Annotated in this window: 52 protein-coding genes, 1 tRNA gene and 1 pseudogene (1 of these 54 running past the window's edge); 17 read left to right on the top strand and 37 right to left on the bottom strand. The window is 71.1% G+C overall.

The annotated features are described in order from the left end of the window. Positions 1-189 precede the first annotated feature (189 nt). Positions 190-843 (bottom strand): hypothetical protein, encoded by a 654-nt coding sequence (locus tag AB0K07_RS06115; RefSeq protein ID WP_363751312.1) that lies wholly within the window; start codon positions 841-843, stop codon positions 190-192. A gap of 279 nt (positions 844-1,122) precedes the next feature. Next, positions 1,123-1,524 carry a winged helix-turn-helix domain-containing protein gene (locus AB0K07_RS06110; protein WP_363751311.1) on the bottom strand — a complete coding sequence of 134 codons (402 nt, stop codon included), beginning with the start codon at positions 1,522-1,524 and terminating at the stop codon, positions 1,123-1,125. 128 nt (positions 1,525-1,652) lie between these two features. On the opposite strand from AB0K07_RS06110, the gene AB0K07_RS06105 reads away from it, so the two are divergent. The 4 genes from AB0K07_RS06105 (at position 1,653) to AB0K07_RS06090 (ending at position 8,252) form a co-directional block, all read left to right on the top strand. Further along, on the top strand, positions 1,653-2,150 hold the full coding sequence (locus tag AB0K07_RS06105; protein WP_363751440.1) for an N-6 DNA methylase: 498 nt from the start codon (positions 1,653-1,655) through the stop codon (positions 2,148-2,150). 299 nt (positions 2,151-2,449) lie between these two features. Next, on the top strand, positions 2,450-3,376 hold the full coding sequence (locus AB0K07_RS06100; protein WP_363751310.1) for a hypothetical protein: 927 nt from the start codon (positions 2,450-2,452) through the stop codon (positions 3,374-3,376). A gap of 366 nt (positions 3,377-3,742) precedes the next feature. After that, complete coding sequence (locus AB0K07_RS06095; RefSeq protein WP_363751309.1) at positions 3,743-6,817, top strand: DUF3427 domain-containing protein; 3,075 nt, start codon at positions 3,743-3,745, stop codon at positions 6,815-6,817. Positions 6,818-7,166: 349 nt separating this feature from the next. Beyond that, on the top strand, positions 7,167-8,252 hold the full coding sequence (locus tag AB0K07_RS06090; RefSeq protein WP_363751308.1) for an endonuclease/exonuclease/phosphatase family protein: 1,086 nt from the start codon (positions 7,167-7,169) through the stop codon (positions 8,250-8,252). A gap of 97 nt (positions 8,253-8,349) precedes the next feature. On the opposite strand, the pseudogene AB0K07_RS06085 reads toward AB0K07_RS06090, so the two are convergent. Together AB0K07_RS06085 and AB0K07_RS06080 are read right to left on the bottom strand one after the other, a co-directional pair. Continuing rightward, positions 8,350-8,579 (bottom strand): annotated as a pseudogene (locus tag AB0K07_RS06085) (nicotinate phosphoribosyltransferase); the annotation flags it as partial. 124 nt (positions 8,580-8,703) lie between these two features. Continuing rightward, on the bottom strand, positions 8,704-10,812 hold the full coding sequence (locus tag AB0K07_RS06080) for an MMPL family transporter (RefSeq protein ID WP_363751307.1): 2,109 nt from the start codon (positions 10,810-10,812) through the stop codon (positions 8,704-8,706). 261 nt (positions 10,813-11,073) lie between these two features. On the opposite strand from AB0K07_RS06080, the gene AB0K07_RS06075 reads away from it, so the two are divergent. Beyond that, positions 11,074-11,511 (top strand): VOC family protein, encoded by a 438-nt coding sequence (locus tag AB0K07_RS06075; RefSeq protein ID WP_363751306.1) that lies wholly within the window; start codon positions 11,074-11,076, stop codon positions 11,509-11,511. Between the two features lie 55 nt (positions 11,512-11,566). On the opposite strand, the gene AB0K07_RS06070 is transcribed toward AB0K07_RS06075, so the two are convergent. The 4 genes from AB0K07_RS06070 to AB0K07_RS06055 all read right to left on the bottom strand — a co-directional run bounded on the left by AB0K07_RS06070 (position 11,567) and on the right by AB0K07_RS06055 (position 15,406). Continuing rightward, positions 11,567-12,829: a hypothetical protein gene (locus tag AB0K07_RS06070; RefSeq protein WP_363751305.1), complete on the bottom strand. Its 1,263-nt coding sequence runs from the start codon at positions 12,827-12,829 to the stop codon at positions 11,567-11,569. 92 nt (positions 12,830-12,921) lie between these two features. Further along, positions 12,922-13,722, bottom strand: coding sequence for a PPOX class F420-dependent oxidoreductase (locus tag AB0K07_RS06065; protein ID WP_363751304.1), 801 nt, complete (start codon positions 13,720-13,722; stop codon positions 12,922-12,924). Positions 13,723-13,807: 85 nt separating this feature from the next. Next, positions 13,808-14,956 (bottom strand): epoxide hydrolase family protein, encoded by a 1,149-nt coding sequence (locus AB0K07_RS06060; protein WP_363751303.1) that lies wholly within the window; start codon positions 14,954-14,956, stop codon positions 13,808-13,810. Between the two features lie 129 nt (positions 14,957-15,085). Next, positions 15,086-15,406 (bottom strand): alpha/beta hydrolase, encoded by a 321-nt coding sequence (locus AB0K07_RS06055; RefSeq protein WP_363751302.1) that lies wholly within the window; start codon positions 15,404-15,406, stop codon positions 15,086-15,088. A 299-nt stretch (positions 15,407-15,705) separates the two neighbouring features. Between AB0K07_RS06055 and AB0K07_RS06050 the strand changes: the two genes are divergently transcribed. Then, on the top strand, positions 15,706-16,071 hold the full coding sequence (locus tag AB0K07_RS06050; protein WP_363751301.1) for a hypothetical protein: 366 nt from the start codon (positions 15,706-15,708) through the stop codon (positions 16,069-16,071). Positions 16,072-17,822: 1,751 nt separating this feature from the next. Here the strand turns inward: AB0K07_RS06050 and AB0K07_RS06045 are convergent. Then, the gene (locus AB0K07_RS06045; protein ID WP_363751300.1) at positions 17,823-18,620 is read right to left on the bottom strand and encodes a hypothetical protein; all 798 of its coding nucleotides are present in this window, start codon (positions 18,618-18,620) and stop codon (positions 17,823-17,825) included. Positions 18,621-19,801: 1,181 nt separating this feature from the next. Here AB0K07_RS06045 and AB0K07_RS06040 point away from each other — a divergent pair. Beyond that, a complete protein-coding gene (locus AB0K07_RS06040; protein WP_363751299.1) occupies positions 19,802-20,314 on the top strand; it encodes a hypothetical protein in 513 nt (170 codons plus the stop codon). A gap of 494 nt (positions 20,315-20,808) precedes the next feature. Here the strand turns inward: AB0K07_RS06040 and AB0K07_RS06035 are convergent, their stop codons facing one another. The 4 genes from AB0K07_RS06035 to AB0K07_RS06020 all read right to left on the bottom strand — a co-directional run bounded on the left by AB0K07_RS06035 (position 20,809) and on the right by AB0K07_RS06020 (position 24,344). Beyond that, on the bottom strand, positions 20,809-21,456 hold the full coding sequence (locus AB0K07_RS06035; protein ID WP_363751298.1) for a response regulator: 648 nt from the start codon (positions 21,454-21,456) through the stop codon (positions 20,809-20,811). 314 nt (positions 21,457-21,770) lie between these two features. Continuing rightward, positions 21,771-22,160 (bottom strand): hypothetical protein, encoded by a 390-nt coding sequence (locus tag AB0K07_RS06030; protein WP_363751296.1) that lies wholly within the window; start codon positions 22,158-22,160, stop codon positions 21,771-21,773. Between the two features lie 440 nt (positions 22,161-22,600). Further along, positions 22,601-23,146, bottom strand: a complete 546-nt coding sequence (locus AB0K07_RS06025) for a hypothetical protein (RefSeq protein WP_363751295.1) — start codon at positions 23,144-23,146, stop codon at positions 22,601-22,603. Between the two features lie 55 nt (positions 23,147-23,201). Further along, complete coding sequence (locus AB0K07_RS06020) at positions 23,202-24,344, bottom strand: hypothetical protein (RefSeq protein WP_363751294.1); 1,143 nt, start codon at positions 24,342-24,344, stop codon at positions 23,202-23,204. Positions 24,345-24,589: 245 nt separating this feature from the next. On the opposite strand from AB0K07_RS06020, the gene AB0K07_RS06015 reads away from it, so the two are divergent. After that, a complete protein-coding gene (locus AB0K07_RS06015; protein ID WP_363751292.1) occupies positions 24,590-26,140 on the top strand; it encodes a gluconokinase in 1,551 nt (516 codons plus the stop codon). 161 nt (positions 26,141-26,301) lie between these two features. Continuing rightward, positions 26,302-27,699, top strand: a complete 1,398-nt coding sequence (locus tag AB0K07_RS06010; RefSeq protein ID WP_363751290.1) for a serine hydrolase — start codon at positions 26,302-26,304, stop codon at positions 27,697-27,699. A 7-nt stretch (positions 27,700-27,706) separates the two neighbouring features. Here the strand turns inward: AB0K07_RS06010 and AB0K07_RS06005 are convergent, their stop codons facing one another. The 4 genes from AB0K07_RS06005 to AB0K07_RS05990 form a co-directional block, all read right to left on the bottom strand. Further along, positions 27,707-28,489 (bottom strand): hypothetical protein, encoded by a 783-nt coding sequence (locus AB0K07_RS06005; protein ID WP_363751288.1) that lies wholly within the window; start codon positions 28,487-28,489, stop codon positions 27,707-27,709. Between the two features lie 120 nt (positions 28,490-28,609). Next, positions 28,610-29,368 (bottom strand): MerR family transcriptional regulator, encoded by a 759-nt coding sequence (locus tag AB0K07_RS06000; protein WP_363751287.1) that lies wholly within the window; start codon positions 29,366-29,368, stop codon positions 28,610-28,612. Between the two features lie 50 nt (positions 29,369-29,418). Beyond that, on the bottom strand, positions 29,419-31,614 hold the full coding sequence (locus AB0K07_RS05995) for an EAL domain-containing protein (RefSeq protein WP_363751286.1): 2,196 nt from the start codon (positions 31,612-31,614) through the stop codon (positions 29,419-29,421). A gap of 791 nt (positions 31,615-32,405) precedes the next feature. Then, entirely contained in the window at positions 32,406-32,639 is a 234-nt protein-coding gene (locus AB0K07_RS05990) for a zinc-ribbon domain-containing protein (protein WP_363751284.1), read from the bottom strand. 113 nt (positions 32,640-32,752) lie between these two features. Here AB0K07_RS05990 and AB0K07_RS05985 point away from each other — a divergent pair, with 113 nt between their 5' ends. Both AB0K07_RS05985 and AB0K07_RS05980 read left to right on the top strand, forming a co-directional pair. Further along, positions 32,753-33,118 carry a type II toxin-antitoxin system RelE/ParE family toxin gene (locus AB0K07_RS05985; protein WP_363751283.1) on the top strand — a complete coding sequence of 122 codons (366 nt, stop codon included), beginning with the start codon at positions 32,753-32,755 and terminating at the stop codon, positions 33,116-33,118. After that, entirely contained in the window at positions 33,115-33,432 is a 318-nt protein-coding gene (locus tag AB0K07_RS05980; RefSeq protein ID WP_363751282.1) for a helix-turn-helix transcriptional regulator, read from the top strand. Before AB0K07_RS05985 ends, AB0K07_RS05980 begins: the two co-directional genes overlap by 4 nt. A gap of 94 nt (positions 33,433-33,526) precedes the next feature. On the opposite strand, the gene AB0K07_RS05975 is transcribed toward AB0K07_RS05980, so the two are convergent. From AB0K07_RS05975 to AB0K07_RS05960, 4 genes are all read right to left on the bottom strand, one after another. Beyond that, on the bottom strand, positions 33,527-34,405 hold the full coding sequence (locus AB0K07_RS05975; RefSeq protein WP_363751281.1) for an SRPBCC family protein: 879 nt from the start codon (positions 34,403-34,405) through the stop codon (positions 33,527-33,529). Continuing rightward, positions 34,398-34,955: a helix-turn-helix domain-containing protein gene (locus AB0K07_RS05970; RefSeq protein WP_363751280.1), complete on the bottom strand. Its 558-nt coding sequence runs from the start codon at positions 34,953-34,955 to the stop codon at positions 34,398-34,400. Before AB0K07_RS05970 ends, AB0K07_RS05975 begins: the two co-directional genes overlap by 8 nt. 100 nt (positions 34,956-35,055) lie before the next feature. After that, positions 35,056-36,399 carry a class I SAM-dependent methyltransferase gene (locus AB0K07_RS05965; RefSeq protein WP_363751279.1) on the bottom strand — a complete coding sequence of 448 codons (1,344 nt, stop codon included), beginning with the start codon at positions 36,397-36,399 and terminating at the stop codon, positions 35,056-35,058. Continuing rightward, positions 36,396-37,793 carry an FAD-binding oxidoreductase gene (locus tag AB0K07_RS05960; RefSeq protein ID WP_363751277.1) on the bottom strand — a complete coding sequence of 466 codons (1,398 nt, stop codon included), beginning with the start codon at positions 37,791-37,793 and terminating at the stop codon, positions 36,396-36,398. Before AB0K07_RS05960 ends, AB0K07_RS05965 begins: the two co-directional genes overlap by 4 nt. 93 nt (positions 37,794-37,886) lie before the next feature. Here AB0K07_RS05960 and AB0K07_RS05955 point away from each other — a divergent pair, with 93 nt between their 5' ends. Both AB0K07_RS05955 and AB0K07_RS05950 read left to right on the top strand, forming a co-directional pair. Further along, on the top strand, positions 37,887-38,357 hold the full coding sequence (locus tag AB0K07_RS05955; protein ID WP_363751276.1) for a YbaK/EbsC family protein: 471 nt from the start codon (positions 37,887-37,889) through the stop codon (positions 38,355-38,357). A 92-nt stretch (positions 38,358-38,449) separates the two neighbouring features. Next, entirely contained in the window at positions 38,450-39,169 is a 720-nt protein-coding gene (locus AB0K07_RS05950) for an RICIN domain-containing protein (protein WP_363751439.1), read from the top strand. A gap of 34 nt (positions 39,170-39,203) precedes the next feature. Here the strand turns inward: AB0K07_RS05950 and AB0K07_RS05945 are convergent, their stop codons facing one another. Next, complete coding sequence (locus AB0K07_RS05945) at positions 39,204-40,508, bottom strand: MFS transporter (protein WP_363751275.1); 1,305 nt, start codon at positions 40,506-40,508, stop codon at positions 39,204-39,206. A 53-nt stretch (positions 40,509-40,561) separates the two neighbouring features. On the opposite strand from AB0K07_RS05945, the gene AB0K07_RS05940 reads away from it, so the two are divergent. Further along, a complete protein-coding gene (locus AB0K07_RS05940) occupies positions 40,562-41,569 on the top strand; it encodes a helix-turn-helix domain-containing protein (protein WP_363751274.1) in 1,008 nt (335 codons plus the stop codon). A gap of 94 nt (positions 41,570-41,663) precedes the next feature. On the opposite strand, the gene AB0K07_RS05935 is transcribed toward AB0K07_RS05940, so the two are convergent. The 9 genes from AB0K07_RS05935 to AB0K07_RS05895 all read right to left on the bottom strand — a co-directional run bounded on the left by AB0K07_RS05935 (position 41,664) and on the right by AB0K07_RS05895 (position 50,210). Beyond that, positions 41,664-42,125 (bottom strand): hypothetical protein, encoded by a 462-nt coding sequence (locus AB0K07_RS05935; protein ID WP_363751273.1) that lies wholly within the window; start codon positions 42,123-42,125, stop codon positions 41,664-41,666. 28 nt (positions 42,126-42,153) lie between these two features. Continuing rightward, positions 42,154-44,106: a VWA domain-containing protein gene (locus tag AB0K07_RS05930; protein ID WP_363751272.1), complete on the bottom strand. Its 1,953-nt coding sequence runs from the start codon at positions 44,104-44,106 to the stop codon at positions 42,154-42,156. A gap of 2 nt (positions 44,107-44,108) precedes the next feature. Beyond that, positions 44,109-45,569, bottom strand: coding sequence for a sigma 54-interacting transcriptional regulator (locus tag AB0K07_RS05925; protein ID WP_363751271.1), 1,461 nt, complete (start codon positions 45,567-45,569; stop codon positions 44,109-44,111). A 57-nt stretch (positions 45,570-45,626) separates the two neighbouring features. Continuing rightward, positions 45,627-46,376, bottom strand: a complete 750-nt coding sequence (locus AB0K07_RS05920; RefSeq protein WP_363751270.1) for a hypothetical protein — start codon at positions 46,374-46,376, stop codon at positions 45,627-45,629. Beyond that, positions 46,313-46,702 carry a hypothetical protein gene (locus AB0K07_RS05915; protein WP_363751269.1) on the bottom strand — a complete coding sequence of 130 codons (390 nt, stop codon included), beginning with the start codon at positions 46,700-46,702 and terminating at the stop codon, positions 46,313-46,315. Before AB0K07_RS05915 ends, AB0K07_RS05920 begins: the two co-directional genes overlap by 64 nt. 77 nt (positions 46,703-46,779) lie before the next feature. Continuing rightward, the gene (locus AB0K07_RS05910; RefSeq protein ID WP_363751268.1) at positions 46,780-47,430 is read right to left on the bottom strand and encodes a response regulator transcription factor; all 651 of its coding nucleotides are present in this window, start codon (positions 47,428-47,430) and stop codon (positions 46,780-46,782) included. Next, positions 47,427-48,671 (bottom strand): histidine kinase, encoded by a 1,245-nt coding sequence (locus AB0K07_RS05905; protein WP_363751267.1) that lies wholly within the window; start codon positions 48,669-48,671, stop codon positions 47,427-47,429. The genes AB0K07_RS05910 and AB0K07_RS05905 overlap by 4 nt, the downstream gene beginning before the upstream one ends. 55 nt (positions 48,672-48,726) lie before the next feature. Continuing rightward, complete coding sequence (locus tag AB0K07_RS05900; RefSeq protein ID WP_363751265.1) at positions 48,727-49,224, bottom strand: hemerythrin domain-containing protein; 498 nt, start codon at positions 49,222-49,224, stop codon at positions 48,727-48,729. A 5-nt stretch (positions 49,225-49,229) separates the two neighbouring features. Further along, complete coding sequence (locus AB0K07_RS05895; protein ID WP_363751264.1) at positions 49,230-50,210, bottom strand: aldo/keto reductase; 981 nt, start codon at positions 50,208-50,210, stop codon at positions 49,230-49,232. Between the two features lie 70 nt (positions 50,211-50,280). On the opposite strand from AB0K07_RS05895, the gene mgrA reads away from it, so the two are divergent. Then, positions 50,281-51,276 carry an L-glyceraldehyde 3-phosphate reductase gene (mgrA, locus tag AB0K07_RS05890; RefSeq protein WP_363751263.1) on the top strand — a complete coding sequence of 332 codons (996 nt, stop codon included), beginning with the start codon at positions 50,281-50,283 and terminating at the stop codon, positions 51,274-51,276. 28 nt (positions 51,277-51,304) lie between these two features. On the opposite strand, the gene AB0K07_RS05885 is transcribed toward mgrA, so the two are convergent. After that, on the bottom strand, positions 51,305-52,234 hold the full coding sequence (locus AB0K07_RS05885) for a lytic polysaccharide monooxygenase (protein ID WP_363751262.1): 930 nt from the start codon (positions 52,232-52,234) through the stop codon (positions 51,305-51,307). A 139-nt stretch (positions 52,235-52,373) separates the two neighbouring features. Between AB0K07_RS05885 and AB0K07_RS05880 the strand changes: the two genes are divergently transcribed. Continuing rightward, a complete protein-coding gene (locus AB0K07_RS05880) occupies positions 52,374-52,496 on the top strand; it encodes a ribosomal protein bL36 (protein ID WP_089017583.1) in 123 nt (40 codons plus the stop codon). A gap of 75 nt (positions 52,497-52,571) precedes the next feature. Here AB0K07_RS05880 and AB0K07_RS05875 read toward each other — a convergent pair whose 3' ends face one another. The 3 genes from AB0K07_RS05875 to AB0K07_RS05865 all read right to left on the bottom strand — a co-directional run bounded on the left by AB0K07_RS05875 (position 52,572) and on the right by AB0K07_RS05865 (position 53,857). Then, positions 52,572-52,913: a VOC family protein gene (locus AB0K07_RS05875; protein ID WP_363751261.1), complete on the bottom strand. Its 342-nt coding sequence runs from the start codon at positions 52,911-52,913 to the stop codon at positions 52,572-52,574. Positions 52,914-53,106: 193 nt separating this feature from the next. After that, a tRNA-Ala gene (locus tag AB0K07_RS05870) sits at positions 53,107-53,179 on the bottom strand. 87 nt (positions 53,180-53,266) lie between these two features. Further along, on the bottom strand, positions 53,267-53,857 hold the full coding sequence (locus tag AB0K07_RS05865) for a YqgE/AlgH family protein (RefSeq protein WP_363751260.1): 591 nt from the start codon (positions 53,855-53,857) through the stop codon (positions 53,267-53,269). 372 nt (positions 53,858-54,229) lie between these two features. Between AB0K07_RS05865 and mdlC the strand changes: the two genes are divergently transcribed. Next, positions 54,230-55,825 (top strand): benzoylformate decarboxylase, encoded by a 1,596-nt coding sequence (gene mdlC / locus AB0K07_RS05860; RefSeq protein WP_363751259.1) that lies wholly within the window; start codon positions 54,230-54,232, stop codon positions 55,823-55,825. A gap of 27 nt (positions 55,826-55,852) precedes the next feature. On the opposite strand, the gene AB0K07_RS05855 is transcribed toward mdlC, so the two are convergent. Further along, positions 55,853-56,806, bottom strand: a complete 954-nt coding sequence (locus tag AB0K07_RS05855; protein WP_363751258.1) for a hypothetical protein — start codon at positions 56,804-56,806, stop codon at positions 55,853-55,855. Between the two features lie 57 nt (positions 56,807-56,863). Further along, positions 56,864-56,869: the end of a hypothetical protein gene (locus AB0K07_RS05850; protein ID WP_363751257.1), read on the bottom strand. It continues 504 nt past the right edge of the window; the window shows 6 of its 510 coding nt (coding positions 505-510); its start codon lies off the right edge, out of view; the stop codon is at positions 56,864-56,866.

Raw genomic sequence — 56,869 nt, 5'->3', positions numbered from 1 at the left:
TCTAGGGCGTCAGATGCCGACCGTCGATGACCAACAACGCCGATAGGTGGCTGGCAATACGAGCTAGCAGCCTTGATCGAGGCTGCGACCTGGTGGGCGACGGACGAGTCGACCTGTACGCCGGATACTGATGCACAGGCGGCAGGAAACTTAGCCGCGACGACCTGCTCGGCTCTAGCATGTCACCGCCTACGTGTCACACCTTACTCGGCGAACTTCCAGCAGCCGACCCTTCGCGGACCGCCACCACCGGCCAGCGTTATCCCGAAACTCCAACTGCACAAGCGGACTGACTTCCGTACTAGCTCCCGTGACTTGCAACTCGACCGTCTTCCCTGGGGGCAGCACCGGCACTGTTAGCGGAGGGCCGATATGATCTTCCTTCAGCGTCTCATGAGTGCGAAAGACTCGGCCCCGATGGGGTGTTGTCCATTCTGAGTCGCGTCTGTACAGAGTGGGAAGCACGTCGAAGGCCGGCAGTTCGGAGGCGTTGCGAATCCATACTCGCCACACCACCGCCGTCTCGCGGCTAGGCCCGGCGCTGAAGACTTCCTCTCGGCGCTCGACCGGTCGCTCCTCCGATCCGTACCAGGCCGCAATCTTCTCCGCCTGCTGTCGACGCCGGTCCTGATTACGCTCACCGTCGCGGTCCGCCTCTCTGCCATAGAGCAGCAGCGCCGCCACGAAGGCGCCAGTCGTGCCCAGGCCACCGACCCACGTGCCGGCGGTGTTGCCGCCATCCCAGCCACCCGAAATTGCAGCAACGGTGACGAAGGCGCCCACGGAGAGCAACGCGGCTACGAAGGACGCGATGGCAAGCACCCGGGTCTTGGGCCGGCTCACCGCGCGCTCCCCTCGATACGAAGCACCCAGAGGTGAACGGCATTTCGACCGGACGCGTGCGACTGCCACATCACCGCGGCCTCGGGCCGGGGGTCGCTGCGGCACAGGTCCCGAACCTGGCTGATCAGTAAATGCTGTGGGAGCACGGCATGAACCTAATACACCAACGCCATCGACTACCTTTCTCCGCTGGTCGAGCAACGAGGCCCCGCCCGGCCTCAGTCGAGCACCGGCGACACCACCTGCGAGACGCGTCCTACATCCGAGGCCGGTCGGTGGCTATCGCCCGACGCGGATGCGGTCGGCGGCGTAGAGCTCCCGGGAGCCGTCGGCGCGGAAGATTACGATTACCGGGATGCCCTCGCCCATCTCCAACTCGCGTCGCTCGACGGGTGTAGGCATCCGAGCGGTGGCGGTGTCGCCCTTCAGGAGGGTCACCGTTTCGGTCGGCTCGACGGCGCGGACGAACGTGCCGCGCGGCGGTTCCACGATCACGAGCCCTTCCGACCGGAGTAGTGCTACCGCTTGTCGGACGCTTGTGCGACTCAGCCCGTACTCCTGAGCCAACCGCAGCTCGCTGGGCGGTGAAGCCCCGGGCGCGAGATCGCCGGACGTGATCCGGTCTCGCAGGAGGTCTGCGAGCTGCCGGAACACGGCACGATCCGCACGGGGGTCGATCACGAACGTGACGCTACGTGCCCAACAGTTCTACATCTGAGTGTATATACAGTCCTACATAATTGCGGGGGCCTTAGCTTCGGCCTCACGCCGAGCGCCGGTCCGGAGCAAGTGCCCGCGACCATGGCACTCTGATCAAGAAGTTCGCCGACGACTCCGGGCACACGGCCCAGGAGTTCTACACCAACCGCACCCTCGTCCACATCATGACGATGATGCTCAAGCCTGAGCCGGGTGAGTCGGTGTACGACCCCACCTGCGGCACCGGCGGCATGCTGATCTCCACCGCCGCTGAACTCCGGCGCCAGGGCAAGGAATGGCGCAACCTGCGGCTGTACGGACAGGAACTCAACTACGGCAGTTCCGCGATCGCCCGCATGAACCTGTTCCTGCATGGCATCGCCGACGGCCACATCGCCCACGGCGACGTGCTTAACAACCCCAAGTTCCACGACGACCACGGACGACTCCGCATCTTCGACGCAGTCCTCGCCAATCCGCCCTACTCCATCAAGGCATGGAACCGCGACGCGTTCCGCAACGACGCTTACGGGCGCAACATGTGGGATGTCCCGCCACAGGGTCGCGCCGACTACGCCTTCTTCCCCTCGTCGCGTGGGGCGGACTGACGAACCCAGCCCGAGACGGTCCGAAGAACCAGCACCTGCGGGTGCGGGTGTGGGAGGCGGCCGACGTTGTCGACGCCGTGCTGCGCACCTACGACCGGCTTCCTGAGGAGCTCCGAGCCCAGTTGCCGCTGCGTCGCGTGTGGATGCTCTCCGACGGTGGCCTCTGCTGTCGCGGGTAGCCCCCGTCGATCGATGCCCGCCTCCGCTGAGCGTCGATCTTGTGGTTCATGCCCAGTAGCACGTAGCGGGCCTCAGGTGGCGATGGACAAAGCGCTGGACGGTCAGCGAAGATCACTTACGTGAGGGAGTCGGGGACATGGGATTACGAAGGTTTGATCCGGAAGGTTCACGTGTACTTCGCGCGGGCTCGAGAGCACCCGCGGGCGGACGGTGAGATCTTCGCGCTGTGGCTGCTACTCGGGCTCGAATTCCTGCTTCGTGCGCCGCTGGCTAGAGTAAGCCCGATGCTCCTAGCCGATCTCAACGGCGATGCGCTTATGCACGCGGCGGGCTTCCCAGGCAAACCCGGTGCAGAACCGAAGTCCGTTCCGCTGACAACGGTGATTCAGCGTCTTTCCAGGATTGTTGATGGCTTCGACCAAGACCGGCAGAATGACGCGGTGATCTTGGTTGGTTTGAGGAACAGAGAACTTCACAGCAGCGAAGCTGCGATGACGGTGAATGAATCAAAGTGGCTTCCGCGATTCATGCGCATCGTAGACGTTATCGGGCCACATCTCGGCCTTGACCCAGTCTTTCTGCTCGGTGAGCAGGTGGTTAAACAGGCTAGAGCCTTGGTTGATGCCGAGGACCGCAGGCTGGAAAGAGAGACTAAACAGCGGGTGGAAGCCCGCAGAGCGTTTTTTGCCGAACTGCACGAAGACGAAGTGGCGGCGCGGCGCGACATGGTGCCTCATATAGGTGATGCCCTACTCCCGTGGCCGGGAGAGGCGGCAAATTGTCCTTCGTGTGCCACCCTTATTGGCGTAGAGAGCGAGCCGGTGCGGACGACCGACGAACGTCTTCAAGGAGGGGGAATCTATCGCGATGTGATCTACGTGGTCACTGGCATGAGCTGTCCGGTCTGCGGGCTCGAACTGAAAAGTACTGCCGAGGTTTCATGTGCCGGTCTGCAGCAGCAGTACATGAAGCATGAGTACGAGAGCTTGGAGGACCGCTTCCTGCAAGATTACGAGCCCGACGAGGACGAAGATGAGGACGAGTAGCTCGGCCTAACGGTCTCCGTGGGAGGCTGGCCGGCGACCGGACGCGGCGTGAGTCGAGCGCCCGAAGGTGCGCGTCCAGCGGCTGATCTGACGCCAGCAGTACAGCAGCCAAGAACAGCAGCGAAGAACAGCAACCGTGCCAGCCGCACCAAGCCGGCAACGACGAAGACAGCCCGGATGACCTCGAACCACACCGCAGAAGGCCGGCTCGCCGGCAATCCATAGATCTAGGAACGTTAGCCCGTTCCGCAGCGGACGGATGATCTCACCCTAACGAGGGCCGCTGCAGCTGCTGACTCAGCGGGCGGAGCCTGTTAACAACCAGGGGGACAGCGCAACGGGACGCCTACTGGTTAGCTTTCCGGCGTGACGGATCTTGAGCGGGGCATCTACGAGCACCTCATCACCCAGGAGCTCGCCGGGCGTCTCCAGCACGTCGATCCCGCCCTGGTCCAGCATGACAAACTCGACCCGGCCGACGCGCACGACGTTCTCGCCAGGCACATCGCGACCCTCGCCCGGCGGGCGCTGCTCGCCGTTCCGGGCGGAGACGACAAGCTCGCCCGCCAAGTCGAGGTGGCCAACCGGATCGCCGAAAGCATCGCGGTGGTCAAGCCGCACGCGGTCGGCGCCGACGACCAGGTCGCCGACGCCGAGCACTTGCTGCACGCCATCGCGGCGCTGCCGACGCCGCCCGCCGTGCCCACCTTCCCGGTACGCCCCACCACCCCATTCTCCACTGGCGCGCTGCTGGTCAACGGCCGCCAACAGCCGCGGATCGGCCATGAGGTCACCCACGAGATGGCGTCGGCCGACAGCGTCGACCTGCTCTGCGCGTTCATCAAATGGCACGGCCTGCGCCTCGTCGAGCCGGCGATCCGTGAGCTGATCGACCGCGGAGGCCATATCCGCATCATCACCACCACCTACCTGGGCGCCACCGACCAGCGCGCCCTCGACCGGCTCACCGAGTTGGGCGCCGAGGTCAAGGTCTCCTACGAAACCAGAACCACCCGCCTACACGCCAAGGCGTGGCTATTCCGCCGCAACAACGGCACCACCACCGCGTACGTCGGCTCGTCGAACCTGTCGAAGTCGGCCCTGGTCGACGGCGTGGAGTGGAACGTGCGGGTCTCGAACCTAGAGCAGCCGCACGTCATTGACACCTTCACCGCGACGTTCGAGGACTACTGGAACGACCCGGCGTTCGAGGCGTACGACCCGGCGAAGGATGGCGAGCGGCTGGGCCACGCGTTGCGCGGCGAGCGCGCCGGCGAGGCGCCGACGGAGATCGCGAACCTCGAGGTCCGGCCGTACAGGTATCAGCGGGAGATCCTGGACGACCTCACCGCCGAGCGTGCGGTACACGGACGGTGGCGGAACCTGGTGGTGATGGCGACCGGCACCGGCAAGACGGTGGTCGCCGCCCTCGACTACCGGCGGCTGCACCGGGACAAGCGGGTGGACTCGCTGCTCTTCGTCGCCCACCAGGAGCAGATCCTGCGGCAGAGCCGGTCGACGTTCCGGCAGGTGATGGGGGACGGCAGCTTCGGCGAGACGCTAGTCGGGGGCGCGAAGCCGACACAGTGGCGGCACGTCTTCGCCTCCATCCAGTCGCTGCACCGGCAGGAGATCGACCCGGAGCGATTCGACATAGTGATCGTCGACGAGTTCCACCACGCCGAAGCGCCGACGTACGCGCGGCTGTTGGAGCGGCTGCGACCGCGCGTACTCCTGGGGCTGACAGCAACGCCCGATCGGGCCGACGGCGGCGACGTGCGCCGGTGGTTCGACGGCCACGCGGCCGTAGAGCTGCATCTGCGGGAGGCCCTGGAACGGCAGTTGTTGGTACCGTTCCACTACTTCGGGCTGCACGACGACGTGGACCTGTCCCAGTTGCAGTGGAAGCGCGGGCAGGGCTACAACCCGGCGGAGCTGGACGGCCTTTACACCGGCAACCACGCGCGGGCGCGGATGGTGCTGCGGGCCACTCGGGATCTGGTTGACCTGGGGAGGATGCGGGCGCTCGGGTTCTGCGTGAGCATCGGGCACGCCGAGTTCATGGCGGACTGGTTCACCCAGCAGGGCGTACCGTCGGCGGCGGTAACCTCGAAGGTCGACCCCGCGGGCCGGCAGGCACTGATCCGGGACTTCAAGGCCGGCGAGTTGCGGGTGCTCTTCACCGTGGACCTGTTCAACGAGGGCGTCGACCTGCCGATGGTCGACACGATCCTCATGCTGCGACCCACCGAAAGCGCGACGATCTTCCTCCAGCAGCTCGGCCGTGGGTTGCGCCTGGACGACGACAAGCCCTGCCTGACGGTGCTCGACTTCATCGGCGGGCAGCACGCCAACTTCCGATTCGACCTCCGCTGGCGGGCACTAACCGGGGTCAGCCGCCGGGAGGTGTACGACACGGTTGAGCAGGACTTCCCGTCGTTGCCGAGTGGGTGCCACGTCGAGCTGGACAGGGTGGCGAAGGAGGTGGTGCTCCGCAACCTGGAGAAGGCGGTGCCGTCTTCGAAGAACAGCATGGTGGCCGAGTTGCGGCAGGTCGGCGACGTGACGCTCGCCGAGTTCCTGCGGGAGACCGGTCTGGAGATCGAGGACGTGTACCGGTCGGCGACGCTCGGCGGGTGGACCGGGCTGCGGCGGCTCGCCCGGGTGGAGACGTCCGCGCCGGGGCCGGACGACCGGGAGTTGGGTCGGGCGATCGGCAGGATGCTGCACACCGACGACCCCGAGCGGCTGGCACTGTGGGAGCAGGTGGCGGCGGGCGGAACGGTGACCGGCGGGCGGTTGCTGGACATGCTGCACTTCAGCCTGTGGGGGCCCAACGTGCCGCTGTCGGAGCGGGACGAGCGGTTGGCGCGGCTCTGGGGTGAGCCGGCCCGTTGCGTCGAGCTGCGCCAGGTCGCTGAGGTGCTGCGGGAGCGTATTCACCGGGTCACCGAGCCGGTCGGCCTCGGCGGGGCGCCGCTGCGGGTGCACGCCCGGTACAGCCGCAACGAGGCGTGCGCGGCGTTCGGGATGCCGAACCCGGGGTCGCTGCGCGAGGGCGTGAAGTGGCTTGAGTCAGAACAGGCGGATCTGTTCTTCGTCACCCTCTTGAAGTCTGAACAGCACTACTCCCCCACAACCATGTACGCCGACCGGGCCATCACCGAGACGCTGTTCCAGTGGGAGTCGCAGAGCACCACGTCGTCGGCGTCAGCGACCGGACAGCGGTACATCCACCATGCGTCGCAGGGGTCGACCGTGCACCTGTTCGTACGGGAGACCAAGGTCGCGGAAGGTGCCTTGGGCGTGCCGGCGTACCTGTACGCCGGGCCGATGACGTACCGGCGGCACAGCGGGGATCGGCCCATGCGCATTGAATGGGAGTTGGCGCGCCCGCTCCCCGCTGACCTCTATGCCGCAGCCCGAGCCATCGCTGCGTGACCAGCAGGGAAAATCGCTAGGAGCAACGACAGATGCCGAGGACTGAAGGGCGTACGCCGCACGAGAGGCAGATGTCGGCAGGAGGCCGGGACGCCGCTCGCGGCGAAGGGCCGAGGCCCCCGCCGCTGGGCGGCCGGCCTTCGGAGTACCCGTACCGGTTGGCGGGTGGGGCCGAACCGCCGATATCCACGGCTGTCCCCGACCGCCTCGCGGCGATACGGTGCACGCACCGCCTCGGGCCGCGCCCCGCCGACAGGTCGCGACGCCGCCTTCCGCGTCCCCATCCGCACCACCGGATCGATCTCACGTCCGACGCCGGCGTAGTCGCCGGGAGAGAGGATCGACAAGGATGCTCCCGACACCCACCACCTCCTGGCGAACGGCGAGAGTCACCCTCGCAGCCGCCATCGCCCTGGTCACCCTCGGCGTTTTCAGCGCACCCGTCCACGCCGAAGGAAAATCCAAGGTCACCGTGATGACCCGGAACCTCTATCTGGGCGGCGATCTGACGCCATCCATCGGCGCGCCGACACCAGGGGCGTTCCTGGCCGCGAACTCCGCGCTGTTGAGCCACGTCGACCTGGTCGACTTTCCCGCCCGGGCGAAGCTGCTCGCCCGGGAGATCACCAAGAACAAGCCGGACCTGGTCGGACTGCAGGAGGTCGCTCTGTGGCGCACCGGCACGTTCGCTGACCCCGCACCAGCCACCGACATCCGCTACGACTACCTGGCACTGCTCATGGGCGAGCTGGGCCGCTCCGGTCACGCGTACGACGTCGCGGTCGTACAGGCCGAGGCCGACCTGGAGGCGCCGGCGGGCGCGCCGCACTTCCTCGACGTACGACTCACGATGCGCGACGTGATCCTGGTACGCCACGGCGGCCGGGTGAAGGTGACCGACTCCTCGTCCGGCACCTTCACCAACAACCTCACCTTCACGCTCGCGGCAACGAACGGGACCGTGACCAGCACCCGCGGTTGGACCGCGGTGGACGTGATGCACGGGCAACGCCCGTTCCGGTTCGTGAACACCCACCTGGAGGCCTTCCACGCCGGTGTCCGGGTGCTGCAGGCGCGCGAACTGCTGGCCGGCCCCCTCGCCACGGCACCGGGTGACGTCATCCTCGCCGGGGACCTCAACACGGGCCCCGACCTGCCCGTCGCCGAGAACCGGCTCGCCTACGCCGCCCTGGTGGCCGGCGGGATGCGGGACACGTGGCAGATCCTGCATCCGGGTGAACCCGGTTTCACCGCGGGTCTTGGCGACGACCTCAACCAACCGGCCGACGCCGTCGAGCACCGCATCGACATGGTCCTGTTCCGGGGGGCGGTCGTTCCCGTCTCGAGCCGCATCTTCGGCACCGAGCGGCAGACCCCCGACGGCCGGTGGGCCTCCGACCACCTCGGCTACCTGGCCGTGCTGGCGTTGCGGTAGCGCGAACGCTGCTCCGGGCTGGCGCCGACGCGCCAGCCCGGGGTTGCCACCGGCCCGCCGCGATGACCGCCCCGACGCGTCCGCCTCGGCCCGGCTGTCAGTAGGTCCCGCCCCGCCCCACCTGCGCGGCCACCCGCTCGTGCAGCGCGGCAGGGCCGGGCTGACGGCGGCGGTGAGCGGCTCCGGGTCCGCCAGCCGACGCGCTGGCTCCGGTAGCCAGGCGAGGTCCGCGTCGAACCGGCCGCGCGCGGCGCGTACCTCACAGGCCGGGTCGGCGGCGGCCAGGCGACGGCCGCCGCGCATGACCGGCACGAGCAGCGGCTCGCGGTCGCCCGGCCGATCAGACTGTCGAGGTCGCCGCGCCGCTACGAGGAGCGTGCTGCCTCCATCACCATGCCGCCGTCCGCCACTCGGCGCACCGCGTCGAGACCCTCCGCGTGGACAACTCCCGCTATCCCTTCGCCACGGTCGCCGGCTCTGGCGGGGCGTGCGGCCCGCCGGCCGGCCGCTCGTCGCCGTGCCCCGGCCACCACGCCTTGTGCCCGATCAGCGCGGTCAGCGCCGGAACGAAGAACATCGACATGACGAACGCCGACAGCACGATGCCGATCGCCACCGCGAAGCCCATCTGCTGCAGGAACGAGATCGGCGCGAGCAGCAGCACCGCGAACGTCCCGGCCAGGATCAGTCCGGCCGCCGCGACGGTCGGGCCCGCGTGTTCCACGCCGATGGCGGCAGCCTCGTGTGGCTCGTTGCCTTCCCGCGCCTCCTCGCGTAGTCGGGCGATCATCAGGATGTTGTAGTCGGTCCCGATCGCCACCACGAAGAGGTAGAGGATGATCGGCAGCTGGAAGGTGACACCGGGCTCGCCCTGCAGCCCTTGGAAGAGGTAGACCGTGGCGCCTAGCGTGGCGGCGAAGTTGAGCAGCACCGCGATCACGAGGTAGATCGGCGCGACCAGGCTGCGCAGCAGCAGCGCGAGGATGAGCGCGATCAGCCCGGCCGCGACCGGCAGGATCACCGACAGGTCTCGGTTGTTCGCCGAGTTGATGTCCGCGAAGATGGCGGTGGTCCCGCCGACCAGCGCCCGGGTGCCGGGCGGGGCCGCCGCGTGCACAGCATCGCGCAGGTCCTCGCGGACGAGGGTGATCGCCTCGTTGGAGACCGGGTTCTCGTTGAGCAGCAGGTTGACCCGGGCCACACTCGGGTCGGTGCTGCGCTCCGGGGGCTGTGCCTGGCCCACACCCGGAGCTTTCGCTACGGCCGCCGCGAAGTCGTTGACCTGCTGCTCGGTCAGCTGCGACCCGTTACTGGTGGTCAGGTAGACCTCGGTAGGGGCGAGCGCACCGGCGGCGAACCCGCGCTGCAGGTCCTGCGCGGCCTTCGCCGACTCGGTGTCCTGCGGGAAGCCGGCGCTGAAGTCGTAGTCGGCCTTGTAGCCCAGTACCCCTGCGGCAAGCGCGACCAGGAGGACGCCGGATGCCGCCGCGACGAGTGCCGGCCGGCGCCCGACGACCGTGCCGAGCCGGTGCGAGATGGTCGCCTTGGGCGCACGCTGCCACGCCTTCGACGGCCAGAAGACGTACCGGCCGAGCAGCGAGACGACCGCCGGGACGAGAGTGAGCGAGGTGACCAGCATGACGCCGACCGCGATCGCGAGCGCCGGGCCGAGCGAGCCGAAGAAGCCCAGAGAGGCGAGGAGCAGCACGAGGAACGCGACGATGACCGCTCCGGCGGCCGACGTGATGACCTCGCCGACCCGCTGGACGGAGACGATCATCGCGGTGCGCTTGTCGTCACCGGCGCGCAGCCGCTCCCGGTAGCGGAAGAGCAGGAACAGGATGTAGTCGGTGCCGATGCCGAACAACACGATCAGCAGGATCGTCTGCAGATCCTGACTGACACTGAGATCGAATGCCTTGCCCGCGGCGGCGACGAGACCCGTCGTGATGCTCAGAACGACGCCGACGACCACCACGGGCAGCAGCGCGGCGATGGGGCTGCGGAAGATGATCAGGATTAGTCCGATGATCAGGATGATCGTCGCGACGCCGACCACGGCGAAGGCATTGTTGAAGGTGTCCTCGTTGTCGACGAAGCTCGCCACGTCGCCGGCCACGCCCGCGGTCAACCCACTGTTCGCCAGCTCCGGGCCGATGTCCGCCCGCAGATCGCGTACGGCGTCGAGCAACGCCGGGTCGTCTGGGGCAGGGGCGTCGAGCCCGACGTTGATGATCTGCACCGACTTGTCCGGCGCGACCGCGGGCGGACCGGTCAGGTAGCCGGACGTGTGCGGGATGTTCTTGGCCTTGAGCGCCTGGGCGAGCTGGCCCACCTTCGCCTCGTCCGCCGGTGTGAGTTTCTGCCCGTCGGCGCGCTTGACCACGATGATCGCCGTCGCGGTGGCCTGCTGCGGAAACGCCTTCTGCCCAAGCTCGGTGGCCTGCACGGACTCGTAGGAGCGGGGCAGGAAGCTTTCCTGGTCGGCGGAGGTGATGTCGCTCAGCGACGGTGTGGTGGCGATGATGGCGGCTGCCGCGACCACCCACCCGGCAATCACCCACCACGCTCTGCCCACAACGAATCTGCCCAGCCGCTCGAACATGGTTTCCCCCGTGTGTTCGGCACCACCGACGTCTGGGCCCGGAGCGCCCAGGGCACCCGTCCGTCACTCAGGCGGGCTTCGCTACCCGCTGTGCAGACTACCTTCGCGTGGCACTCCTTTTCGGATGCTTCAGCTCCGGGGCTGCGTGAGTTGCCGCGGCAACAACGTCGAGGCCGTCTGCCACGTCCCCGAGTGATCACGCGTTAGGTTGGCGACATGGAGCAGCGGATCAGCCTGATCACCCTCGGCGTCACCGACGTGGCGCGGGCAAAGGCGTTCTACGAGCACCTTGGCTGGCACGGCCAGGAGGTCGAGGAGACCGTCTTCCTCCAGGCCGGCGGCCTGGCGGTGGTGCTGTGGGGCCGCGACAAGCTGGCCGACGACGCGGGCATCGGCGACCCCGGCTCGGACGGCTTCGGCGGCGTGGCCTTGGCGCAGAACGTCCGCTCGCAGGCGGAGGTCGACGAGGTGATCGCCGCGGCGGTGGCCGCCGGCGCCGAGGTGACCAAGCCTGCCCGGGAGACGTTCTACGGCGGCTACGCCGGCTACTTCACCGACCCCGACGGTCACGTGTGGGAGATCGCCTGGAATCCCGGCTTTCCCCTCGCCGAGGACGGCACCATCACCATCCCCGACTTCGGCGCCACCGGCTGAATCGGGCTGCGAGGAACCGGCCGAGCCACGCCACGAAGGCCGGCGAACCAGCGCGTCAGGGTTCGGTCGGTGGGCAGAGCAGCCGGTCCAGCAGGGGTAGCTGGAGGGGATCCAGGCAGAGCGTGATCAGGGCGGCGTCCGGCGACGGCGATGGACTCGGCGAGGCCGGAGCAGTGGGCGTCGCCGATGGGGTGGGCAGGACCGGGCGGCCCACCGGGGGCGGGTCGGTGGTCGGAGCCGGCCCGGGCGTCGGCCCCGAACTGGCGGACGGGGCCGGCGCGGTCGGCGGGTCCACAACGGTGGGCAGGGCCGGCAGATCCGCGACCGCCGGCCGGACCGGAGTAGTGCTCGACGGGCCGTACGGCGCGCTGCCTGTGGTGAGGGCCGGCACGGTCCGGCCGACCGACCCGGCCCTCCCCCGCTCCGGCGCCACCGGGCCGACGGGTGCGACCGGGCCGACGGGCAGGACCGGGACGAGGGCGTCGACAGTCGTCGGAGCGTCCGCGGTGGTGACCGTGGTGGCTTCTGCCCGCTGCACGGTGCCTGCCTGCCCGGGCCCGAGGGCGTCGGGGCCCAGTGTCGCGAACACCACCGTCGCGACGGCGGCGACGACGACCACCCGGTGATCGGGGCGCAGCGCCGTCAACGGAGCCGCTTCCGGATCGACGGGTGACGGCGGCGAAGGCCGCGCACCCTGGTGGGCCTTCAACAGGGCGTCGAGCTGGGCGGTGACTGCCGCACGCTCCCCGGCGGCGGCAGCGATGGCGAGGGTGAGGTAGAAGCGGAAGTTCACCACGGCGGCGGCCGAGACCAACAGCCCGAGAAGTCGACGGTGATCGGTGGTGTGCAGCAGGGTGAGCGGGACGTCGGGGTGGTGGGCGGGGGCGGCCAGGTCCGCGTACCGCCATTCACGCCGGTGCTCACGCCCGGCGAACGCCACCCGATGGGTGGTCACGACGGCCATGCCGGTGTCGACCACCCGCAGGCCCGCCGGCAGGGTGTTGTCGGGTGTGTCGGCGCAGGTGAGGGGGCCCGGCGTCGGCAGGCCGGCGACGTGCCGCGCCTCGGCCTCGACCAGCTGAGCGACGGGGACGACCCGGAAGACGAGCTCGTCGTCGGCGAGCTCCACCGGCAGGCCGGTGCGCGGCTGCGTACACCCGAGGAACCCGGCGGCTTCGATCCGCAGTCGAGTCAGGTGGTCCTTGCGACGGAGCCAGGCGTCGGTGTCGCGGCGGTACTCGCGCCGACGCCGTTCGTTCTCGCGCTCGGCCCAGGCGATCCGCCAGTGCGGCCCCGGAGCGGTGGGGCGTGAGGTCACGGTCACACGCGGTACAACCGCTCATGTACGAGACAGGGAACGGTGGCGGGATCGATGCTTCCCTTTGTTCCCGAAAGGAGAGAATTGACAGGCTAGAGCCTCTCAAGCCGTGCCGTCGCGTCGACAGGGACGAGCGCGAAGTGCACGGTCCGGCCGGTCCTGCGCCGCCCCAGACGGTGCATCAGTGGCACGAGCACCCCGTGCAGCAGCGGGTACTTGCGGCGCAGCGTGCGGGCGGCGGCGTCGTGCTCCGGGCCGGTCAGCCGGAGGGCGGTGGCCTGGACCGCCGGGCCGGTCGGCACGCCACGGGCGGTCGAGGGCGCCAGGGTGACTGTCGGGTTGTTGCCGATCCGCCGGGTCTTCCAGGCCCGCTCGAAGCTGCGCACGTACGCCCGGTCGCCGGCCACGGCGATGCTCACCGGCGTCGCGACCGGGCGGCCGTCGCGGCGGTACGTGGTCAGCAGGACCGTCTTCTGCCGACCGAACGGGGTCAGCTCCGGCACGCTGGTCGGTGACACCGCGCCGAGCACCCAGCCCCGCTCCTGCCACCGGTAGGCGAACGCCACTGCGGCCACCACCACGGCGCCGGCGATCGCGAGGGTCTGCCCGGTGGTGCCGCCGAGATTGCGGTCGGCGACGTGCACCACCGTGTGGGCCGTCCCGCCGACCGCGTAGCCGGCCAGCGCCACGGCGAGCGCGTCTGCCCAGATGGTGGCGAGCAGCAGGGTCACGCCGATGCCGAGTTGGAAGGCGCCGATGTCGTGCACGAAGTGCCGGTGCGGCGGGAAGTCGGCCCAGCTGCTGAACGAGGCCGGCGAGATTAGCGCCCACACCCCGACGACCGAGCTGGCCAGGCCGAGCAGGGCGGCGGCGGGTCGCACAATGGTTCTCATACCGACCTGACGAGGCGACGCTTCCGGGCGTGACAGACCAGCGGCGGCGCCGGACCGACGACCGGCCCGGCGCCGCCACCGCGCACTACGGGCGCAGCGAGGTGAAGAACTGCCTCAGCTCACCGGCGAGCAGGTCCGGCTCCTCCAGCGGCATGAAGTGCCCGCCCCGGCCCGGTTCGCTCCAGTGCCGGATGTCGGTGCAGGCCCGCTCGGCGATCGTCCGGGGGAAGTTGGCCTGCGACGGCTCGGTGCTCACCGTGAAGGCGGCGGGCACGGTGATGTCGGGTCGTGGGGTGTTGTGGTCGAAGTCGACGTACTGCCGGAACGACGAGCCGATCGTGCCGGTGGCCCAATACAGCGTGATGATGGTGAGCAGGGTGTCCCGGTCGAAGCTGTTCGCCAGGTCACCGTGGTTGTCGCTCCAGTCCCGGTACTTGTCGACGAGCCAGGCGGCCAGCCCGACCGGGGAGTCGACCAGCGCCGCCGCGAGGGTGTCCGGGCGGGTGCCCATGATCGCGCTGTAGCCACCGTCGGTCACGTCGTACGCGGCTTCGGCGTCCAGGTACGCCTGCTCGGCCGCCGACATCGGCCGGGCGTCGAAGCTGGCCGGGAACGGCGGGTGGATCATGTGGATGCCGGCCACCTGCTCCGGGTACCGGGCGCCGAGCCAGCCGGTGACCACCCCGCCGACGTCGCCGCCGAAGGCGCCGTAGCGCCGGTAGCCGAGCACGTCGGTCATGAGCGCGTGCAGCGTACGGGCCAGCACGGCCCGGGTCAGCGGCTCCGTCGGCAGTTCCGACCAGCCGAAGCCGGGCAGTGAGGGCACCACCACGTCGAACGCGTCGGCGGGGTCGCCGCCGTAGCGGGCGGGGTCGGTGAGCCGGTCGACCAGCGGCAGCATCTCGACGAAGCTGCTGGGCCAGCCGTGGCTGAGGATCAGCGGCAGCGGCGCGGGCGCGCCGGCCGGACGGGCCGCGCGGACGTGCAGGAAGTGCAGCTTCCGGCCGCCGACGAGGGCCAGGTGGTGCGGGTAGGCGTTGAGGTCCGCTTCGCGGGCCCGCCAGTCGAACCCGTCGCGCCAGTACGACACGAGGTCGCGCAGGTAGTCGGGGTCGGCGCCGCCCTGCCAGGGCTGGTCACCGCTGCGGCCGGTGAAGCGGGTACGGGCCAGTCGGGCCCGCAGGTCGTCGAGGACCGCATCGGACACGTCGATGCGGAACGGGGAGAAGGTCATTGATCCTCCGATAAGGAGGGCGCTCCCCGACGCGAGAGGTCAGCTGAGGGGGACGGCCGAGGGATGCGCCCAGGAATGACGATGGGTGGTCACCGGGCTCACCTCCTCTCGTGGCTGACGGACATCACCCTACCCGTGCCCGTTGCCGCCCGCGCCCGCCGGTTCGATCGGCTCGGTGAGGAAGTCGATGATGAGGCGGTTGCACAGGTCGGGCTTGTCGGCGAGCAGGCCGTGGATGGTGCCGGGCACCACGGCGAGCTGCGACTGCGACAGCCCGTCGCGCAGCGCCAGGGTGTGCTCGACGCGGACCTCGTCGTCGTCGGCGACCATCACCAGCGCTGGGCCGGGATAACCGGCCAGGTCGGCGACCGTCACTGTGGGCTCCTCGTGGTGCATCCGGTCCAGCTTGGCCTTGACGACCGGGAAGTGCTGCGGCCCGTCCGGCGACACTTCGCCGTGGAAGTAAGAGCCCGGCTTTCCAGCCTCGCGCGCTACTCCCGACACAGCTCCTGGCCTGCGGAAACGCCTTCCATCGGTTTCCGGCGTCTTTCGCCGTTACTCGCGCTCAGTTGTGCCGGATCTGTGCCCGGCCCTTAACCTGGGGGTTGCCGGCGAGTGCGAAAGTCACACGCACCGTCTGGCTGGCCTGAGTCGCCAGCGGTCGCGTCCGTTGCTGCAGTTTCGTGCAGTACGGCGATCAGGTCCGCGCGCCCTAGCCGTCTTCGGCAGCCTCTGGCACAGTCGCGGTCGTGATTGACTGGCCGAGGACCCGGGCTGCGCTGAGCTGGACGGTGTTGGCATACGCGTTCGCTGGTCTTGCCACTGCTCCGCTGGCGGCGGCGCCTATGCCCTCACATCCGGTGCCGTGCGAGGAACTCACCGGCGATCCGGCTTGGTTGGTATGGGTGTTCCGCGAGACCGTGTGGCTCTCGCTCGCGTTCTCGCTGCCCCTGGCCGCTGTGGTGACGGCCGTGTTCGTTTGGCGAACTGGGCTGTCCGTCAAAGGCGCGGCGGCCCTCGGCGTCGGTGTCGGCCTCGTGCTGGCGGCAGCCACCGTCGGCTATTCCGTCGCGGCCGCTACCTGCGGGTACAACCTGGAGCAGGTCCACCCGTGACAGCAGCCGGCCGTGCCTCCCGGATCTTGTTGACCAACTGCCTGGTCAACCTGACCTCTTCGTCCCGAACACCGTTGCGGCGCATCGGCTGCTGCCGCCGGCTTTATCCCGTGCCGCCCAGTGCGACCCCTACCCCGCCTGTTGCCGTCACGCGTCGCGCGCCGGCAAGAAGTTTGGTGCCTCCTCGCTGCCTCGGCGCGTTCGAGGGTAGGCACGCCGGGCCGCCCCGAGCCCATGGATTTGCCCGCGGGGCAAGGGATTGATAGCGGGTACTCGTTCCGGTCAACATGTAGCCGTGGCTGACATCGCGAGTCTGATCGTGCCCGCTGCATCCGCATTGCTGGGGGTCGTCGCGAGTCAGGCGTGGACGACATGGCATGAGAGATCCACTTGGCTGCGGCAGAGTCAGCAACGGCTCATCGACGAGCGGCGCCTCGCCCTAGCTCGCTTCCTGGTGGCCCTCAACAGGGCAATCGACGTCACTCGTCATCGTCCTCGCCTGGTAGAGGAGCAGCACGCCGGCGATGGGACCGAGTTGCGTGACTACCACCAACGCTGGAACGAGGCCTACGAGTGCCAGCTAGAGCTGGCACTTCTCATACCAGAAGAGGCGCGCTTCATGGTGAAGACGCATCTCGATCGCGCCTTCGCCTGGCGGAAGGAAGCCCCCGCTCACACCGCCTCCGACGGTGCTCCGGTTAACGAAGACCTGATCCAGCAGTTGCAACGCTGGATCGAGTTTCCCGGTTCGCGCCGTAGGACTCGAATCCTTGACCCTCTGATCCGGTCTGCCGCCGCTCGGCTGACATGGCCGCCGCCGTCGGTACAACCTCTCGCTTACAAGCTCTGTGCCCCGCGTCCGCCGATGTCCGTTCACGTTCGCTATCGCGGACAACCGTCCGTAGTCGCCGACCACGGCCGACCTCGTTCGGGTCGGTTGCTGTCAGCGTTGCTGTCGACAGGTTCATTACCTGCCCGGACTTCCCAGAGGTCTCAAGGAACGATCCAGCCCCCGGTCATGCTTGACCGGGGGCGGGAGACTGGCCTGCTAGTGCGAGTACTTCCGCTGGTGACCGTGCACACTCTGCTCCGTGCCCTTGTACCAACAGCCGCGAGCAGGGCATGAGACCCAGCTGCCCGCGCGCACGGCTTCGTCGATGACTGGCCGCCCGGGGCCACAGCCATGCTTGTGTAGCAGCTGGGGACCTGGCCGCCGTATTCAGCCGCTACTAGGGCGGCTTCGGCAACCTTGTCGTGCCCCTGATGGTGACCGATCGAGACGTTCGAGCGTGTGCGGGCCGTCCAGCCGGATCCGCAGCTCGCGCGCGTGTTGTCCTTCCCGGCCACGCAGGTACAGGTGCCAGGGCTGACCAGCGTCGGTCACGTTCGGAGTCTGACGCGACCCGGGCTGACGATTGGGCCGCGTCGCTGGATGATCGCGCCGCCCGCCAGGCGAGGTATCCGGCGCCCGCGCCCGCGATCGTGGCGACTGCAGACAGGCCTGCGAAGGTCAGGTTGTAGTCGACGTTCACCGCGGCAGTCTGCCGGTGGAGGGCGGCGCGTGTGTGCCGCCGATCAGGTTCGGTTGGGCGGCTGTTCGGGTCGCCGCTCCCCTGCATTCGGGGCGACGTCCGGCAGCTGGTCGGCGAGCAGCTGCACGAACTCGCCGATCGCCTCGGCCACCCGGCTCACCGCCTGGTAGGCGCCCGCGAGGTTGCCACGGGTTTGAATTCGACGCGAACGTCGCCCTATCAGCGGCCGGGATTGGAGCGGATTCGCCGCTTGCGTGGGCCCGGAAGTCGAAGGTCGTGGGGGCGGATTGCGACACCCTCCAGTCGGTCGCTGCCGTCCGTTGACCCAGTCTTTCGAACCTCGTACGCGGCCGAGAGCAGGAGGCTCAGCCGCTTGAACCGGTGCTTCCTGAAGTTGACTCGAGCGGTCCGGACCAAGAATAGCGCGAGAGCTATAACGACAAGAGCTACTACTGCTGATGCACATACTCCAAGCCAGATCTGCCCCGAGGACTTCGTGCCGGTTAGAATCGCGGCGACGGCAAGAGGTGTCGCATAGATAAATGCTACGGCCGTATTCATCTGAAACTCGAGGTAATGCCAGTAGCTTTCTTGAAGGAATGTGATCTTCTCAAGCTGTATTTCATTGATTAGAATGAATTCTAGGTCTGGCTGGAACCCGGATCCAGCCAAGTCAACGCTCCAATGTGGAGCCTTCAGGGACACGACTTCGTCCCTCAACTTAGCTTCGAGTGACCCAATGGCGGGATGCGCATGTGCGAATGGTTTGCGGATGAGATGATCCGTTGCCCATCCGAATACGAGCATATTGGAAACAATTCCAAACACGATACTTAGAGGAAGCCCTCCGGCAATAACTAGCGTTGCTGAGCGCTCCGACCAGCTATATACGGGTGTTCCGTGGCCAAGGTGAAATGCCACGATGTCGAAATATCCCGCAGAGGTCACTGATAGAAGTAGTCCCGGAATGACAGTCCTTATCAGCCGGGTGAACCCCAAGCTGTCCAGAGAGCCCATGCGGAGCCTCCTGAGACGGTCGCAGTCCTGGTATCCTCTATGAGCAGTGTCGATTTTGTCTAGCCCCGAAGGTCGATATCAATGTCAGCCGAACATCCGAGGCGAGGGCTTGCGCAGGAGCGGGTTGTCTACTCGGCGCAGGGCGCTGTTTCAGGTGTTTTCTGCTAGCTAGTCGGGGTGGCCGGATTTGAACCGACGACCTCTTCGTCCCGAACTCTTGGCGGTGGCTTCTGGTACGGCTGCATCCGAGGTCAAGCAGCTTGTACAGGTCGGGAGCGGTGGGGGCACCGCCTCTAGCCTTGCTGCACTCCCCTGCTGTCCACGGTGCACAGTCGTCGGCCTGCGGCCCCCTGGTCCTCTTGGACCGCCGACGAGGCGTTGGCGGAGGGCTGCGGCACCTGCGCCGGAGGGCCTGGTCGTAGTTGCCAGTCAGCGTCAGCAGGAGTGGTCCTAAGTGCTCAGGCATGGGCCGCTCAGTCGCTCCTTCCCGTCCGTCACTGCCGCGCACAACCCGTTTGCTGACTCGCTGCTGACTCCGCCTACCGGTGCGGCTTAGGTGCGCATGCCGTTGTCCGGGCGGTTGCTTTCAACCTTGCTGGGTTAGCTTGATGGCCGGCCTACCTTCAGCGACGCCTACGAACTCGAACGGTGCCTCGGCCATCAGTCCCAGCGCTACATCAACCGCTACACCAACCCGTCGGAGAACATCGCCGCCAGCTACGTTAAGAACCTTTAGGCAAGGGAACCGGAGGCCGTCAGCCGCCCCTCAGAGGGGCCATAAGTCCTGCCTATGGAGCTTTAGCGGGACTGAAGATGTCTTTGAGGCGATATCAATGGCTTCGGTATCGCTTGAAGTCGCGACGTCGTAGGCGCGGTGACACCTGGCCGGCTGAGCCGCGCAGTGCCTGGTCACGGCACGTTAGGCGTGCTGATCTCATGGACGCCCAGTGGGGGCGTTGATCGAGCCGTTCCAGCAGCGCTGGCACACCTGCCGACCGCCCCGGGGAAACGTGCACCGTAGCGAGGAGGGGTGACGCAAATGGCGGCGCTCGGGGCATTTACTAGCAGATCCGGACATCTCATTGTTCCGTGGCGCGGCGCGAATCGCACGCCGGTACGGACGAGCGGGCACCGGCTACACTCTCCGCTGCGGAGATCCCTTTTCGACAGGTGGGCACAGCATGGTCTTCAAGAGTGAAGAGGACGTCAAGAAGGCGCTTGATATCGACACCTGGCGGAATCTCTCCAAAGACAAGGTCTTCCAGCTCGTGGCCATGATGCCGGAGATGGAGAAGGAGGTTCAACTAAAGATCATCGAGCAGCTTCCCGAGATCACAAAACTCTCCGTCAAAGCGATGGCTACGCTGCGGAGGGTCCACGAGTCCACTCTCTCGTCCAACGAGAAGAGCCAGGAGTATGTTCATCGGGCCTACCAAGAGTCCAGAGCGGCGATCATCGCTCAACTCCAACGCGACGACCTGGACCTGGACCCAGAAACGCGGAGGTACCTGAACGGCTTGCTCGTGCAAACGGCCGACAAGGAATCCACAAAAGACTCCGAGAACAAGAACTTCCTGGACAGGTTGGTCAACAAGACAACACTGGGCGTCGCCGCCGCCGCCATTGTCCTGACCGCCGTCGCCGCCGGCGGCAAAGTAGCACTTCAAAACGGTAACGCACTACGGAAACCCTGACGGCTCCCGACTACGTCGGGCATCCTACGCAGCGCGGTTGACCGTAGCGGCCAAGGCGGCACGCTTCCCTTTTTCCTCGGGCCACTCGGTAGCCGGGTTGAAACCCGCCAGCCTGAGCCAGCGAGGATTCAAGTGCGACGTCTCGCTTACAAGCTGTGTGCTGCGCGTCCGTCCCCGTCTGGGGGCGGCCGTCAGCTCGGAGCAGCGTCCATCCTTGATACCGGTAGTGCGTTGGCGTCCGGGGCAGTTGCTGTCAGCGTTGCTGTCGACAGCGCCGCCCCTGGCACGTCCAGCTAAGCCTGACCCCCGCCGGGGGAGAATGGTCGGCGTTGTCGGCCAGCGTCGGCGGGAGTCATTCCCTGTGGTCCAGTCCTAGGTGTCACGCCGACTGTGGTCGTTGGTGTCGGTCGCGCATCACGCCATTCGCTGACTTTCCGCTGACTTGTGGGCTCGCGAGAACCGGCAGAGCCACGCGTCGTCCTAGCGGCTCGATGTCAAAAGGCTGTCCCGAACTTGATGCGTTCCATGACGTCGATGACGTAGTGAACAAGGTCGTCGACGGCGTTGGTGTAGGCAAAGATCCCGGGATGTACGCCGAGCCGGGGATCGAAGCCGGCCGCGGCGATGACTACGGGGAGGTGGATGCCTCGGCGTTCGAGGGCCTCAATGAGAGTGATACCCGCGGTCTCCGCCGGCTGCTCTGTGTCGCGGCGCATGTCGCTGAGAACTAGGTCGTAGGACCGCCTCTGGAGGTCAGCGAGCGCCTCATCTGTGGAGCGTGGTGTATCCACGATCATGCCAAGTTGCCGGAAGAGGCGGATCAGGGGCATGTTCCAACTCGGGTTGTCGTCCACCCAGAGGATGCGACCCTCTCTTAGGATCTCGCCCGCGTGTTGCAGTCGGGAAACGGCTGCGCGTCGCTCGCTAGCGGAGGGTGGCGTGCCCACCTCCGACTTGGCCGCCGCCTCATCGAGCAGCTGCTCGGCGAAGCCCAGCTCAAGCATTGGCGTCTTCACGCTGTTGAGACGAGCAAGCTGTGGGACGAGGGCGCTGCGCAGAGTGAAGTAAACCAAGGCGGCGAAGGCAACCCAAAGCATCGCAGGCACAGCTTTGATCACTTCCACTGCAACGGCCTGCGACATCGGTTCTCCGTCCGCCTCTGGGAGTAGACCGATCGAAGGGTACCGCTTGTTATCGATGCGAGCCTCATCGATGCCCGCACGTCCGTAGCTGTCCGATGCGGGTGGAGGCTTGAACCCTGAACCCCTCCGGCACTCGGTTGATCACCCCAGACTGGACGAATCGGCCCCGTGACCAGGGCGGATACTTTCGCTGCCTTGCAGCGGTTGACAGCCCTTGCCGGTGTCAGTTGTGCCGGATCTGTGCCCGATGATCATCCTCACGCCGCTCAGCTTCCCGGACCGCTGGCTCACCGCCCACGCCCTCAACAGGCCGGCTACTTCAGGTACGGGTTCGAGCTCTGGGGATTTGGCACACCCGAGCGATCGGTGAGCGACAACTCTCGCCCCGCATGGGTCTCGACAATCGCCAAGCCCTCGTCGCGATGGATCCAGCTGTGATCTGTGTACTCCCACACAGCCTGATCGGCGAGCACGTCAGGAAGCTGTCCGCAGGGAATCACCTCGTAGCTGCCGCTGCCGCTGCCGCTGCCGCTGGGGTCGACGTCGACGAACAGCCGGCGTACCTCGATGAGCCCATCATTGACCAGTGCGACTAGCGCAGCGGCAAGCACCGGCAGCAGGGTCAACTTGTCTTCCTGGCCGAGATCGGTCCGCCAGTCCCAGAGCACGCTCGGCAGGAGGTCATGCTCTTGCGCGTTGACCATGAGGCACTGCTCCTCATGGCTTAGGCCACCCCACGTACGCACGGGCCGATCGTGGCACACTATTTGCAGCCACACTCGACCTCTTCGTCCCGAACGCTGGTCGAGCGCCCGCACATCGAGCACCTCTGGGTCGTGGGCTGGTTGTACCGAATCTGGGGAGATCTGTCCGACATCGTTGACGTGTATCCCGTTGGCTACGGTCCTGACAGGGAAGCTATTGCGATTCGGGAGTACGGGCACGCCGCTCAGGACTGGCTACGCATGCCGCGCACCCTTGCCGTGCTGGAGAGCTACATCGAGCGGCAGAGGACCCGCCTCGCCTCGTTGTCGCCCCCGAGCCAAGGACGAAGTAGGCGTGCCGTCGCTGTTACAGCAGTCGGCTCGGGGCCTTCAGCGATAACCTGCCCGCGATCGTGTAGCCCATCGTCTAGCCGGATGTGTCACCCAGCCCGCTTCGGGTACGTCATCGGGCCGGGCAGGGGACCTCGGGCCGGAAACCGTGACGGCGCGCGTGGCGGGTACGCCTCGCAGTGCCCGACCCACTGTTCGGCGGCGACGGCGAGCGCGTCCGCGGAGACGGTGAGGATCAGCGGGTAGATCGCGGTGGAGGGCCGGCGCATCCATGGTGGCAGCGACTCGGCGGAGAACTCCACGACCAGCTCGAGCCGGCGACGGCGGAGCACCCGGGTACGCAGGGCCAGGTTGGGTTCGGTGAAGCGGACCGTCGCCGGTGGCGGGCTCGATCCGAGGGCCGCCTTCGCCTGCCCGCGCAGCCAGCCGCCGAGCGCGCGGGCCTCCTCGACCATCAGGCTCGGGTAGTGGTGCGACCAGGTCTGGCCGTCGGCGGTACGCGCGTCCACCTCGATGAGCAGCCAGTCGTGCCAACCGGGCGCGGCCCGGTCGGGGTCGTCGGGCGGGTCGATGCCGGGCTGGTAGCCGACCGGGCGGATCCTCACCCGGGCACCGTCGTCGGACCGGATCTCCACCCGGTTGATCTTATCGACCCAAGGCGACGCGCGGGCTCAAACAGGCATTAAACGGTCATTTGGTTACGGTCCGTCGCACGCCTCGGTGGTCGGCGCAGGCGTTCGACCGACCGCCGGTCAGGCTGACCGAGCCGTCACGGCACTGCACCAGGTACCCCCGGCCGGCCCAGAACTGCGGCACGCAGTCGAACCAGTCGCACACCTCGGCGGCCGGCCGACGGATGCGGGTGCCGCCGCAGAAGTCGTACCCGAGCGGGTTGGTTGGCGCGCCGCAGCGCGGATCGCGCGTCGTGGTGGGCGACGGGCGCGGCGCCTTCGTCGGCTTCGGCGATGTGCGGGGCGGCGGGGCCGCCGGGCGGACCAGCGCGGGCACCACGCTGGGGGTCGGCGCGGGGGTGGCCGCGACCGCGACCTCCGCGCCACCGGTCGGGTCGGACGGGTCCGACTCGATCAGCGCCGCCGGCACCAGCAGCGCGACGGCCGCGGCCACCGCGACGCTGCGCCGTCCACCCGGCACCAGCGCGGAGAGCCGGGCCTGCGCGGGCGTGGCCGCGGCCGGCCGGAACGGCTTGAGCTGGGCGTGCTCGGCGATCAGCTCGTCGAGCTGGGCGAGCACCGCGGGACGCTGCTCGATCGCGTCGGCGAAGGCCAGCGTGAGCTTGAACCGGAAGTCCGCCGCCGCGTCGGTGGGCAGCATCAGCCCGGAGGTACGCCGCCGGTCCAGCACCTGGATCAGAGTGACCGGCGCCGCCGGGTCGTGGGCAAGGCCGGTCATCCTGCCGTACGCCCAGTCGCGCCGGCCGCGCCCGCCGAGCAGCACCAGCCGACGGCTCGTGATCACCGCCATGCCGGCGTCGGTGACCCGGACGCCGTCCGGGCGGCGCGGGCGCAGCGGCGCGGACGGCGGGGCGATCGTGAGATCCGGCGCGGGCAGCACCGTGGTGTGCCGCACCTCGACCAGTTGCGCGGCCGGCAGTGCCCAGAGCACCACCTCGTCACCGGCCAGCTCCAGCGGCAGGCCGGCACCGGCCGCCGCGGAGCCCTCGAAGTCAGCGGCCAGGGCACGCAGCCGCCGCAACTCGTCGTCGCGTCGCCGCCAGGCCGCCTCCGCACCGCGGAACGTGCTGACCCGCCGAACGTTCTGCCGGCGCGCCCACCGGTACCGCCATGTGGAACCCGTCGAATCAGTCTTTGCCACGCCGACTCCTTCGCCGCGCAGGCCACCAACCGGGGTGTCACACGTGTTAACAGCGGCGGCGCGCCGCCCGGACACGCCAGAACTGGGCGAAGTAGCCGATCGGCGGAACAACCCACACGATAGGGCGATACTGCCGTCGCCGATTCACCTTTCCGTGTGCCCTGCGGGGGCGGTCGCTGTCTCGGTAACGTCAGCCGCAGCCGGGTGCGTCGCCGCGGCACGGCCGTACGGAGGGGGTGACGATCGTGCCGCAGGACACCCGGCCCGGGGTGGTGATCGGCGTCGACATCGGCACCACCAGCACCAAGACCGTCGCGTACGACACCGGTGGGCGGCAGCTCGCCAGCCACTCGATCGGCTACCCGCTCAACGATCCGCAGCCCGGGTACGCCGAGCAGGACCCGCAGCTCATCCTCGACGCGGTGCTGGAGTCGATCCGCGCCGTGGTGGCCGAGCTGGCCGTGCCGGTGGCCGGGCTGTCGTTCGGCTCCGCCATGCACAGCCTGATCGGTCTCGACTCGGCCGGCAGCCCGCTCACCCCCTCGGTGACCTGGGCCGACGCGCGGTCCACCCGGCAGGCCGAGCGCCTGCGGGCGGTGCCGTCCGGCCTGGCCCTGCACCGGCGGACCGGGACACCGATGCATCCCATGTCGCCGCTGCCCAAGCTGCTCTGGTTCTCCGAGCAGGAGCCGAAGCTCTTCGAACGGGTCGCCCACTGGGTCGGCATCAAGGACTGGGTGCTGCTGCGGCTCTGCGACACGCTGGTCACCGACCACTCCGTCGCCTCGTCCACCGGTCTCATGGACATCCACAAGCTGGAGTGGGACAGCGAGGCGCTGACCATCGCGGGCATCACCGGGGAGCAGCTCCCCCAACTGGTCTCCACCACCGCCGTGCTGCCCGGGCTCACCGCGCAGGCCGCGGCGGCGACCGGCCTGCCGCAACGCACCCCGGTGGTGGTCGGCGCCGGCGACGGGCCGCTGGCCAACCTGGGCCTCGGCGCGGTGCGCCCCGGCATGGTGGCCTGCACGATCGGCACCAGCGGCGCGATGCGGGTGATGGTCGAGCGGCCCGGCGTGGACCCGCTCGGCGGGGTGTTCTGCTACGCGCTGACCGAGGACCACTGGACGGTCGGCGGGGCGATCAACAACGGCGGCGTCGTGCTGCGCTGGGCCGGTGAGGCGCTCGCCCCGGACCTGGGCGAGCGCTCCGAGGCGGAGCTGGTCGCGCTGGCGGCCCGGGCGCCGGTCGGCTCCGGCGGGCTCATCATGCTGCCGTACCTGCACAGCGAGCGGGCACCACACTGGAGCGCGCTGCCGCGCGGCGCGTACGTGGGGCTGACCCACGCGCACCGCCGCGAGCACCTGATCCGGGCCGCGCTCGAGGGGGTCTGCCAGCAGCTCGCGCTGGTGCTCAGCTCCGTGCGAGCGGCCGGCAACGAGGTCCGCGAGATCCGGGCCGGCGGTGGATTCGCCCGCAGCGGCCTGTGGCGGCAGATGCTCGCCGACGTGCTCGGCCTGCCGGTGAGTTTCCCGGCCGGGCCGGAGGGGTCGGGCTTCGGCGCGGCCCTGCTCGGCATGCAGGCGCTCGGGTTGATCCCCACCATCGACGTGGCCGCCGATCTGGCGCGGATCGAGGAGACCGTCCGCCCCGACCCGGCCGCCGCCGCCACGTACGCCTCGCTGCTGCCACTCTTCGCCGAGCTCTATGACGCTCTGGTGCCCACCTTCTTCTCCATGCGCCGGCTGGCACCCGGCCTGCCCGCCGATCCCTTCCCCGCGACACCACCGACCTGACCGCTCGCACCGCCGTCGGGTCTGGTGGTGCTGATGAGGCTGATACCGCAGAGTCATATCTATACCTCTGAGGTATCGCGCTCATCGGCACTCGGCGGCCCGGACGGGTGACGGCAGTCCCGAGCGCCCCATCAGCCGCCCCAGCTCCATATCGTGCAAACGTGAGAGAAAGCGACAAGAACCGCTCATCTTCCCAGTCCGGCCTATTTGCTCGCGTACCCCTGAAGTGGCTGACCGCGGCGGTCGCGCTGGCCGTGCTCGCGACGACCGGGCCGGCCACCGCGGACGGCCCCGCACCCGAGCCGGGGTACGGAGCCGAGCCCGGGTCCGCGGCCGGCCCGGGGGACGCGGCCGGTCCGGGGGACGCGGCCGGTCCGGGCGACGCGGCAGGGCAGGGGGACGAGCCCGGTGTGGAGCCGACGCCGGAGCGGGCGCCGACCAGCGAGGTGTCGTGGCTGTCGTTCCCCGGCGGGGTGTTCGCGGTGGACTCGCTCGGGCACACCGTGCGGTACCGGGCCTGCGACGGTGACACCGGCCGGGTCGCCGACCCGGACATGCTCGTCGCCGCCGGGGTGGCCAGCGGCGAGGTCACCGTCGAGGGCCGGAGCTACCGGTACCGGGTGCCGCTGATCGGGCGCAGCCAGGGCACGCTCGAGGTGACCCGGCGCCACCACCCGCCGACCGAGCTGACCGGCGTGGTGGTCACCAGCCCCCAGCCGCCCACGGATCCGGTCGCGGGCGCCCGGCTGTTCCCGCTCAGCGGGCAGCTCGCCCGGGTGGTCGCCGACGCGAGCCTCAACCCGGCCGGGGTCACCGTGCGCGACCTGTCCGGCCGGTACGGCGATCAGCAGATCGCGGTCAACGGTTCTCTGCGCCCCAAGGCGGCCAGCGTCATCAAGCTGTGGATCCTGGTCGAGCTTCTCCGCCGCGTCGACTGTGGACAGGTCTCGCTCGACGACGGTGTGCTGGTCACCCCGGCCGACGTGGTCGGCGGCACCGGCCAGCTCCAGTTCGAGACGTTCCCACAGGTGGTCAGCCTGCACCGGCTCGCCCAGTACCTGATCAAGTACAGCGACAACATCGCCGCCAACGTGCTGATCACCTACCTGGGCGGGTTCGCCCCGGTCAACGCGCTGATCGACTCGATGAACCAGCGGTCCACCATCCTGGCCCGCCGGATGCTCGACAGCGCGGCCGCCCAGCGAGGCGAGGAGAACTACACCGGCCCCGACGACGTGGTGTCGCTGCTCGGCGCGGTCTGGGACGGCGAGATCCTCAGCCCCGCCTCCCGCGACCTGATGATCGGCTTCATGCGGGAGCAGACCCTCAACACCAAGATCCCGGCGGCGCTGCCGCCCGGGGTGCCGGTGGCACACAAGACCGGTGACCTGCCGGACGCCTCACACGACGTCGGGTACTACCTGATCCCCGGCTCGGAGACCGCCGTCGCGTTCCTCACCGCCGGCCCGATGGAGACCGGCGACGAGACGGTCCGCCGGATGGCCCGCACCGTCTACGACTTCCTGGTCACCCCGGTGGACGGGGTCTACGAGGAGTGAGCCCGGCTCAGGCGCCCGGGATGTTCGGCGGCGGGTCCGCACCGATGAGGTCCGCCGCCGGCGGTTCCGCCGTCACGGCAAGCCCGAAGTCCGAGTACGTCAGGTCCAGCCGCGCGGTCTGCGACTGCTCGCTGGCCAGCTCGATCCGGTACCGGACCAGCCGCCCCTGCTCGTCCACCGTGGCGGTGAACGGCACCGCCGCGGCCCGGTCGCCCAGCACGTTCCCGACCCCGCTGCCCAGCACCGCGCCGCTCTCGCGCAGGTCCAGCGTGCCGGCGTACTCCCGCACGCCGGTCTGCCGGACCTTGGCCGGCGCGGTCAACGTGCCGGCCAGCCGGGTGTTGTCCAGGCCCTGCTGCGCGGCGGGGGCGCCGGGAGCGCCGACGTGCCACCAGGTGCGGCCGTCCCAGACCGGCACCCGGCGGTCCGGGGCGGTGACCCGCACGTACACGTCCGGCCCGGTGGTCAACCGCTCGATCTTCACCTCGCCGGACGGCACCTTGAGCGAGGTGGTCTCCAGGCCCCGCCGCGCCTTCGGGTCCCACAGCACCACCGTGCCGTCGCCCGCCTCCCCGCCGGTGCCCAGGGTCAGCTTGTAGGTCTGCTGGTCGACCTTCGCGGCTGCGGCCACCAGCACGGTGACCGGGTCGGTCGCGGCCGGGTCGGGTGACGCGCCGGCCGCCGGGCGGCCCGCGTCGGGCTCGTCGCCTCCGGCGACCAGGGCCCACACCCCGACGGCGATCGCCACGGCCAGGACGGCGCCCGCGGCGACCAGCTTCGGCTTGTTCACGGTCATCTCCCCCGAGCGGCGCGCCCGCCGGCCGGCGGCCGATCGACGCTGACCGCGGTGCGGTCCGGCCAGAGTAGCCGGACCGCACCGGCCGCTGTCGCGGGTCGGCGCCCGGCCCGGTCAGGCGCGGCTGATCGCGTTGGCGTGGATCGCCTCGTGCAGGTACGCCGCCAGACCCGGGGCGATGTTCTCGTAGTGCGCGGTGAACCGCTCGTCGGCCAGGTACATGTCGGCCAGCCCGGTGTGCATCTCGTACGAGCACTCGTAGAACCAGCGGCTGATGATCTGCCGGTGCTCCTCGGCCAGGTCCATCGCCTCCGGGCTGTCCGCCGGCGCGCCCGAGGCCAGCACCGCGACGATCCGCCGACCCCAGTCCTCGTTCTCCGCCTTGATCCGCAGCCAGTCGTCCCTGCTGTAGCGGGAGGCCCGCCGGTTCGACTCCCGGTACGCGTCGGTGTCGCCCCACCGCTGCTCCGCCTCGGCCTCGTGCTCCTCGGGGTTGAAGTCGCCGAAGACCTCGAACCGCTCCTCGGGGGTGAGTTGGATGTTCAACTTGCTCGCCTCCATCGCGAACTCGATCGCCGTGACCATCTCCTGCAACCGCTTGATCCGTACCGTCAGCAGCTCGTGCTGCCGGCGCAGGTGCGCGGCCGGGTCGGCCGCCGGGTCGTCGATGATGGCGGCGATCTCCTCAAGCGGGAAACCCAGCTCCCGGTAGAACAGGACGAGCTGCAACCGCTCCAGGTCCGCGTCGTCGTAGCGGCGGTAACCCGCCGGGGTCCGCCCGCTCGGCGAGAGCAGCCCGATCTCGTCGTAGTGGTGCAGCGTCCGCACCGTCACGCCGGCCACCTTCGCCACCTGACCCACCGTGTACGCCATGGTTCCCCTCCCTTCCGGAAACCAGGCTCGCGCCTGCCGCTACGTCAGGGTCAAGGCCGATTCTGGCCCACCGTGTCGGGGCCGTCCGGCCGCCCGTACAGATAGCCCTGGCCCCGCGGGCAGCCGATCGCGGTGACCGCCGCGTGCTGGCACTCGGTCTCCACACCCTCGGCGACCACCGCCAGGTCGAACGCGCCAGCCAGTCGGGTGACCATCTCCACCGTGGCGTACGCCCGGTCGTCCGTCCCCAGCCGGGTCACGAACGAACGGTCGATCTTCAGCTCGGTGGCCGGGATGCGGTGCAGGTAGCTCAGCGACGAGTAACCGGTGCCGAAGTCGTCGATGGCGATCTCGATGCCCAGCTCCCGAAGCTGGCGCAGCCGCTCCAGCACGGCGTCGGTGCCCTCGATCAGCGCCGACTCGGTCAGCTCCAGGGTCAACGCGCGCGGCGCCAGCCCGGCGCCGGCGGTGGCCGCGGTGACCGTGGCGATCAGGTCCGGGCGGCGCAGGTGCGCCGCGGAGATGTTCACCGCGACCGTCGCCTCCGGTGCCCGGTCCCGCCAGGTCGCCGCGGCCCGGCACGCCTCGTGGATCACCCAGCGGTCGATCGGCAGGATCAGCCCGGTCTCCTCCGCGAGCGGCAGGAACCGGGCGGGCGGCAGCACCCCGAGCCGGGGGTGCCGCCAACGCACCAACGCCTCGGCGCTGCGGACCGCGCCGGTGGCCACGTCGACGATGGGCTGGAACTCCAGGTGCAGCTGCTCCTCGTCGACGGCCCGGCGCAGGTCGGCGATCAGCTCGGCCCGGGAGACGGCCGACTCGCGCAGCGCCGGGGTGCACGTCCGGTACGCGGACTTCCCGGCCGCCTTGGCGGCGTACATGGCGATGTCGGCGTCGCGCAGCAGGTCGGTGTGGGAGGCGTGCTGCGGGCCGTACTCGGCGATGCCGATGCTCGCCGACGGGTGCACGCCGACGTCCTCGTCCCCGTCGGAGGGTTGCAGGGCGTCCAGCAGCCGTTCGGCGAGCTGCTCCGGGGGCACCGGCCGATCGCCGTCGACCAGCACCGCGAACTCGTCACCGCCGAGCCGGGCGATGGTGCCGTCGCCGTTCACCGCGGCCCGCATCCGGGCCGCCAGGCCGGTGAGCAGGGTGTCGCCGGTGGCGTGCCCGAACCGGTCGTTGACCTGCTTGAACCCGTCGAGGTCGAGCAGCAGCACCGCCACCGGCCGGCCGTCGCGCAACGCCAGGCGCAGCCGCCGGTTGAAGAACAGCCGGTTGGGCAGCCCGGTGAGCTGATCGCCGTACGCGAGCCGGCGCAGCCGGGCCACCAGGCGCAGGTTCTCGTTGGCGGCCAGCCCCTGGCGTACGGCGAGGGCGGCGAGCAGCGCCATCATCGTCACGAAGACCAGCTGCGGGGTCTGTCCGGTGGGCCGGCGGGCCAGCACCACCGCGATGATCGCCCCGCCCACCGGCAGGTACGGCAGCGCCACCCGCCACCACGGCGGCGGTGACGACTCGGCGGTGTCGTCGGTGTCGTCGCAGTCCGGCGGCGGCGGATTCCGGGTGGCCAGGCCGATCAGCAGGTAGCTCAGCGGCCAGCACAGGTCGATCGGGTGACCGGGGGCGTAGTCGGCGCGCGCGACCAGCGAGACGTAGACGACGTCGGCGACGACCCGGATGGTGAGGCTGGCCGCGAGCACGCTCATCGGCCGCCACAGCGTTCGGGCCGGGCCGGCGACCGCGACCAGGATGGTGAGCTGCATCAGGTCGAACATCGGGTAGAGCAGCCCCAGCGTGCGCGCCGGGTCGGCCAGTTCGGCGGCGGCGACGCCACGGAACACCAGCACCCAGCCGATCGGCACCAGGGCCAGCGCGACGATCACCCCGTCCAGCAGCGTCCGGGCCCGCCCGACGGCGGTGCGGGGTGCGGAGGGCGAGCAGAGCAGCGCTGCGGTGCCGGTGAGGATGCCGGCGCTGAAGACCGCCCCGACCAGCGGGGTGTGCGGCAGGTCGCCGCCGCCGAGCCGTTGCACCGTCCAGGTCGCCCGGCCCAGCGCGGCGAGCGCCATGGTGACCGCGAGCAGCGTCCAGAACCGGCGCAGCGGGGAGGGGTGACGACGGGCCACCGAGGCGCAGGCGACGGTGGCCCAGCCGGCGACCAGCAACGCGCCCAGGTCGCTGACCAGCGCGGCGCCGGGCAGCGCGGCGACCAGCCAGAACGCCTCCACGAGCACGATCGCGCCCACGAGGCCGACGCGGTTCAGCCGGGCCGGCTTCCTGCCAGTCGCCTGACCGCCGCCCGCCCTCCCGGCGGCCGTCAGGCCCGCGGCCGGTGCCCCGGCGGCCGGCGTGGAACGGATCGGGTCGATGGGGGTTGGCGGCACGGCAATCGGCTCGGCCGGGGTCGGTTTCCCCGCAGCCTGCTTCACGTCCTGTCGCGACACGGTCGCTCCGGCTCTTCGTCGTGCGTGCACCCTCGGCGGACCGGTCCACGGCAAACCCCGAAAGCCTAGTCAGGGCTCGGGGTAGCCGCCAGGGTCCGGACGGCCGCGCACGTCGAGCCGGTCCGGCCAAGAGGAGGAACTGCCCGGGCGGCCTCCTCTGGTACGCGCTCCTGTCGAGCTGCCCCATCAGTGGGGCAAATGGGTGCCCTCGGGTGCCGCGGCTTCTTCGGTCCGGTTGGCCGGGTTGCTCCGGCTGGGCCTGCCGGTGGTCGTTCCCGGCCGGCTCGCGTGGCGGTGCCCGGCGCCTTACATACGGGACAGCTCGACAGGGCGCGAGGGTGACACCTGCCTCGGCCGGACCAGGCCGAGCACTCGCGCTGGCCAACGGGCTGGGCCGCACACGCCGTGGTCAGCGGCCAGCGGAGCGGTTCCAGGGTGAGCGGGGCAGCCTGGTGCCCGCCAGTGGACGGCGGGCACGACGATGCTTCCGCCGGACCGGGGTGCAGGGCGGGCGCGCGGCGGAGTGCACCGGAGGGCCGGACGACGGCGGTGGCCGGCGGATTAACCAGCAGAGGAAGCGGGCCATCGGCGGTTCAGCCGACCGTGAGGCGCTCGGCCTCGGCCTGGGAGATCTCGTACTGCGCCCCGCAGAACGTGCACTGCTGTGCGTACCGGGTGCGGATCGGGATGAGGGGGATGAAGAAGAGGGTGAACTTGGTCGACCGACGGGTGATCACCTGCGCGGCGTGGTTGCCGCAATTGCGGCAGACCTGCTGCGCGACACCCGAACGGTCGACCTTGGTACGGAGGCCGAAGATAAAGAACATCGCACGCGAGTACCCACTCCAGCCGGATAAGTCACCGAATCGGGCCAGCGGATCGCAACGGGCGCGTCTGCTGCCGGCAGCCCACCAGGTTTAGCAATTGCTATACTTCCTGAGTGCACCAGGAGGAGTGGCAGGTCTTCGTCGTCGACGAGGTTCGCGCCTGGATCGATAGCCTGGACCAGGCAACGTTCGCCCGGGTTGTGCAGGCGATCGACGCGCTCGCTGAAGCCGGACCAGGGCTCGGCCGTCCGTTGGTCGACACGATCACCGGGTCGTCGATAGCGAACCTGAAGGAGTTGCGGCCGGGCACGGTCCGCATCCTCTTCGTCTTCGACCCATGGCGGGCGAGCATTCTGCTCGTTGCCGGGGACAAGGCTGGCCAGTGGTCGAGCTGGTATCGACAGGCCATCCCGCTCGCCGAACAACGCTACGAGATCTACTTGAAGGAACGCGCACGGCAGGAGGGGGGACAGCGGTGACTGGTCATGTGCGGTGGACGGACATCCGGGCGGAGTACGTGCAGCGCGCCGGCGGCGAGGCGGCTGTCCAGGCGGGCAAGGAGGAGCTGCTCGCGCAGGTCGTCGGGCACCGCCTAGCGGAGGTGCGACGCGCCCGCGGTCTGACTCAGCAACAGGTCGCCGAGCGGATGGGTGTGACCAAGGGCCGGGTGTCCCAGATCGAGCAGGGTCGAATCTCCGGCCAGGACGTCGTGGCCCGGTACGCTGCCGCACTCGGCGGCCGGCTGCACCAGGCCATCTACTTCGATGACGGGGACATCGCCGCCATCGCCTGAGCCACCAGCGAATACCTGATCCGCAGGGGCCGGACGTGCGGCGAGCGCCGGCCCGTGGTGCGGTGGGCCGGCGCTCGCCGGGGGTGTTGCCGGGTCAGCTGGCCGCCGCGGTCGGCTCGGGCTCCAGGCCGGGCACGTCGGCGGGGAGCCAGATCGGCTGCCAGTCCGGCACCTCGTGGAAGCGGCGCAGCTCCGCCAGGCCGGCCACCGACCCGCTCCAGGCCGCGTACGGGGGGTTGCCCTCGTCGAAGCCGCTCTGCACGAAGGTCAGCGTGGTCCGGCCGCCGGACTCGGCGAGCTCCCAGCTCGTGACGCCGGTCGGTCCCCAGTCGACCGACATCTTCCGGCCCGGCTCCAGGTCGACGACCTTGGCGGCGTACCCGGCGTCGAAGCCGCCCATGGCGTACCGCCCGCCGACCCAGGGCTCGATGCCGATCGGGTAGCCGAACCAGGCGCTGGCCTGCTCGGACTCGGTCAGCGACTGCCACACCTTGTCGGCCGGGGCAGCGATGACCAGCTCGCCGCGCAGGTCGGCGGAGGTGAAGTCGGTCTTCGGCAGCAGCGGCCGGCCCTCCAGGTGGGAGGCCAGGTTGGCGATGGCCAGCGCCCAGTAGGTCTGGAGCACGCCACGGATGCTGGAGCCGCTCATCGCCTCGGCGAAGTCGAAGTGGCTCTGCGTCAACGTCAGCACGGTGCTGTCGGGGCCGTCGGCGGTCAGCTGGAACTCCGTGGTGGTCTCCACCCCGTCCAGCAGCCAGGTGAAGCGCAGCGTGTCGTCGTCGGCGTGCACCAGCCGCTGATGCGGCGCGTCGCCCTCGGGCGTGTACCGACCCCAGAACTCGTACCGGTGGGGAAGCTCGACCTCGGCGTGCTCGGCCAGCCAGAGACGCAGCTCGGCGGGGTCGGTCAGGGCCTCACGGACGCGCCCGACGGACGCGGAGAGACGGGCCTGCACCTTCAACGGTTCAGTCATGGTCGTTCCCTTTCGGATAGCAGGCCACGGCGAGCTTGAAGGCATCCCCTTCGCTGCCGCCGTAGCGGGTGAACAGCTCTTGAAGTGCGGTTTGCAGGTCGTGCAGGAACTGCTGGCGCTGCTCGGCCGGCACCCGGATCTCGCCGGAGACCCCGATCGAGGGCAGCTCGGGCGCCGCCCGGTCCAGGGCGGCGATGTCGGCCTGGACGTCTTCCATCAGGTCGAGCAGGTAGCCCAGGCTCAGCTCGTCACGGGCCCGACGCAGCCCGATCCGACCGACCAGGCGGGGCGAAAGCCAGTAGGAGCGGGCGGCGGCCTGGTAGATGCCCTCGGTGATGCCGCGGACCTTGCGCTCGTTGACCAGCTCGACCAGGCCGGCCGCGACGAGCTGCTTGACGTGGTAGTAGACGCGCTGTGGCGTCTGGTCGAGTCGGGCCGCGACCTCGGTGCAGGTGCGCGGTTCGGCCAGTTGCCGCAGCACCTCGACGCGCTGCGGCTTGAGCAGGACCTCGGCCTGCTCGATCTGCTCCAAGTACAGGACGTCTCTCATGGCAAAATCAGTTTGTACGTACAAAACTTGTTTGTCAATCGCTTCGCGAGAAGCCGCGCCGACTTTCTCGACGCGGCTTCAGGCGACGCTCAGCAGATGGTCAGGGCAACCAGTCGGGCCGCAACGGGTAGCCGCTCACACCGTTCGGGCCGTTGTGGGTGGCCAGCACCTGGTGCAGCTGGATGCCGTTGCGCTCGAACGCCATCCGCGACCCGGCCATGTACAGCCCCCACACCCGCGCGGTGCCCGCACCAACCTCCGAGACGCAGAAGTCCCAGTGCTCGACCAGGTTGCGGCACCAGGCGGCCAGCGTCAGCGCGTAGTGCTGGCGCAGGTTCTCCTCGTGGTGCACCTCCAGCCCGGCGTCGTGCACCTCGCTGATCAGCCGACCCGGGCCGGCCAGCTCGCCGTCCGGGAAGACGTACCGGTCGATGAAGGCGCCGGAGCGGTGCGGCGCCCGATTGTCCGCCCGCGTGATGCAGTGGTTGAGCAGCCGCCCGTCCGGCCGGAGCCGGTCGCGCAGAGCCCCGAAGTAGGCCGGGTAGTTGCGCACACCAATGTGCTCGGTCAGGCCGATGGAGGAGATGGCGTCGAACTGCTCCGCCGGCGCGTCCCGGTAGTCCAGGTGCCGCACCTCGGCCAGCTCGGTCAGCCCCTCCCGCTCGATCGCGGCCTGCGCCCACTGCGCCTGCGCCTTCGACAGGGTCACCCCGAGCGCCTTGACGCCGTACTCGCGCGCGGCGTGCCGGACCATGCCGCCCCAGCCGCAGCCCACGTCGAGCAGCCGCATCCCCGGCTTGAGCGCCAGCTTGCCGGCAACCAGGTCGTACTTCGCCGCCTGGGCCTGCTCCAGCGTGTCCTGCGGAGACCGGAACACCGCGCAGGTGTACGTCATCGACGGGCCGAGCACCCGCTCGTAGAAGGCGTTGGAGACGTCGTAGTGGTGCGAGATGGCCGTGCTGTCCCGGACGCGCGAGTGCCGCAGCCCGTTCATCACCCGCTTCCAGCGCGGCTGCGCCTCCTGCGGCGGTGCCGGCGGCGGCAGCAGCCGCTCCCAGCCCAGCCCGCGGACCAGCGCCAGCCCGTCGGTCAGCGACGGCGGGCGCAGCCGTAGCTCGTCCTTGAGCACCCGCAGCGCCTCGTACGGGTCGCCCGGGTGCACCCCCTGCAACGCCAGGTCACCACTGACGTAGGCCCGGGCCATGCCCAGGTCGCCGGGAGCGGTGAGCAGGTACGACAGGCCCCGCTCGGAACGGATCGCCAGGGTGATGCCCGCGTCGGACGGGCCGAGGGCGCTGCCGTCGTACCCGGTGATCCGCACCGGCAGCGGCCCGGCGGTGACCGCCCGGACGACGTCGGCCACGGTCGGACCCGTTCGCCGGCCCCCCGCCGGCGGGGTGGCGGGGACGCTGGCGGCCCCCTGATCTCGGTCGGTCAGGCTCATGCTCGTGCTACCGCCTTTTCGTACAGTCCCGTCAGCCGGTGGTCCGGGTCGTAGCGGTCCTTCACCGCGCGCCAGGTCTCGCCGCCGTAGAGGCGATCGAAGGCGTCCCGGTCGTAGTACGCGTCGGAGTAGAGCGACTTGTGCCCGCCCGACTCCGACACCCTGCGTTCGATCATGCGGTTGACGTCGCCGTCGGCGGCGCCCGACTCGATCGGCACGCTCCCCCAGAACCCAATGTTGACGTAGTCCTGCCCCGGCCGGAGGGGATACAACGGCCACGACCGCGCGGAACCGGGACCCGCCGGCTCGCGCAACCGCAATGGACAGAGCCACACGGGGTTCATCCCCACCGCGCCGGCGAACCAGCGCAGGAAGTCGGCTGTGTGTTCGAGCGGGATCTCCACGTCCTGCACCACCCGCTCCCGGGCCGGCTGGCCGCGCAGCCGATCGATGCGGGCCGCGACCTGGTGCCGGTGCTCGAGCCGGACCAGCCGGTGGTAGACGTCGCTGCGCCGGTAACGCGCCGGCCAGAGCCGGCGCACGACCGGGTGCTGGGCGCCGAAGGCCGCCGAGCACCAGAACCAGTCGGTGTCCCAGCGCCACAGGTAGTCGTACGCGGTGAGCACGTCACGGGTGCGCTGGCGCAGCGACCGGTAGTAGATCGCCTGACCGGTGTAGTCGCTGGGCGGCTCGGCCGCGTCGGTGAACGTGCCCAGCACCAGGTACGCCTCGCCGGGGCTGAACATCACTCCGTCCATCACGTCGACCGGTTCGCCGGCCCAGGACCGGGTCGCGGTCACCTCGGCGATCGCGTCGGTGAGCGCCTCCAGCCGGGTGAACCGGATGTTGCGCAGGGCCACGTACCGGCCGACCGGTTGCAGCTCGATGCGCAGCCGGGTGGCGTAGCCGAGGCTGCCCAGCGAGTTGGGGAACGCGGTGAACAGGTCCGCGTGCTCGCCCTCCGGCCGGGCGGTGATGATCTCGCCGGAGCCGGTGAGGATGTCCAGCTCGCGTACCGATTCGTGCGGCAGGCCGTTGCGGAAGGAGGTCGACTCGATCCCGAGGCCGGTGACCGCCCCACCCAGGGTGATGGTGCGCAACTGCGGCACCACCAGGGGCATCAGCCCGTGCGGCAGCGTCGCGTCGACCAGGTCCTCGTACGTGCACATGCCCTGCACGTCGGCGGTGCGCCCGGCCGGGTCGACCGACAGCACCCGGCCGAGGCCGCTCACGTCGAGGCCCGGGGTCCGGGGAGCGGACCGGGGGCGGAACAGGTTAGAGGTGCGTTTGGCGAGCCGGACAGGCTCACCCGTGGGCACCGCGGCGTACGACCGCCGCAGCGTGTCCACCGCTTGATCATGGTCAACCGAGTGATCCACACGCTCCGCGCGCATGTGATCACCTTACGCCCGTACCCCGAAAACGGTGGGATGTCGACGGTGGCCATTTCCCGTCCAATGGCAGGCCCGGCGGTTACGGTGGCGGGCATGCCGTCGCCCGCGATCACCGCCCTGGACTCAGCCGGTCTGCCCTACCGGCTGATCCCGCACGGCGCGGTCGGCAGCCTGGCGGAGGCCGCCGCCGTGCGGGGCGTGGCCATCCCGGACGTGGTCAAGACGATCGTGGTCCGTCGGAGCGCGGACGACCACCTCTTCGTGCTCACCCCCGGCGACCGGGTCATCTCCTGGCCCAAGCTGCGCGCCCTGCTCGGGGTGCACCGGCTCTCCATGCCGGACGCGGCGGGCGCCCTCGCCGCCACCGGGTACGAACGCGGCACCATCACCCCGTTCGGCGCGAGCACCGCCTGGCCGGTGATCGCGGACGAGCGGCTGCGCGGCCGGGAGATCACCCTCGGTGCCGGCGAGCGCGGCCTCGCCGTCGCGGTCGACGCCGACGCCGCCATCGCCGCGCTCGCGGCCACCGTGGCCGACGTCACCGATCCACAGCCGACCCGCTGAGCCGTCGCGACCGCTGTCTCCGCCGCAGGTTCGTGGTCGTCGACTGACGCCGGACTGGCACCGGCCCGCCGAGGTGGGTGAGGATGGCGCGTATGTCCGCGCCCGAGCAACGCCCCGACCCCGCCGGCACCGTCTACGGCGGCGGCCGGCGGGCGCCCCGCTCCGGCCCGCTGGCCGACCCGCTGCTGCGGGTGGCGCTGGCGGTCGGCCTGGTCGGCCTGCTCCTGGGGGTGGTGTTCGCCACCGGACTCTTCGGCGGTGACGACGAGCCGGTCGTGCCGGCGACGGTCGGCGCGCCGTCGAGCGCGGCGGAGCCCACCACCCCGGCGGCGGAGCCGAGCCCGACCACCCCGGCGGCCCAGCCGTCGCCGACACCGGCGGCCACCACCCCGGCCGCCCCGACCACCGGCCCCAAAGTGCTGCGCGCCGCCTCCGGGCTCTGCCTCGGGCTCGACGGCGACGGCGAGGAGGCGGAGGCGCAGCTCGCGGCCTGCACCGGCGGCCCGGAGCAGCAGTGGGTGGTCAACCCCGCCGGCGCGGACGTGGTGACGCTGACCAACGCCGCCTACGGGCAGTGCCTCGACGTCGAGGGCGGCAGCGGCGACGACGGCGCCAAGATGCTCCAGTTTCCCTGCCACGGCGGGGCCAACCAGCAGTGGCGGCTGACCGCCACGGGCACCGGCCCGGTGCTGCTGGTCGCCGCGCACAGCGGCAAGTGCGGTCAGGCCGACGACGACGGCGACGAGGCTGGCGACGAGGTCCGCCAGCGGCCCTGCGACGGCCGGCCGGCCCAGCAGTGGACCCTCGGCTGACCCGGCTGGCGGGCGCCGGTCGCGCCGCCCGGCCTCAGCCCCGGTAGCTCCAGGCCCGGGGCGCGGTCGCGGCGACCAGGACGGCCTCCGGCACCGGCCGACCCGGTCGACGGCGCAGCAGCAGCGACAGCCCGGCCGCGCCGATCGACAGCCCCCCAGCCACGTACCAGGCCATCGCGTAGTCGCCGAGCTGGTCGCGGACCAGCCCCGCGCCGGTCGCGGCGACCGCCGCGCCGAGCTGGTGGGCGGCGAACACCCAACCGAAAACGACCGGCCCGGCGGTGCCGAAGTACTCCCGGCACAGCGCCACGGTCGGCGGCACGGTCGCCACCCAGTCCAGGCCGTAGAAGATGATGAAGACCAGCATGCTGGGCCTGGCGGTGCCGGCGAACAGGCTCGGCAGGAGCAGCAGCGACGCCCCGCGCAGCGCGTAGTAGGCGCCGAGCAGCAGCCGGCTGTCCACCCGGTCGGTCAGCCAGCCGGAGGCGATCGTGCCGACGATGTCGAACAGCCCGACCAGGGCGAGCAGGCTGGCGGCCGTGGTCTCGGACATGCCGTGGTCGTGGGCGGCCGGCACGAAGTGCGTACCGACGAGGCCGTTGGTGGTCGCGCCGCAGATCGCGAACCCGCCGGCCAGCAGCCAGAACGGCCGGGTCCGGGCCGCGGTGGCGAGCGCGCCCAGCGCGCGGGTCGCCGCGCCGCCGGTCGGCGGCGGCGCCGCGACCACCTCGGTCGCGCCGTAGGCGGGCAGGTCGAGATCCGCCGGGTGCTCGCGCAGCAGCCACACCACCAGGGGTACGACCGCCAGCGCGGCTCCGGCCACGACGAGTGCCGCCGTACGCCAGCCGTGGTCGCGCACCAGCACCGCGATCAGCGGCAGGAAGACCAGCTGCCCCGCCGCCCCGCCCGCGGTCAGCACCCCGGTGACCAGGCCCCGCCGGCGGACGAACCAGCGTCCGGTGACGGTGGCCACGAAGGCCAACGCCATCGAGCCGGTGCCCAGCCCGACCAGCACGCCCCAGCAGAGCAGCAGCTGCCAGCTGGCGGTCATGAAGACCGTCAGCGCGCTGCCCGCGGCGACCAGAAGCAGCGCCACCGAGACCACCCGGCGGATGCCGAACCGGTCCATCAGCGCGGCGGCGAACGGGGCGGTGAGCCCGTAGAGCAGCAGGTTGACCGAGACCGCCGCGGAGATGGTGGCCAGCGGCCAGCCGAACTCCTCGTGCAGCGGGTGCAGCAGCACCGAGGGGGTGGCGCGGAAGCCGGCCGCGCCGACCAGCGCCACGAAGGCGACGGCGGCGACCAGCCAGGCGGGGTGCAGGCGGCGGTTCTTCGTCACGCGGACCAGTCTGGGCGGCGCCACCGGCACCGACGAGTGGCCGGAAAGCCATCATGCGCAATAATCGGGCCATGACCGTACGCCCGCACCGGATCGCCGTACTCGCCCTGGATCAGGTGGTCGGCCTCGACCTCGGCACCCCGTCCCAGGTCTTCAGCACCGCCCGCAGTGCCGCCGACGAGCACTTCTACGACGTCCGGGTCTGCACCCCGGGTGGCCAGCCGGTCCGCAGCACCGCCGGCTTCCAGGTGCTCCCCGACCACGGGCTGGAGCTGCTCGACACCGCCGACACGGTGATCGTCGCGGGCATCCACGACGGCAGCGCGCTGACCTCGGGCGTCGTCGAGCCGGAGGTGGCCGAGGCGCTGCGGGCGGCGTACGAGCGGGGAGCCCGGGTGATGTCGATCTGCACGGGGGCGTTCGTGCTGGCGGCCGCCGGGCTGCTCGACGGGCGCCGGGCCACCACCCACTGGGCGTACGCGGAGCGGTTCCGCCGGCTGTACGAGCGGGTGGACCTCGACCCGGGTGTGCTGTTCATCGGCGACGACCGGGTGCTCACCTCGGCGGGAGTGGCCGCCGGCATCGACCTCTGCCTGCACGTCATCCGCCTCGACCACGGCAGCGAGGTGGCCAACCGCGCGGCCCGCCGCTGCGTGATGCCGCCCTGGCGCGACGGCGGTCAGGCGCAGTACATCGAGCAGCCGGTACCGAAGGTCACCGACACCAGCACCGCCGGCGCCCGGGAGTGGGCCCGGCAGCGGCTGCACGAGCCGATCGCGCTGCGCGACCTCGCCGAACAGGTCCGGATGAGCGTGCGCACCTTCACTCGGCGCTTCCGCTCGGAGACCGGGCTGAGCCCGGCGCAGTGGCTGCTCCAGCAGCGCACCGACCACGCTCGACTGCTGCTGGAGACGACCGACCTCACCGTCGACCAGATCGCCCACCGCAGCGGTTTCGGCACCACCGCCGCCCTGCGCCAGCAACTCCACCAGCGCATCGGCGTGGCGCCCTCCGCCTACCGCCGCACCTTCCACCCCCGCCCCGAGCTGATCGGCAGCTGATCCGCCGTCTCTGCCACCGCTCAGCGCAGCCCAGGGCACCGGCCGGTCCGACGCATCACCGCCACACCGAACGGCTGCACCAGATCAGTGCGGCTCAGGTGCGGAGCAGGTGCAGTTGGGCCTGGTGCTTGGGCAGGTGGACGCGGGTGTGCAGGTCCAGCGTGCGCGACCAGGGCAGCGGCTCGTCGACGATGAGGTCGAAGCCCTCCCGCAGGTGCGTCTCGACCGGGGTGTCCGCCGCGAGGCCGAGTTGGTCGACCAGCGCGCAGAGCCGGTCGCTGGTGCCGTGCAGCAGCGCGGCCAGGCCCCGCACGCCACCCTGCTCGGCGATCAGCGCGTCGAGCTGCGGACGGTGGATGTCCTCCAGGTCGTAGTAGGCGAACGTCGACCCGGCCAGCAACGCCTCGGTGGCCTGGATCATCAGCTCGTCGTTGGCGACCAGGTGCGCCACGATCTGCTCGGCACTGAGCTGCCCCTCCGGCGGCGGCCCGAAGACCGCCCCGTCGATCTCGGCGAAAACACCGCCGTACGCCCGCCGCAGGCCCCCGCTATCCACCCCCCCAGTCAACCCCGCCGGGCGGGGGTTAGCGGCGGGATTGGCGGGAGCGGAGGTAGTCGCTGACCACGTACTCGCCCAGGTCGCCGGTGTCCGGGGTGAACATGCGGCCTCGGCTGCGTCGGGCCACCGCGTCGACGAAGCGGCGCAGGCCCGGATCGTCGCCGAGCATGAACAGGTTGAGCGTGGCGCCGTAGCGGCTGAGCCGGTCCACCTCGCGGACCGTCGCCTCGATCGTCTCCGGCAGCGGCGGCCAGTGGAACAGCGCCTCCCCGTCGTCCGGGTCCAGGTGGGCGGTCGGCTCGCCGTCGGTGACCACCAGCACCACCGGCTCGGCGTCCGGATGCCGGCGCAGGTGCCGACCGGCCAGTCGCAGCGCGTGCTGGAGGTTGGTGCCCTGCTCCATGTCCGGCTCCACGGCGGCCAGCTCCTGCTGGCTGAGCGTCATCGCCTCCCGACCGAAGCCGACGATCTGCAGGGCGTCCTGCGGAAAGCGCGTCTCCATGAGGTGCGCCAGCGCCAGGGCGGTCTGCTTCATCGGCCCCCAGCGACCCTGCGAGATCATCGAGTACGAGAGATCGACGCAGAGCACCACCGCCGCCGAGGCCCGCTTCTCGGTCTCCACCACCTCAAAGTCGTCCACCGCGAGCTGTACCGGCACGCTCGGGCCGGCCCGACTCACCGCGCGGGTCAGGGTGCGCACCACGTCCAACGGCTGCTCGTCGCCGTACTGCCAGGGCCGGGACCCGCCGCTGACCTCGCCGGCGGCGCCCGCGGACCGCAGATCGTGCTGGCCGCGCGGCCCGGCGGTCAGGTCGGCGAAGACCCGCCGCAGTGCCGTCCCGCCGAGCCGGCGCAGCGCCTTCGGGCTCAGCGTGAGCCCGTCGGCGTCCCGACTCACCCAGCCCTGCCGGCGTAGCTCCCGCTCCAGCTCCCGCAGCCGGCGGACGTCGTCGGCGGCGCTCCGGCCCAGCGTCCGGGCCACCGCCTCGACGTCCACGTCGTCCAGGGTGGCGCCGGGGTGTTCCTGGTCGAGCTGGTCCAGCAGGTCGTCCAGCTCGCCGATCTCGCCCAACGCGCCGGCCGCGTCGGCGTAGCCCAGCGGCTGCTCGCCCCGGACCCGCTCACCGCGCCCCCACCGCAGGTCGGGGCGCAACGCCCGCAGGTTCGCGTCGAGCGCGGAGAGCTCACCGGCGAGCCGGTCGCCGAGCGACTGCTGCATCAGCCCGGCCAGCTCGGCACGCTGCCGGTCGGAGAGCGAGTTCATCAGCCGTTCGCCGGCCGCCGAGCGCCGGGCCAGCACGTCGATCAACTCGTCGACGGTCTCCGGCCGCTCCGGGAAGAAGTCGCCGTGCCGGCGCATGAACTCGGCGAACGCGTCGGTGGTGTCCTCCGCGCGGCCGTGCCGGGCCAGCAGGTCGTTCAGGTCGCTCATCATCTCGGCGAGCCGCCGCTGCACGGCCGGGTCGGCGGAGGCGCGCACCGCGTCGCGCAGGCCGGCGAAACGCTGCCCGAGGACGTCGCCGCGAAGCTGGTCCAGGATCTCCTGGTACGACCGCCGGGCGTCCTCGCTGGCCCACTGGTAGCCGCCCAGCTCCTCCACCGCACGGGCCGTGGAGCGGGGCAGGTTGTCCAGCACCGACTCGGCGAACCGCGCGCCGTCGTCGTCACGGCCCCGCAGCTCGTCCCGCTCGGCGGCCAGCGCCTGGTCGAGCAACGCCCGTGCTCGGGTCACCGCGCCGTCCAGGTCACCCCGACGCAGGGCCTCCCGACGCAAGCGGCGGGCACGGGCAGCCAGATCGTCCAGCCCGCCACGCCCCTGCGGGCCACGGCGCAGCAGGTCGCGCAGTGCCTCCCGCAGGCTGCCGCCGGCCAGCACCTCGGCGCCGACCGCGTCCACCGCCTCGCGCACGTCGTACGGGGGCGCGAGCGGGTCGGGGCCGCCGCGCCACTGGCCGTACCGGAACCGGTTGCCGGCCACGGTCAGCCCCGGCCGCCGTAGACGGTGCGCCCGGAGTCGGTGACGTCCTTGCCGAGCCGGCGGGTCAGGTGCAGCCCTTCCAGCACGAACTCGACACCGGCGGCGGCCTCCTCCGGGGTGGGCGCGTCGCCCAGGCCGAGCCGGTCCAGCACCTTGGCCAGCCCGGGCACCGTGCCCACCTGGCGCAGCAGCTCGGCGGCGCTGACCAGCTCCCCGGTCTCGATCGCCGCGCCGTCCTCGACCAGGCCGGTGAACCCGGACAGGTCCAGCCCGGCCAGCCTGGCCCGGAACGTCTCGGCGGTCGCGGTCCGCAGCAGGTGGGCCAGGATCTCGATCTCCCGCCCCTCCTCGCCGCTCTCGAACTCGACCTTGCCGCGCAACGTGCTGGTCGTCGACACCGCGTCGCCGACCCGGGCCACGGCGGCCTCGGGGCGTCCCTCCGGGGTGCCGCCGGCGGCGAGCAGGCCGGCGCGGCGCAGCGCGGCACCGGCCACGGTCTCGGCGGCGGCGATGGCGAACCGGGCGGAGACACCCGAGCGCGGGTCCACCGACGGTGACTCGCGCACCGCGCGGGCGAACCGGGCCAGGACCTCCAGGACGTGCTCCGGCACCTCGGCGACGAGGTCGGCCTCCTGCCGGATCAGCTCCAGCTCCAACTCCAGGTCGACCGGGTAGTGGGTACGGATCTCCGCGCCGAACCGGTCCTTGAGCGGGGTGATGATCCGGCCCCGGTTGGTGTAGTCCTCCGGGTTGGCGCTGGCCACCAGGAGCAGGTCCAGCGGCAGCCGCAGCTGGTAGCCGCGCACCTGGATGTCGCGCTCCTCCAGCACGTTGAGCAGCGCCACCTGGATCCGCTCGGCCAGGTCGGGCAGCTCGTTGACGGCGAAGATGCCCCGGTTGGTACGCGGCACCAGCCCGAAGTGGATGGTCTCCGGGTCGCCGAGGGTACGGCCCTGGGCGATCCGGATCGGGTCCACGTCACCGATCAGGTCGCCGACGCTGGTGTCCGGGGTGGCCAACTTCTCGCCGTAGCGCATCGAGCGGTGCAGCCAGCCGACCGGCTGGTCGTCGCCGGCCTCGGCGACCTGCGCGCGCGACGCCGGGGTGAGCGGGTGCATCGGGTGCTCGTTGAGCACCGAGCCGGGGATGACCGGGGTCCACTCGTCGAGCAGCGCGCCGAGGGAGCGGATCAGCCGGGTCTTGCCCTGGCCACGCTCGCCGAGCAGCACCATGTCGTGCCCGGCGAGCAGGGCCCGCTCGACCTCGGGCAGCACGCTGTCGTCGTAGCCGACGATGCCGGGGAAGCGGGTCTCGCCGTTGCGCATCCGGGCCAGGAGGTTGGCGCGGAGTTCCTGCTTGACGGTGCGGTACTGGTGACCGGCCGCCCGTAGCGCGCCGAGCGTGCCGGGCAGGTCGGCCGGTGGAACCGGGATTACCGGGGAGGGCGCAGTCACCCGACCCACGCTAGCTCACATTCCCGGGAGCGCCCCGGCATCGGAGGGGCACCCCCGCTCCCACCCTCAGCCCCGACCACAGCGGCGGCAGGCGCCACGTCGGCGCAGGTGGTACGCGTACGTGGCGGCGCCGAGCGCCACGCCCCAGAACGGCCAGAGCAGCATCGGCGCCCCGGTCACGCTGAACCCGTGGGTGAGCTGCCAGAACTCGGGGTTGCTGAACAGACCCAGAGTGGCCGCCGTCACCGCGACGGCGACCAGCGTGGCCGGCACCACGGCCAGCTTCACCGGCACCCGACGGCCGGCCAGCCCGGGCATCCAGCGCGGAAACCGCTCGCCCCACCGCTGCACCAGCCCGAGGGTGAGGATCGCGCCGACGGTGGCGAAGGCTCCCAGCCCGAACCCGGCCCACACCAGCCCGGTGTCCTGCATCTCGGTCAGGAACTCCCGGGAGATGCCCAGCGGGATGCCGGCCGCCCACGCGAACCGGGTCAGCGCGTACGCGAACGGAATGGCGGCGGCGATGCCGGCGGCCCACCGGCCCCAGCGCGCGGCGGCGGCCGGGGTGGTCCAGCCCTGGTCGACGTGGTGGCGACCGCAGCCCACGCAGGCCCCGACGGTACGGCGCTGCCAGGCGAGCACCGCCCCGGCCAGCAGCAGCCCGCCGACGAGCGCGGCGAAGCGGGCGTACAGCGCCCAGGTGAACACCTCGGCGTAGTCGACCGGGGGCCAACCGAACGGCGCTCCGATGATCAGCATCGGCAGGTAGCCGAGGATGACGAGCACCCGGGCGTCCGGAACGACCACGGCGAGCACGAACGCCACCTCCAGCCGTAGCCGGCGAGCAGCACCCGCAGCGGGCCGGGCGGGCGTACGGCCGGGCGGCTCATCGCCAGCGCCGCCACCGCGGCGGTCAGCAGCACCCCGGCGAAGAGCGGGGTGGCCACCTCCACCGGCACCAGGCGCAGCAGGTTGGCGTCACCGCCGTGCGGGTCGTTCGCGCCGAACGGGTAGCCGGCGCCGGTGAGCGTGCCGAGCAGGGCTAGCACGCCCCACAGGCCGAGCCAGCCGGCGGCCAGCGGGGCCAGCCGGTCGGGCCATCGGGAGTCGGGTCGGGGTCGGGAGACAGTGATCGTCGTCATGTTTCCAGCCTCGGCCCACGCTCGGCCGAACCCCTCCCGGCCGCCGGTGAACCCGCTCCCCCGGGCGGGGGAAGGCCCTAGCCGGACGGGGTGACGAAGCCGGACTCGTAGGCGGCGATCACCGCCTGGGTGCGATCACGTACGCCCAGCTTGGCCAGCACGTTGCCGACGTGCGTCTTGACCGTCTCCACCCCCACCACCAGGTGCTCGGCGATCTCCGGGTTGGACCGCCCGGTGGTCATCAGCCGCAGTACCTCGGCCTCCCGCTCGGTGAGCCGGGCGCCGGCCAGCCGATCACCGCCGGTCGGCCCGTACGCCCCGGCCAGCCTGCGGATCGCGGCCGGAAAGAGCAGTGACTCCCCCGCCGCCACTACCCGGACCGCCTCGACCACCTCGGCCGGCCGGGCCCGTTTGAGCAGGAAACCGGCGGCGCCGGCGCGCAGCGCCTCGTAGACGTACTCGTCGTTGGCGAAGGTGGTGACCACCAGCACCCGGGGCGGATCGGCGGAGGTGGCGAGCAGGTGCCGGGTGGCCTGGATGCCGTCGATGCCGGGCATCCGCACGTCCATCAGCACCACGGCCGGCCGGTGCCGGGCGACCAGCGGCGGCACCTCGGCCCCGTCCGCGGCCTCGGCGAGCACCCGCAGGTCGGGTTGGGCGTCGATGATGGCCCGCAGCCCGACCCGGATCAGCTCGTCGTCGTCGACGATCAAAACGCCGGTGGTCATCGCGTCCCCTCGTACGGCAGGCGGGCCCGGATCAGCCAGCGGTCGCCGTCCGGGCCCACGGTGAGCCGGCCGCCGAGCAGCAGCACCCGCTCCCGCATCCCGTCCAGGCCACGGCCACCCCGGCCCGGGTCGGCGCGGGCGGGACGCCCCACCGCGTTGGCCAACTCCAGCTCCAGCGCGTCCGGGTGCAGGTCCAGCCGCAGCGTCACCGGCCCGTGGCCGTACCGGGCGGCGTTGGTCAGCCCTTCCTGGACGATCCGGTAGCCCTCGCGGGAGACCGCCGGGGGCACCCGCGCCGGGTCGCCGGCGCGCTGCGCGTGCACCGCCAGCCCGGTCGAGCGGGCGTCGGTGACCAGCCGGTCCAGGTCGGCGAGGGTACGCTGCGGCGCCACCGAACGCCGTCCGCCGCCGGTCTCCCGGAGCAGCCCGAGCACGTGGTCCAGTTCGTCCATCGCCGTCCGCCCGGCCTCCTCGATGGCGATGAGCGCCCGCCGGACGAACTCCGGGTCGGTGTCGAGCACCTCGCGGGCGGCCCCGGCCTGGAGGGTGGCCACCGTCAGCGCGTGGCCGACCGAGTCGTGCAGCTCCCGGGCCAGCCGGTTGCGTTCGGCGAGTCGGGTGGCCCGCGCCTCCAGGGCGGCGATCCGTTCCGCCTGAGCGGGGCCGAGCAGCACCGGTGCCATGGACGCGGCGAGCGCGCCGAGCCCGGCGACGGCGTAGCCGAGGCCAACCAGCAGGAGCACCCCGGTCAGGGTCAGCCAGCCGCTGTCCCGCCCGTCCAGCGGCCCGAACCGTTCCTGGCGGGTCAACTCGGCGCCGATGCCGAACTGCTGGGCGATGAACGCCAACGCCATCGGCAGGGCGCTGAACAGCGCGACCATCACCAGAGCGCCGACGATGAGGTGGGTGGCGATCCAGAGCGCGCTGCGCAGCCGGGTCTCCCGATCGCCCTGGTGCCCCGGTGCGGGTTCGGGCAGGTCGACACCGAGCAGAGCCCGTACGGCGGCGATCTCCAGCGCTCGGCTGCCGTCCAGCAGCAACGGCACCACGGCGATCAGCACCGCGACGACCAGCACGGCGTACACCAGCGGGCGGGGGATCGACGAGTCGGCGAGCAGTTGGGCGAAGGTCGCCGCGAGGACCCCGTACGGCAGCGCCAGCACCCCGCCGAGCAGCAGGAACACGCCGCGTCGCCAGGTGGTGCCGGCGACCAGCGGGGCCAGTGCCGCTCGGAGGGTCACCTCGTCATTCTGCTGCCGATACCGGCCGCGGCGACTCCCCCGTCCCGGGGAGATCTCAGCGGTGGTCGGCCACGTACCGCTGCGGGTCCTTGTCACGGAACGGCAGGTCACGCCCGTTCTTGTGCTCGCCGTAGAAGGTGAGCCAGCGGTGGCCCAGCTCGGCGCGCAGCTCGGCGCTGGCGTGCCGGCGGAAGTCGGGCAGCGCCTCGTCCTCCTCCTCGGCCAGGTGCTCGCTGTTCTCCCGGCGGGCCGTGCCGACCGCCGCCCACCAGCGTTCCGAGCCGACGGGGTGCAGCTTCGACTCGGCGATGGCGTCGCGGATCTTGTTGTGGTCGCCGATCGCGTCGGCGGTCTCGTCCTCGCCGTCGTCGCCGTGCTTGACCAGGTGCGGGTAGAGGATCGCCTCCTCGGCCTCGGCGTGGATGTCCAGGTGCAGGGCGAGTGCGTCCCAGATGGCCAGCAACTCCTGCTCGTCGCGGGCATCGTCGAGGCGGGCGAAGCCACGCCGGAAGGCGGCGTGGTCGTCCAGGATCATTGCGGTGATCTCGTCCACTGTGCTCACTTTCCTGTCGGGCCGGTGAACCGGGCGCGCAGCATCCGGGGCATCGCGGCGAGGCCGGTGACCGGGCGGAACCGTTCGGCGGCCTCGGCCAGCGCCGCGTACTCGCCGTCGGTGAGGTCGATGTCGGCGGCGGCGGCGTTGCGTTCCATCTGCTCCACACCGGACGCGCCGGGAATGGCCAGCACGTTCGGGTGGCGCAGCACGTACGCCAGTGCGATCTGGCTGGGGGTGGCGTCGTGCGCGTCGGCGACCTGGCGCAGCGTGTCGATGAGGGTGGCGCCCCGCTCCAGGTTCTCTGGCAGGAAGTACGGGTTGGCCCGCCGGACGGCGCCGGTCGGCGGGTTCTTCGCGTCGTAGCGGCCGGAGAGGAAGCCCTGGGCCAGCGGGCTGTACGCGATGACCACCCGGCCGGCCTCCCGCGCGTACGGAAGGAGATCCTGCTCGGGGGCGCGGTCCACCATGCTGTAGCGGACCTGGTTGCTGAGCACCCGCCGGCCCAGCGCCGCCTCGGCGACCTGCCAGCGGCGCAGCCCGTAGTTGCTCACCCCGACCTCGCCGACCAGCCCGACGTCCTGCAACGCCCGCATGCCGCGCATGGTGCTGTGGTCGGCGACCAGGGGGTGCGGCTGGTGCACCTGGTAGAGGTCGAGGGTGGTGACGCCAAGCCGGGCCGCCGAGGCCACCGCCCGCTGCTGCACCACCGCGGCCACCGGCAGCACGGGGAAGATCTTGGACGCGATCACCACCTTCGGCCGGTCGTCGCCGAGCGCCGCGCCGAGGATCCGTTCGCTGCGCCCGAAGCCGTAGATCTCCGCGGTGTCGAAGACCGTTACGCCCAACTCCAGGGCGCGCCGGACGATCTGCGCCGCCTGACGCTCGAAATCCGGGCCGTAGCCCCATTCCCGGGAACCGAACTGCCAGGTGCCCAACCCGATCCTGGACAGCGGTTTGGGGGTGTCGAGCGCGATGAGACGCATGGTCTCGAAACTACCCCCTTGTCCGGGTTCCCACGCCCGATCCCGTGTACCCGGAGCCGGAGCTAGGCTCATGATCGTGACCTACCTCGCCGCGGATGACCGCTACGACACCATGACCTACCGGCGCAGCGGACGCAGTGGCCTGCGGCTGCCCGCCGTCTCCCTCGGGCTGTGGCACAACTTCGGCCCGGACCGCCCGATGCAACGGCAGCGCGACATCGTCCTGCGCGCCTTCGACCTCGGTGTGACCCACTTCGACCTGGCCAACAACTACGGCCCGCCGCCCGGCGCCGCGGAGGAGAACTTCGGCCGGCTGCTCGCCACCGACCTGAAGCCGTACCGCGACGAGCTGGTCATCTCCAGCAAGGCCGGCTACCTGATGTGGCCCGGCCCGTACGGCGAGTGGGGCTCGCGCAAGTACCTGATCTCCTCGCTGGACCAGTCGCTGAGCCGGATGGGGCTGGACTACGTCGACGTCTTCTACTCGCACCGGTTCGACCCGGACACCCCGCTGGAGGAGACGATGGGCGCGCTGGACGCCGTCGTCCGCTCCGGCAAGGCGCTCTACGTCGGCATCTCGAACTACAACTCCGAGCAGACGGCCCGCGCCGCCGCGATCCTGCGCGAGCTGGGCACGCCGCTGCTGATCAACCAGCCGTCGTACTCGATGCTCAACCGCTGGACGGAGGCCGACGGCCTGCTCGACACGCTGGAGCAGGTGGGTGCCGGCTGCATCGCGTACAGCCCGCTGGCGCAGGGTCTGCTGACCGACCGCTACCTGGGCGGCATCCCGGCCGACTCCCGGGTGCGCACCAGCGTCTTCCTCAACGAGAGCGACCTCAGCGAGGAGAGGATGGCCACCATCCGGGGGCTGGGCGGTGTCGCCGAGCGGCGCGGCCAGTCACTGGCGCAGCTCGCGCTGGCCTGGGCGCTGCGTGACCCGCGGATGACCAGCCTGATCATCGGGGCGAGCAGCGTCGGCCAGCTGGAGACGAACATCGCCGCGCTGGACAATCTCGACTTCAGCGCCGAGGAGCTGGCCGAGATCGAGCGTCACCTGGGCTGAGCCCGCACCGGGTAGCCGGCGGGCCGGGTCACCAGATCCGGCGACGCCCGGCCCGGTGGTTGCGCACCTCGCACTGCCGGCCCACCGGCGCGGCACCGGTGCGGCGCAGCCGACCCGCGCCGACCAGCAGCGCGACGACCAGCACGGCGGCGGCCCCGGCCAGCACCGGCCACCGGCCGCTGAGGTCGGTCACCGACGCCACCGGCACGCCCGGGTCGGCCGCCGCCGCCACCGCCGGCTCGGTGGCGGCCGGCCGGCTCGCGGCGGTACGCGGCACCGCCGGCGCGCCCTTCGGCGAGGCGGCCGGTCGCCGGCCACCCGTGGCCGTGCCGCCGCCCGCCGGGCGGAACAGCACGTCGGAGCAGGAGTAGTAGGTGTCCGGGGTGTTGGAGTTCTGCCAGATCGTGTAGATCAGGTGCCGGCCGTCGCGGCCCGCCGGCAGCCGGCCCGGCAGCTGGTACGCCCCGGCCCGCACCGGCGGGTCGGTCACCGTCAGAAACGGGCGCGACTCCAGATCTCCCCAGGTCAGCGGCGCGCGGGGGTCGTACCCGGGCCGGGTGACGTAGAGCCGGAAGGTGCCCCGGTGCTCGATGGTGGTCCGGTAACGGAAGGTGAACCGGGCGCCGGGGGTCAGCTCGGTGGTCGGCCAGTCGGTCCGGGGCAGGTCGAGCCCCCGGTACGCGGAGAGCCCACCGCTGCACAGCTCCCCGTCCGGAATCCGCTCCCGGTCCCGGCCGTTGATCGCGGCGACCCGGACGTTGTCCCACTCGCGGACCGCCGCGCCCGCCTCGACCGCCGCACGGCAGGCGCTGGTGGCCGCGTACCGGCCCTCCGGTCCGCAGGCCGCGGCCCGGCTGACCGGGCTGGTCGGGGCGCCGTGCGCGATGGCGGGCGCGGCGCTGAACGGCACGGTCGCGACGGCGACCAGCACGGCGGCGAGCACTCGGCGCACCCTCATGGTCTGACCTCCCGCGCAGTGGTACGGGCGCGGGGCGGCAAAGGTTCGACGCCGGGGCGGCCGGGAATCGCGGGACCGGCCACGGCGTTCCGATGGACGGTACGGATCGAGGCCGAACCCCCAGGCCGAGGAGGCAGACATGAAGGTACGCACCTCGTTGCGCGCGCTCAAGCAGAAGCCCGGTTCGGTGGTGGTCCGCCGGCACGGCAAGGTGCTCGTGGTGAACCGCGCGAACCCGCAGTGGAAGAGCCGCCAGGGCTGATTCCGCCCCTGACAAGACATAGCGTCGAAACGCCCCGACCGGACAGCTCCGGCCGGGGCGTTTCGTGTTCGGCGGTCAGACCGGGCCGCCGCCGAATCCCATCTCGTTGCCGTCGGGGTCGCGGAAGATGGCCTTGCGGACGCCGTTGTCGTAGGTCTCGCGCTCGGCCGGCTCCAGGCCCCGCTCGGCGATCTGGGCGATCCGGGCGTCGAAGTCGCTGACGAAGACGGTGTGCATGGCGTGCCCGGCATGGTCGGGCCGCACCTCGATGAACACGTACCGGTGCTCTGCGAGCTCCCACACCGCCTCGATGTCGTTCGGCAGGAACGTCGGCGGGGCACCGAGGAGTCGCTCGTACCAGGCCGCCGCGGCGGCGTAGTCGCGGACGGGGATGCCCGCGAACAGATCTACGGTCATGAGGCCATGCTAGGAGCTCGGCCCCGCGAAGATCAGAGGCCGCGTCGGGGCAGCCCAGCACAGTTCAGTCGAGACAGAACTCGTCGCCCTCGACGTCCTGCATCACGATGCACGACTCGCGCTCGACCGCCGCTGATGTCCGAAACGACGCAGGGCGTCCGTCATGTCTGACGAACGCCCTGGTCGACAAGGGTGGAGCCGAGGGGACTCGAACCCCTGACCCCCACACTGCCAGTGTGGTGCGCTACCAGCTGCGCCACGGCCCCTTGCTGTTGTCCCGGTCGCCCGGGCACTGGGAAACTATACACATCCCGGCCGGCATGGTCATCTCGCGGGGTCCCCGCCGAGCCGGCTCAGTTGAGCGCCACGTCCGGCGGGAAATGGGCGACGGCGGCCATCATCCCGCCCTGCCGGCGCAGCACCATCGGCCACAGGTCGTCCGGCCGGTCGACGAAGGCGTCACCGGGCAGCGCGTCCAGCACGAACCAGGAGCCGTCGGCGATCTCCTGCTCCAACTGGCCGCTCCCCCAGCCGGAGTAGCCGGCGAAGACCCGGATGCCGCCGATGCTCTCCCGCAGCCGCTCGGGGTCGACCGAGAGGTCGATCGTGCCGACCGCCCCGGAGACCTGGTGGAAGCCCTTGACCCGACGCAGCGGCTGGCGCATCCGCGCCAGGCAGATGGCCGAGTCGGGCTGCACCGGGCCGCCCTCGAAGAGCACCGCCGGGTGGCGGGCCAGGTCACTCCAGTCGCCCAGCACCTCGGCGACCGGCACCTCGGTGGCCCGGTTCAGCACCACGCCGAGCGCGCCGCCCGGCTCGTGGGCGACCAGCAGCACCACCGTACGGTCGAAGTTCGGGTCCTTGAGGGCCGGAGTCGCGACCAGCAGCCGCCCGGTCATCGACTCCATCGCCCGTCCGCCGATCGCCTGGCCCTCTCCCTGCATCCCACACACCCGTCAACCGTGAACCCGCGCCGGGGATCCGACACCCACCGGACCCGCACGGTGCACCGGGATCATCCGTGCTGTCAACGCCATGCCTGGCACCATAGCCTGCGTCCCGGGTGCTGGCTAAGGTCTGACCGGCGGGTGATCGGACAGTTAAGACCGAGGGTCGATGGCACCGACGGCGGAACTCGCGGTGATCGGCCGATCCGTCGCCGAGGTGGCCGGACCGCGGGGTCAAGTTCCTGCCTCGGCACCGCCCCGACGCCTGGGAAACGCCCGAAATGCCCGCCCCATCCCGATAGATTCGGCTGGTCGGGAGGGCGAGGCTGGTCGTCCCTGCGCGCACCGCGACACGGGAGGCAGGTGGCGATGGCAACGGTCCGGGACGCGACGTACGACGTGCTCCGCACCCTCGGCATGACCACCATCTTCGGCAACCCCGGCTCCACCGAGGAGCCGTTCCTGCGGGACTTCCCGGCCGACTTCCACTACGTCCACGCCCTGCACGAGGCGACGGCGGTCGCGATGGCCGACGGCTACGCCCAGGCCACCGGCGCACCCGCGCACGTCAACCTGCACACCGCCCCGGGCACCGGCAACGGCATGGGCAACATGGTCACCGCCTGGCACAACAAGACCCCACTGATCGTCACCGCCGGCCAGCAGACCCGCGAGATGCTGCTGCTCGAACCCCGGCTGACCAACCGCCGGGCCGCCGAACTCCCCCAGCCGTACGTCAAGTGGGGCTACGAGCCGGTCCGGGCGCAGGACATCCCGGCGGCGCTGCTGCGCGCGTACGCGACCGCGGTGCAGCCGCCGGCCGGACCGGTCTTCCTCTCCCTGCCGATGGACGACTGGGCGCAACCGGCCGACCCACCGCCCGCGCCGCGCACGGTCGCCACCCGGTTCGGGCCGGACCCGCAGCGGTTGGACGAGTTCGCCCGGGTCCTGGCCGGCAGCCGCGACCCCGCCCTGGTGCTCGGGCCCGGCGTGGACCGGTCCGGGAGTTGGTCGACCGCGGTCGCCCTGGCCGAGCGGCTGGCCGCGCCGGTCTGGTCGGCCCCCGCGCCGGAACGCGCCGTGTTCCCCGAGGACCACCCGCAGTTTCGCGGGGTGCTGCCCTTCGCCATCGGGCCGCTGGCCGAGGCGCTACGCGGACACGACACCGTGCTGGTGGTCGGCGCCCCGGTGTTCCGCTACTACCCGTACGTGCCGGGCGACCACCTGCCCGACGGCACCCGGCTGCTGCACGTCACGGACGACCCGGACGAGGCCGCCCGTGCCCCGGTCGGGGACAGCCTGCTCGGCGACCCGGGGCTGACCCTGGCCGCGCTGCTCGAGCTGGTGCCGCCGACCGACCGGCCGCCACCGGCGCCCCGGGCCGCGCCGGCACCACCGGAGGTCACGGCGCCGCTGAGCGCCGACGCCCTGTTCGCCGCGCTGGCCGCGCACTGGCCGGCGGACGGGGTCCTGATCCAGGAGTCACCGTCCAACCTGGCCGCACTGCGCCGCCGGATGCGGATCGCGCGCCCGGCCTCGTACTTCACGATGGCCAGCGGCGGTCTCGGCTACGGCCTGCCGGCCGCGGTCGGGGTGGCGTTGGCCGAGCGGGACACCGGGCGTGGCCGCCCCGTGGTGGCGGTCGTCGGCGACGGCTCGTTCCACTACTCGGTGCAGGCGCTCTGGACCGCCGCGCGGCTGTCACTGCCGGTGGTGGTCGTCGTCCCGGTCAACCAGCAGTACGCGATCCTCAAGGCGTTCGCCGAGCTGAAGGAGACCCCCGGGGTGCCCGGACTGGACCTGCCAGGGTTGGACGTCACCGCCATCGCGGCCGGCTACGGCTGTGCCACCGAGGTCGTCGAGACACCCGACCAGCTCGGCTCGGCGCTCGCCGCCGGACTGCGCGCCGACCGCCCCACCGTGCTGCCGGTGCCGATCAGCACCGACGTGCCCAGCATCCTCTGACCGGCACTCTCCGCCCGCCTCACCGGGTCAACGCGGGGCGATCGACAGCGGGGCACCGGTGGAGACGTCCAGCACCGGCCGGGCGCCCAGCGGCGCGGCCAGGGTGACGGTGACCGGCTCCAGTTTGAGCAGATCGGGGCAGACGCCGGTGGACCTGGTGACGCCGCCGCCGACCACCACCACGTCCGGGCGCTCCTGCACGAGCGGAGTGATCCCGGTGTCGCAGGCGCCGACACCGAGCCGGACGGTCAGCCGCGCGCCGTCGACGGCCGTCACGTCCTGAGCGGAGACCAGTCCGTCCGGCAGCGGCCGCGCGGGGGCGGTGGGCTCGGGGACCGGGGTGACGGCAGCCGGCGCGACGGCGAGCCGCGCCACCGGAACGGCCAGCTCCTCGACGGTGAACAGCCAGGCCGGCACCTGCGCCTCGCCCCGGCTCGTGCGGACCGGCACGGTGCCGAGCGTGACGCCGGTGACGGTCAACGGAAGGCAGGCGGTCTCCGGTGCGCTGCTGACCCAGCCGTCCGGTCCGGGTTCGACGGTGGGGCCGGGGGTCGGCAGCCCGGGCCGCTTCGGCCGCCCGGGGCACGGCAGCGGGTCGCCCTGGTCGAGCTGCCGGTACGCCTCCGCCGCGCTGACCAACGGCACGGTGAGCGTGCCGTCCGGGAACCGGATCTCCCCGCCGACCCGGGTGGGCGGGATGGGCACCTGCTCCCGGTACCAGCCGGCCCGGAAGGCCGCCTCGGTGTCGGGGGTGAAGCGCGGGTCGCCGGTCAGCACGGTCGGGCCCTGCATCGGGACGTACCCGGTGCGCCACTCGGGGCCGGGCCGCCACGCCTCGGCGACCTCGGTGGCCCGCTGGTCGAACGCCTCCCACCGGTGCGCTGGGGCGGTGGACCCATCTGCGGCCGGGCCACCCGTCGGGGCGCAGCCGGCCGCGAGCACCAGCAGGGGCAGACCGAGGAGGAGAACCGATCGACGCATGCCGGTTCGACGCGTCCGCCGCCGCCCCGGTTCCCGCCCGCCGGAGGGGGCCGATGCTCAGGT

This window comes from Micromonospora sp. NPDC049301, assembly GCF_040678715.1.
GTDB lineage: Bacteria > Actinomycetota > Actinomycetes > Mycobacteriales > Micromonosporaceae > Micromonospora.
The sequence above is the reverse complement of the archived record's forward strand: the minus strand, read 5'-3'. Positions and strand labels throughout refer to the sequence as shown.

What these genes read in the sequence shown, in the direction of transcription:
- AB0K07_RS05915 (WP_363751269.1), bottom strand. Translation starts at nt 46,702, where the DNA reads ATGACGACGATCACTGTCTCCCGACCCCGACCCGACTCCCGATGGCCC.
- AB0K07_RS05960 (WP_363751277.1), bottom strand. Translation starts at nt 37,793, where the DNA reads ATGCGCGCGGAGCGTGTGGATCACTCGGTTGACCATGATCAAGCGGTG.
- AB0K07_RS05880 (WP_089017583.1), top strand. Translation starts at nt 52,374, where the DNA reads ATGAAGGTACGCACCTCGTTGCGCGCGCTCAAGCAGAAGCCCGGTTCG.
- AB0K07_RS05975 (WP_363751281.1), bottom strand. Translation starts at nt 34,405, where the DNA reads ATGACTGAACCGTTGAAGGTGCAGGCCCGTCTCTCCGCGTCCGTCGGG.
- AB0K07_RS06065 (WP_363751304.1), bottom strand. Translation starts at nt 13,722, where the DNA reads ATGAGAACCATTGTGCGACCCGCCGCCGCCCTGCTCGGCCTGGCCAGC.
- AB0K07_RS05865 (WP_363751260.1), bottom strand. Translation starts at nt 53,857, where the DNA reads ATGCAGGGAGAGGGCCAGGCGATCGGCGGACGGGCGATGGAGTCGATG.
- AB0K07_RS06035 (WP_363751298.1), bottom strand. Translation starts at nt 21,456, where the DNA reads ATGTCGCAGGCCGTTGCAGTGGAAGTGATCAAAGCTGTGCCTGCGATG.
- AB0K07_RS05875 (WP_363751261.1), bottom strand. Translation starts at nt 52,913, where the DNA reads ATGACCGTAGATCTGTTCGCGGGCATCCCCGTCCGCGACTACGCCGCC.
- AB0K07_RS05940 (WP_363751274.1), top strand. Translation starts at nt 40,562, where the DNA reads ATGCGCAATAATCGGGCCATGACCGTACGCCCGCACCGGATCGCCGTA.
- AB0K07_RS06000 (WP_363751287.1), bottom strand. Translation starts at nt 29,368, where the DNA reads ATGGCGTACACGGTGGGTCAGGTGGCGAAGGTGGCCGGCGTGACGGTG.
- AB0K07_RS06075 (WP_363751306.1), top strand. Translation starts at nt 11,074, where the DNA reads ATGGAGCAGCGGATCAGCCTGATCACCCTCGGCGTCACCGACGTGGCG.
- mgrA (WP_363751263.1), top strand. Translation starts at nt 50,281, where the DNA reads ATGATCGTGACCTACCTCGCCGCGGATGACCGCTACGACACCATGACC.
- AB0K07_RS05910 (WP_363751268.1), bottom strand. Translation starts at nt 47,430, where the DNA reads ATGACCACCGGCGTTTTGATCGTCGACGACGACGAGCTGATCCGGGTC.
- AB0K07_RS06040 (WP_363751299.1), top strand. Translation starts at nt 19,802, where the DNA reads ATGGTCTTCAAGAGTGAAGAGGACGTCAAGAAGGCGCTTGATATCGAC.
- AB0K07_RS05885 (WP_363751262.1), bottom strand. Translation starts at nt 52,234, where the DNA reads ATGAGGGTGCGCCGAGTGCTCGCCGCCGTGCTGGTCGCCGTCGCGACC.
- AB0K07_RS05965 (WP_363751279.1), bottom strand. Translation starts at nt 36,399, where the DNA reads ATGAGCCTGACCGACCGAGATCAGGGGGCCGCCAGCGTCCCCGCCACC.
- AB0K07_RS06060 (WP_363751303.1), bottom strand. Translation starts at nt 14,956, where the DNA reads ATGACCTTCTCCCCGTTCCGCATCGACGTGTCCGATGCGGTCCTCGAC.
- AB0K07_RS06045 (WP_363751300.1), bottom strand. Translation starts at nt 18,620, where the DNA reads ATGGGCTCTCTGGACAGCTTGGGGTTCACCCGGCTGATAAGGACTGTC.
- AB0K07_RS06090 (WP_363751308.1), top strand. Translation starts at nt 7,167, where the DNA reads ATGCTCCCGACACCCACCACCTCCTGGCGAACGGCGAGAGTCACCCTC.
- AB0K07_RS05970 (WP_363751280.1), bottom strand. Translation starts at nt 34,955, where the DNA reads ATGAGAGACGTCCTGTACTTGGAGCAGATCGAGCAGGCCGAGGTCCTG.
- AB0K07_RS05895 (WP_363751264.1), bottom strand. Translation starts at nt 50,210, where the DNA reads ATGCGTCTCATCGCGCTCGACACCCCCAAACCGCTGTCCAGGATCGGG.
- mdlC (WP_363751259.1), top strand. Translation starts at nt 54,230, where the DNA reads ATGGCAACGGTCCGGGACGCGACGTACGACGTGCTCCGCACCCTCGGC.
- AB0K07_RS05855 (WP_363751258.1), bottom strand. Translation starts at nt 56,806, where the DNA reads ATGCGTCGATCGGTTCTCCTCCTCGGTCTGCCCCTGCTGGTGCTCGCG.
- AB0K07_RS05955 (WP_363751276.1), top strand. Translation starts at nt 37,887, where the DNA reads ATGCCGTCGCCCGCGATCACCGCCCTGGACTCAGCCGGTCTGCCCTAC.
- AB0K07_RS06030 (WP_363751296.1), bottom strand. Translation starts at nt 22,160, where the DNA reads ATGGTCAACGCGCAAGAGCATGACCTCCTGCCGAGCGTGCTCTGGGAC.
- AB0K07_RS05990 (WP_363751284.1), bottom strand. Translation starts at nt 32,639, where the DNA reads ATGTTCTTTATCTTCGGCCTCCGTACCAAGGTCGACCGTTCGGGTGTC.
- AB0K07_RS05950 (WP_363751439.1), top strand. Translation starts at nt 38,450, where the DNA reads ATGTCCGCGCCCGAGCAACGCCCCGACCCCGCCGGCACCGTCTACGGC.